Raw genomic sequence first — 57,671 nt, forward strand, 5'->3', positions numbered from 1 at the left:
CCCACAAATTTTATACGATGAATCACCCAACATTTTCCATCAGCAAACAAGGGTTTTCCCTGCCCGAGGTAGCCCTGTCTCTGGGCATTGCGGCCACTGCGCTGCTCACGCTTATCTCGCTGCTTCCCATGGGGCTCGACACCCTGCGCGATTCCAGCAACAAACAGGCCGAAGCCCGCATTGTGCAATCCATCATGGACCGCTATCAAACCAGCGGCTGGCTCGAGCAAGACGACGGCGGCGGTCGCGGATCGGTGCTGCAAGACCGCACGCTATTCTTCGACCAGACTGGCACCGAAGTTGCCAATGCGGCGGATTTCGACTGCAACTACGCCGTGCAAATCAGTGTCGGCAACACGCCCACTTTGCGGGGCGATGCCCGGGCCAATGACTATCTGCGCCGCTTGATCGTTCGCATCACCGACAACGCCAAAAACTATCAATCCGCCCTTTCCAACGGTTCCGGCAAGTATCGCGAGCGCAGCGTGTGGATTGCCCTGCTCGAACAAACCGGCCCGCTTCCAGCCATTCCGACCACCACGGTCTCTTCCTTGTGAGAAGGGGATCTCCATCAACGAATCGGAACGCTGCATTCACCCTCATTGAGGTGCTCGTCTCGGTTTCCGTTCTGGCGCTGATGATGACCATCATTGCCGAGATGATGCGCCGCACCCAGGACACCGTCTCGAAGGCCAGTTCCCACGCGAGCGAATTCCAGGAAGGGCGCCGTGCTCTGGATGCCATCACGCATGCGCTCTCACAGGCCACCATGGACGCGGTGTGGGGTTATCGTCGCTCCGCCACCGATGCCAGCGTCATCACGGGTTATGAACGCGTGTCTGATCACCATTTCGTCCTTGCGCCTGCCGCCGAACTCCTTCCCCCCGATACCACCGCCGAAGCCGGGCAGGCGGTGTTTTTTCAAGCGCCTTTGGGCAAGGTCAACGACGAAACCAAACGACGTCTGCATCATTTGATCAACGGCTGTGGATTCTACATCCGGTATGGCAGCGACCTCGACACTCGTCCCGCCTTTCTGCAATCCGGTCAGCCCGTTCAACTCAACCCGGATCGCAACCGATTCCGGCTCATGCAATACCTGCAACCTGCCGAGGACAGCATCCTCTACAGCAGCGGACTCGGACTCAACCGGCTCACCAACCGCAGTCAGGCACTTCAATGGTTTCAAAACGACCTCGACGCCACGTCGCAACCGCTCGCCGACAACATCCTCGCCCTCATCCTGATTCCCTATGCCGCCAATGTTCAGTCCGGCAGCGGCAACACCACTATTGTTCCCGACGCCCATTACCAATACGACAGCCGCGACTTCCAATGGAGTGGACTTAATGACGACAACCAATCGCGCCGCCATCAACTGCCTCCCATGGTGGGCGTTTCACTGATCATCGCCGACGAGCACAGCTATGAAGGCCTGGCCATACGCATGGGCGAATCCGCTGCCGCTGCTGCCATTCGTGCGGTTCTGACCGGAAAATTTTCTGATCATCACAAGCTTCAAGATGACCTCGCCGCAGTGGAGTCAGGCCTGGCCGCCCTGCCTCTGCATCACAAAATCCTCAGTGCCAACGTCGCCTTGCGCGGCTCCAAATGGATCTCCGAAAATGAACAGTAAAAAACGAACGAAAGGGTTCACCTTGGTGGAGCTGCTCTTTGTGGTCGCCATCGTCGGCCTTCTCACCACCGTCGCCGTCGCCTCCGTGTCCGGTGCCCTGGCCAGCCAGCGGCTCTCCACAGCGATGCGCCAGTTGTCCGCTGACCTCCATCAAGCCACCATGCTGGCAAGAAAGGAAAACCTTCCGGTGGAGCTGAGATTTTATCAGCTGCCACCTGCTACCCAGCCCGGTGCCATGGCCTGGCGGGCCTACCAGATCGGACTGCTCAATGGCTGGGACGCAGAAGGCAATCCCCGTGTCAACTTTCCTACCGAGATGCAGCGTTTTCCCGAGGATGTGGTGTTGATGCCTGACGCCCAATACAACTCCTTCCAAGGACAACCCGTTCATCAAAACGCCTCCACCGGCCCCGCCGCGGATGCGCCCTATGTCAGCTATTTCATTCACAGCAACGGAGCCACCACCCTACCGCTCCATGCGCCTGCCGTGCTGACCCTCGTGCGCGAAACCACCAAAGGCATCCCCGCCACCCTGCCAAAGGATTTCCGCTCCATCGTCATCGACCCGCAAACCCACCAAAGCCGAACTTACTAACTGCCCACCTCTTGTCGGACAATGTCTTGTCCCTTGTCCCTGGCTTCCTAGATTTGCCGATTTTTTCATCTCAGTCATACAACACCACCCTAACAAACCAATAACCATGCGCCCATTTTTATCTTATCTTTGCAAACCTCTCGCATGCTGTGCGTTAACCGCCAGCTTGTTATCTCCTCTTACGGCAGCTACGATCATCGACGCGAACTTCAATTCAGGAACTTTTGCCGATGCAGGCTTGGTTGACTACAGCACCCTGGCAAATCCGACACTCACCGCTGGTATAGGGGTGGGTGGCTCAACAGGCTTGAACTTTGGCACCAATGGAGGATCCGCCACCGCCTCCATGACCATCCTGACCACCGCGAGCTTCTCCATGTTCGGCCAGTTTACTGTTAATGCGAATGGTTCGACAGCAACACGGATTGATGGCAGCGCCATGGCCTTTGGCTGGACAAAGGCCTCGGAAGCATTCAGGCCATTTCAAGGCACTGTCAGCGGTAGTTCAGCGGTGGCCATAACAGACACCGTCATGGTCGGTCTCGCACGGACAGCAACGGGTGGCTTCAGTCTTGGCTTTGGCAACGGTGCCACCGAATTGGTGAGCAGGAACCTCTTCGGAAACTCCGTGACCTTTGGCGAACTCACAGCAAACAACTGGTATCGCCTGGAGGGAACGATTCAATACAACTCGTCGACAGGCACCTTCACTTTCCTGGATGTTTCTTTGGATGACTTCGGAACCAATGGCACCACTGAAGTAAATGCCAATTTACTCTACGGCACCGGAGGCTCCCTTTCGGTGGCAGGCTTTGGATCGACTGGTCGTGCCATCTGGGCGAACAATTTAGACCGCGGCGTCTTATCCATGGACAACTACTATCTCGCCGCAGTGCCAGAACCTGCGGCCGCCCTTCTGCTTGGAGTAGGTGGATTTGCCATCTTATTGCGTCGCCGCCGTTCCCGCGTCTAGTTGGACTCTATCTAGGACAGCCATCTTCTTTTTCCTAACATGACCACATTTGATAAAACAAGTAACCCATCAAATCTAAGGCTTCTTACTTTGACAACTTCTCGATCCATCATCATCAGGGTCATGCTATTGGGTGTGATTTGGTGCACGAGCATTCAATCCTCCCATGCCATTGTCGTCGGCAGTTATAACATTCGATACGATAACTCCAAAGATGAAACCAATGGCAATGGATGGGCGCAGAGAGCCTCCGTCATTGCGTCACTCATTCGCTTTCACCAGTTCGATATCTTGGGAAGCCAGGAGGCACTGAAACATCAGGTGGATCAACTTCAATCGCTCCTGCCAGCTTTTGCTCACAGCGGTTGCGGACGTGATGATGGACAGAATGAAGGGGAATTTGCCGCTATCTTCTATCGCAAAGACCTCTTTACGTTGAAAGATGGCGGCACCTTCTGGCTGTCGGAAACGCCTGAAAAACCCTCCATCGGTTGGGATGCCAAGTTCATGCGCATCTGCACTTGGGTGAAACTCGACAACATCAAAACCGGCAGGACCTTGTTTGTGTTCAACACCCACTTTGATCATCATGGAACCATCGCCCGGGTCGAAAGCGCCCGGCTACTGGTTCGATCGGTTCAAGCGATTGCCAAAGATCAGCCCGTTGTTCTCACCGGTGATTTTAATGCGGACCAAACCAGTGAAGGCTACCTGATCCTTCATGGGGTGGACTTGCTCAGAGACGCCTTTGCCACCGCCGAGGAAAAATACGTGTTGAACGGCACTGCCAACGGTTTTCAAATCGCAAACTTTACCGACCGCCGCATCGATCACATTTTTCATACCCGGGATTTCAAGGTGTCCCGCTATGGAGTGCTCACCGACAGTTACCGGGTTTCCACAGGAGACGAAAGGGAAGTGACCTCCACCGCATTCCCCGTCGAGGTGAAGTTCAAGAATGTCGAAGCGCGCATCCCTTCCGATCATTTCCCCATTCTGGTCGAACTCGACTGAGTGCGTGGAGTTGGGTCCAAGGTCCGTTTTAAGTGGCTACCGCGCCTGGATTCGAACCAGAACTAAAAGAATCAGAATCTTTCGTGCTACCGTTACACAACGCGGCAGTTGTGGCTTACGAATGAAGCGTAATGCATTTGATGGGGATTTGCAACCGGTGCGTTATGGAACGACCCAGTGGGCGAGCAAACCCAAAAGGGCGCAGGCACCAATGACCGGGAGGAGGCCGATTTTGAAACGCTCCATGGCGATGAGCGCGGCGATGGCAAGCACGGCCACAAAAATGTCCATCGATCCCCATCCGGCTCCGGTCCGAGCGGGCCAGAGCGCATGTTGGGTGAACTGCACGCCGAGGTTCAGGATCACCCCAACCACGGCGGCAGTGATGGTGGTGAGGGCGGCGGCAAGTCGGGGTTGACGGCGCAGGTGCTCAACATGAGGAGCACCGAGGAAGACAAAAAGAAAACACGGCACGAAGGTTACCCAGGTGGTGATGAGGGCGCTCAAGGTGGCGCTCCATGCCGGTGTCAGGATGCCGGGATGTTGCCATCCACCAATGAAGCCAACGAATTGAAGCACCATGATGAGGGGCCCCGGCGTGGTTTCGGCCAAGGCGAGTCCGGACATCATTTGGGCATGGGTCAGCCATTCGTGATGCTCAACCGCCTGCTGGGCGACGTAGGGCAACACGGCATAAGCTCCGCCAAACGTGACCAGCGCGGCTTTGCTGAAAAAGATGCCTTGCTGGGCCTGGGTGCTTTCCCATCCTAGCCACGTAATGAGGGCAATGACGGGCAGCCACCAGCAGGCCAGGCAGGTGAGGCTCAAGCGGAGAGTTCGAGTCCAGGAAGCTTTAACTGGCAGCGGTAACACGACAAAATTGGCTTCTTCGGCAAGCTGAGCTGCCCCGTGGGAGCCTCCGGCAGGGAATTGATTGGGCGCGAGCCGGTTTCCGATCCACCCGACAAAAGCGGCGGCGAAGATGATGTAAACAAACGAGATTTTGAAGAAGAAGATGGCCATGAACGACAGGGCGGCAATGCACCACAAGGCATTCGATTTCAATGCTTTGCGACCGATGCGTAGCAACGCGGAAGCGATGATGGCGATCACGGCGGGCAGCAACCCGTGAAAAATGGCCTGCAGCCAGGGCACTTCCGCGCCGACAAGGTAAACCCAGCTCAGCGCATAGAGGATGAACATCGAAGGCAGCACAAACAGGACCCCGGCGGCGAGTCCTCCCTTGGCACCATGCAGACGCCAGCCGAGATAAGTGGCAAGCTGCTGCGCTTCAGGTCCAGGCAACAGCATGCAAAAATTCAGGGCGTGAAGGAAGTGGCTTTCGGAGATCCAGCGACGTTTTTCCACCAGCTCCTTATGCATGAGGGCGATTTGTCCAGCCGGGCCACCGAAGCTGATGAAACCCAGCTTGATCCAGTATCGCAGGGCTTCGCGAAAGGCGGGCGCGGCGGGTGGTGGTGGTGTTTCCATGAATGAGACGAGGAGGAGCCAAAGGGAGGCCATCAGGCGCTACACCTTCCAGACGGAATCGTCATCCAACATCTTTGCCAGACTCCCCAGTTTGGGGTTGGCTACCTCGCCAGGATTCGAACCTGAACAAAGAGAATCAAAATCTCTTGTGCTACCGTTACACCACGAGGCAATTTGGGAAAGCGGCCAACAATGTAGGCGGTATTTTGTGGGTGGCAAGTGGGAAAATGGATTGTCTTCTTTGGTGTCGCCTCGCGCCAGCAATGATTAATCATGCCTTGGCAAACAACAGATCAAGATCGTAGGGAACCGCCAATTCGGGCATCTCATGGCGTGAGAAATATCGGAGTTCTTTGGTCTCGCCGGTATCGATGACCGCTTCCGAGCTCCCGACCTCACACTCGAACAGAACGATCACATACTCGACCTGATCGCCGTTGGAGTAGGTGTATCGATAGGGGGAACCGCCAAGCACTCCCCGAACGCGAAGATTGGTGCCGTGAATGCCAGTTTCTTCCAGAATTTCACGAAGCACGGCTTGTTCGGGAGATTCTCCGGGTTCGATAGCCCCTGCGGGAAGGCTCCACGACCCGTTATGCTTCAATTGCAAAAGCAAACGGCCGTCTTCATCGTGAATGACGGCCGCCACGGATGGCATGATCAGAAGGTCGTGTCCGACTGCGTTCCGCAGACTCTGGTAGTAAGGTGACATCTCAAGAAGCAAACCCTACCCAACCGTGCCTGGCTGCGTTGAGGATAACATGCTCAGGCCTTTTTCTTCGGTGCTTCTGGCAGGCCTTGACCGGGTTTTGGATCGAGGTTCGCCTTGAGATCTTCCGGAGTGAGGGTGGTCTCGACTCCTTCCGCAGGGACTTCGGCTTTGGCAGTCCAGAGAATGGCGTTGAGAAGCAGTTTGCGTTGGGAATCGTTGCCCCAGCTGGCGTGGAAGTGACCGCCGGTGAAGCCGAATCCGCGACCGCCACCTTCTCTCTCCGCAGCCCAGGCGACGTGTTGAGGTTGTTTCGCGGCCACCGCTTCACGAACGGCGGGGTTGCCGCTGTGTTTGCCATCAGGACGGCTCATGGTGTCGTCGGGTGGGACGTCGGTCAGGATTGGGGTGACGCCTTTCATGTTGGAACGGAAACGCATGTGAAAATACCATTCGTCGCGGGTGGTGAATGGTTTGACGCCGTTGCTGATGGGATGCTGGGGAATGTTGGTGAAGTTGGCATCCCAGTGTGGGTTGACACTCCAGTTGGTTTCAAAACAGCCGCCAATCCAGTCGATGAACTCCTTGTTGCCTTTTTCCAACGTGGGCTCAACCGCATAATGGATGCAAAGCAAACCGGCACCGCGATCCATCTCCTTTTGCAATTGCTGAAGCCGGTCGCCTTGCAACGCAGGGTGCCCGCCACCGCCGTCGGAATAGATCACGATGGTGTCGGCTTTGGCCAAAGTTTCGTCTGCGGGCCACTCGCCGCTGAGGTGAACTTTAACGTCCACAGGCGCTTTGGCATCGGCGAGACACTTGGCGAAAAGCTGCACGCCGGCGTTGTGTTCGTGCTGACCCGGGCCGTGGGAAGGTTTGCCGGCAATGAAGACGACAAACTTATTGTCGTTCGCCGACAAAGGTTGGGCCGCGAAAGCGGCGACAAGGGTGAGAAGGGTAAGGAAGCGCAGGGTCATGGGTCTACTGGGTTGGAAATCGAATCAGATCGGATTGAATCGTTGAACGTGGTTTGATTAGATAGGCTAGAAGAACAGAAAACGTGGTTGGCATCAAGAGCCTTTCGGCGGGTTTGAGTCCTGTTGTGCCCCAAGGCCGGGTATGGATGCCCGCAATCCTGTTGCCACCAGCGACTTTCCAGCGAAGATAGGGGTTATGAGAACGTCGAACCCCACCATGAGTGAGAGCACCTTTATCGATGTTGCACCCCACGGTGGAGCGGTGATGACGCTTCAAGGCACGGTCAACAAGACGTTGATTTTTCTCGGGCTGCTGTGCACCACTGCGATGTGGAGCTGGAACCGGTTTTGGTCGGACCCTTCCTCCGCCATGCCATTTATCTTGGGCGGGGCGATTGCCGGGTTGGTTTTGGCATTGATCACCGCCTGGAAAAAGCAGTGGGCTCCGATCACGGGATCGCTCTACGCAGTGGCGGAGGGTCTTTTCGTGGGAGCTCTCTCAGCGCTGTATGCCAGTCAATATGAAGGCATTGTGCCGCAGGCGATTTTGCTGACGGTCGGGGTGCTGCTGGCGTTGCTGGCGGCCTACACCACGCGGCTGATCAAACCCTCGCAAAATTTCAAGATGGGCATCGCGGCGGCCACCGGCGGCATTGCTTTGGTGTATATCGCGACGCTGGTGTTGGGCATGTTTGGCATTCAGGTTCCCTTCATTCACGGCAACGGATTGTTCGGCATTGGATTCAGCCTATTTGTGGTGATCATCGCGGCATTGAATCTGGTGCTCGATTTTGATTTTATTGAGAACGGCGTTTCAGCAGGCGCGCCGAAGTATCTTGAGTGGTATGCGGCGTTTGGATTGTTGGTAACGCTGGTCTGGCTCTACGTCGAGATCCTGCGTTTGCTGGCCAAACTGGCCGGACGAAAGGAGTAGAAGTGGGACGCAGGCGGGTCTCGACATTCGAATTCCCATGATGCCATGAAAGCGCTTCTGGTCAGCTTGATTTTGTGGGGGACCGCCTTGGTGTTGTCCGCCACCGCCCAGTCGGTGGAAGATCCAACGAAAATCCCGGTGTATGTGACGCCATTCTACAATTCCAAAGGCCCGAAAATTGAGGTCGGCGAATTCAGTGCGGGGCTGGCTTCGAAAGACGAGAAGACGTTTGTCGAAACCATCAAGAAGATGCGGCAAAACTGGGACCGGCTGAGCTTTGAATCGATGTATGTGGCGGCCGTTCGTCTTTATGACCTCGGATTTCGGGATGAGTCGGTCTACTGGTTTTATTCGGCGCAATATCGCGGTCGTCTGTTTGGGGTGCTCGTCGATCCGGCATCGGCCAAGGAGATGGGGCAACCGGGATTCGAGCGCGTGCATGCCCATCGCTCCTTTTTTCAATTAACGGGACCGTATTTTAATGGTTATGCGTTTCGGGACGTCGCGGGTCTGGCCAACATCGTGCGCAAAGTGCAGAAGGAAGGGGCGACGCCTCCTGATTTGCAGGCCGCCTACCCGGGGATCAAATTCCGTGAGAAATCCGCATGGGACGCTGCCAATCAGGGGGTCAACAAAGGCATGACCAACCTGATCGACATGCTGCGAAAGGATCGCGAAAACATCAAAAAACAACGCGTCGCTTCCGGGGTAGAAGCGAAATTTTCGGAGCTGACCAGCAGGGAACTGCCGATGGATTAAGTGCTCATCGGTTCTTAGCCACACTTCAGCAACTGCCGAAGCATGGGCACCATCTGCAAATAGAGGCTCTGTCGGCCTAGACGACTGAGAAGGTTAGCAATCAATGCGGCGTCGGTTGGAAGATCGGCCGGAAGCAGCTCTTCGCGTTGATGATCGGGAAGTGCCACCCGGGTGCTCACATAAGCGGAACCACACTCGCGCTCGACACTGAATGAGGCGTTGGCGGAGCTGAGCACGACCGATTGCAAGGGGGCTTCGCCGGCGACTTCAGAAACATGAACGCTGATGGTCTGCCCTTCGGGCAAAACCAGAGTCGGGGAGCAGTCGATCACCTGCATTTCTGCCTTCAATCGCACTCCCACCCACGCGGCGAGCAACAACCCCGCGACGCGGTGACCGGGGCCGTGGGTGATGGTCATGTTGGTTACCTTCGGCAACTCCGCCAAGGCAAGCGGATCATGAAAACACGTGGCCAACGCAGTGCGAAAGAAGTGCGAGCGCAGCCAGCTGAGGTCATACACATGGAAACGCGCGGCGTTTTCGCACTCGGCCTGCAGCAGCCGTTCGAAGTCGTGCGCAGGATTCGACCAACGCGAGCTGTCGATGAACAACAGATCGATGACGTTGTAGAGTCGCTCATCAAAGTTGTCGGTGATGTCGCCCTGCCACCAGAACACCAATGGCAGATCGGAGTCGAGATGGGCGAACACGGTGTTGCGCACTTGATTGGCACCACCGCCTTCAAGCACAAAGGAAACCTGCTCGCTGCACACGGATTTCCGACCATCGTGAATCTGGCAATGAGCGGTCACCCAGGCGCGGCTGCGTGGCTTCCGATCGCCCGGCTGGCTGAGGATGAGCAGTCCGCGGCACGCATGTTCCTTGGTGATTTCGGCCAGCAACTGCGTGTTGGTGGCGATGGAGGCAGGATCTTCGCTGTAGATGGCGAAGTTCATCAAGGATGCTTTGTCGCGCGCTTCATCAGCGCCCCAAAGTTCCTTGAGGGCCTTGTCCACGCGTCCAAGCGGAACTTCCTGGCCAAGGATGGAAAGGGTGGATTCGAGGTCAGTCATGAGAAAAAAATTTGAGGGAGTTTGTCACGTCGTTCTCAGAGCCGACGCCAGACGCGATTGTTCTCCTGCAGAAGCTGGTCGGCTTCTTTCGGACCCCACGAACCGGCGGGATATTCGCACATCGGCGGCTGTGGACCGTCGTTGTGCCAGGCATGTTCGATCTCGTCGATGAAGGACCACGCGTGCTCAACTTCATCGCGACGGGCAAACAAAGTGGCGTCGCCGGCCATGGCATCCAGTAGTAACCGTTCGTAGGCCTCCGGGCTGGCCTTGCCAAAGCTGGTGCTGTAGCGGAAGTCCATTTTGACCGGTTGCAAAAGCAGCTGCACGCCGGGGAGTTTGGACATCATGCGCAACGAAATGCCTTCGTCAGGCTGGATGCGGAACACCAAAACGTTGCGGCTTCCGCCCAACTCACCGGTCGCAAAAGGAACTTGCGGCGGTTGTTTGAAATGGATGGAGATCTCGGTGGCTTTTTTGGGCAACTGTTTGCCGACGCGCATGTAAAACGGCACGCCCTGCCAGCGCCAGGTGTCGATGAACAACCGAAGCGCCACATAACTTTCGGTCATCGACTTGGGATTGACGCGATCTTCCTGACGATATCCCACCCGCTCCACACCATCGACACTGCCAGCGGTGTATTGGGCGCGGATGACATTTTTCGCGACTTCATCCACCCCACGCCATTTGCGCAGCGAACGAATGACCTTCACTTTTTCATCGCGCACCGCATCGGCGCCGAGTCCGGTCGGCGGTTCCATGGCAACGAGGCTGAGAAGCTGGAAAAGGTGATTCTGCACCATGTCGCGCAAGGCACCGGCGGTGTCGTAATAACCGCCGCGACCGCCTTCCATGCCGAGGTTTTCGGCACAGGTGATCTGGACTTGCTCAATAAAAAGGTTGTTCCACAGCGGCTCAAAAATGTGGTTGGCAAACCGCATGACCATGATGTTCTGCGCGGTTTCTTTGCCGAGGTAATGGTCGATGCGGTAGGTGTCGCTTTCGTGGAAGGTCTGGCTGACCACTTCGTTGAGATGGCGGGCACTTTTGAGGTCCTTGCCGAAAGGTTTTTCGCAAACCACCCGAGCCCATTTGCCGCTTGGACCTTCATTGAGGCCGCTCTCGCGCAGCATCAGCATGATTTCGTCGAAAAATTCGGGGGCGGAGGCGAGATAGAACAGACGGTTGGCCGCAGCGCCCCGTTCTTTGTCGAATTCGTCGAGCAGGACTTTCAAAGCCTTGTAGCCTTCGAGGTCCTGAAATTCGCTGCGGTGATAATGGATGCTCTGACCGAAGTTTGCCCATAGGGCTGCGTCATGCCCCTGACGGGAGTTTTTTTTGTTCGACTCCTCCAGCTCAGTGCGGAATTCGTCGTCCGCCTTGTCGCGACGGGCAAAGCCCACCACCTTGAACTGGGGTGGCAGATCACCTCCGGCGGCAAGGTTGTAGAGGGCGGGGATCAGCTTGCGGTGGGTCAGGTCGCCGGTGGCGCCGAAGATGACGACCGTGCAGGGCTCGGCGCGATGGCGCGAGATGAGCGTTTCCTGAAAAGGATTTTCAATGTCGGACATGTGATTGGAATGGGATGCCGCCACCGCGAAGGCAACGAGGGGCAAAAACTAAGCTGCGTTATCGTTGCGCGCAACCAAGGACGTTTGCCCGACGGGGTGCAAGTGATGAAAGTGTTTCATCATAAGCATGAAATGCGCCCTGGAAGGCGGTGAGATTCGTATCCGTAATTTCCCAAAGATGTCCCCGCCTCAAATCGCCGAGCGCCCTTTGCTGTTCCTGCTCGCTGCGGTGCAGTTCACGCATTTGATGGATTTTATGGTGATGATGCCGCTGGGACCCCAGTTGATGCGGCTGTTTGAGATCGCCCCGGACCAGTTCAGCTTGCTGGTGGCAGTTTACACTTTTAGCGCGGCGATCGCGGGAGTGGCGGGAGCGTTGTTTGTGGATCGCTTTGATCGACGCACCGCGCTTTTGTTCACCTACGGCGGTTTTATCCTGGGCACCCTGGCTTGTGCCTTGGCCCCCGGCTACCACTCGCTGCTGGTTGCCCGGGCGATCAGTGGTGCTTTTGGAGGAGTGGCGGGATCGTTGGTGTTGACCATCATCGGCGATGTCGTTCCGCCGGAACGTCGCGGTCGCGCCATTGGGGTGGTGATGGCCGCTTTTTCGCTCGCGTCGGTCGTGGGGGTGCCGGTCGGTCTCTGGCTGGCGGCGCAATGGAGCTGGCACGCGCCGTTTTTGATGATCGTCGGCACCGGCCTGATGGTCTGGGCGGCGGTTTGGGGAGTGCTGCCAAGGATGCGTGCCCACATGCTCGCCGCCGATGCACCGGCCGTTAAAGTGCTCGCCGGCGTGAAAGAACTTTTGTCGAATCGCAACTCCCGAACTGCGCTTGGATTCATGATGATGATGGTGTTTGGCCATTTCATCCTCATCCCGTTTCTGAGTCCGAGTCTGGTTTCCAACGCGGGATTGATGGAGAGTGAGCTGTTCTGGTTTTACCTCGCAGGCGGCATTGCCAGTTTGTTCAGCGCGCCGTTGATTGGTCGTATGGCCGATCGATTCGGAAAAAAATGGATGTTTGCCGTCACCATCGTGTGCGGGGCGGTGCCCGTCTATTTCATCGCCAACCTCGGCCCAACCTCACTGCCAATCATCATCATTCTTGCCGCCGTGTTTTTCATGTTTGCCGGCGGTCGTTTTGTGCCGGGGCAGGCGATCATCACCGGGTCCGTGCCGCCTCGTCTGCGCGGGAGTTTTATGAGCCTCAACAACAGCGTTCGCGATTTTGCCGCAGGTGCCGCTTCGTTGATTGGCGGACAGATCATCGTGAAGGATCTGGTTACCGGCAAACTGCTTCACCTTCCCGTCCTGGGTTGGATCGCGATCACCGTGAGTCTGCTCAGCATGGTGTTGATGTCGCGGGTGAAACCGGTGTCGTGATCGAAAAGAAAGTAGAAGGCTCGTCCCCGAGCCCTGTTCCATCATGCAAGGCCCGGGACGGGCCTTCTACTTTCTTAGCGCCAACTCGCGCTCCTCTTCACTCAGCTCGCGCCATGTCCCAACCGCCAGATCATCCGGCAACGCCAGTGCGCCGATGCGCTCACGATGGAGGCTCACCACCCGGTTGCCAACGCGATGAAACATGCGTTTGATCTGATGATAGCGCCCCTCATGCAGCGTGACTCGTGCACGATGGCTTCCAAGAATCTCCAGCTCCGCAGGCAGCGTATGAATGTCCTCCGTGTGAAAATAGAATCCTGCCGCAAAGGCCGCCACTGCCTCTGGAGCAATCACCTCCGCCATTTCCACCAAATACGACTTGGGCACCTTATGATGCGGATCCATCAACCGTTTTGACCACCGACCATCATTGGTCAAAAGCAGCAATCCTGAACTCGCCCGATCCAGTCGACCCGCCAGATGCAGGGACCCTTTGTCTGGATCGTCGATCAAATCCATCACCGTTGGATGTTGCGGGTCCGACGTTGCGCTCAAATAACCCGTCGGTTTGTGCAGAATCACATACAGCGACCGCACCTCTTCCTGAATACAGACCCCCTCCAGCTCCACGCGCATGAAACGATCCACCTCCCAGCGGCTGTCGCGAATGACCACCCCATCCACGCTCACCCTGCCAGTCGCAATCCAGCGATGCGCCGCCGTGCGACCGGCAGAATCATGACTGGCAACCAGGCGATCAAGCTTCATACCCGGCTACTGACGCCAAGATCTGACCAGTTTCTACCATGAAATCTCCCTTGTGAGCCTTGCATGTGTTCTTATCTGCATCAATCTTTGGGCCTCATGGCGGCACACGTTGGAATTGATCTCGGCACCACCTTATCCGGCCTCGCCTACTTGAAGGCTGATGGCACCCCAGAAATCGTCCCCAATTGTGACGGCGAACGCCTCACCCCATCCGTCGTTTACTTCGAACAGAAAGAGAGCGTCAAACTGGTCGGCACGCCCGCCCGCAATGGCGGCGATCCGGAACGCACCGTGTTCCAGATCAAACGCCACATGGACGATCCCGATTACTCCGTCGAGTTCGACGGGCACCGCTGGACTCCGTCAGAAATCTCCGCGCTCATCCTCAGCAAACTGAAACAAGATTGCTCGAGGATCATTGGCGCGATCAAGGACGTCATCATCACCGTTCCCGCCAACTACAACGAGCTCGCCCGCAAAAGCACCATCGCCGCCGCCGAAATGGCCGGCATGAACGTGACCCGCCTCGTCAACGAACCCACCGCCGCCGCTCTTTACTACGCCTACCGCCACCATTCCCGCGGACGTGTTCTCGTCTTCGACCTCGGAGGCGGCACATTGGATGTCACCATCCTCGACATCGACTTCAACAACATCCGCATCATCACCAGCGAAGGCGCACGCCATCTCGGCGGCGGCCATATTGACGATCTGCTGCTCGAACTCTACAGCGAGCAATACCGGCAGCATCTCAACACCGAACTCTACACCAACGAGCGCCAGCGCCGCCGCATTTTGCAGTCCATCGAAGACTCCAAAAAGATGCTCAGCAAACTGCGAAACATCCAGGACACCATCAGCAACAGCACCCACGGCAACGTCGCCATTGATCTCAGTCGCGAGACCTTCGAGACCATCATCTCACGCCTCCTCACCCGCGCCGTCATGCTCGTCGAGCAAACCCTCGACAGCGCCAAACTCAAACCCGGCGACATCGATCATGTGGTGCTCGTCGGCGGCTCCACCCGCATTCCGAAGGTCAAAGCTGTCCTGCACAAGTTCTTCGGCAAAGCGCCCGAATTCTGCGGCAATGTCGACGAAGCCGTCGCCCTCGGCGCCGCCCTCTTCGCCCGCCACGCCGCCAACATTCAGGAAGTCTGCAACCACAGCTACGGCACCCTCGCCTACATCGTGAACGCCCGCACCGGCGAGGAAGGCATCCAAAATTCCATCGTCATCCCGAAGAACACTCCACTCCCGTGTTCTTTCGCCGAGATCTACACCACCTCCGAAGCCAATGAGCAGGAGATTCATGTCGACATCACCCAGGGCGAAGACAGCGATCCACGTTACATTGATGTCATCGGCCGCCTTACTTTGGACGTTCCCCCGGGTCGTCCGGCCGGATGCGAAATCAAGGTCACTTTCAGCTACGATGAAAACCAGCGCGTGCGCGCCATGGTGCTTGACCGTCAGACGGGCCTGAGCAAAGAAATTGCGGTAAATTACAAAGGCAAAGGCATCCTCACCGACGAAGAACTCGAAAACCGTGGAACCATGCTGCGACAGTTGCGCATCGAATAACCGACCTGACCCAACCCCCCACAAATCCCCGCCCCTCCGCCGATGACCATGTTCAACAAACTCAAATCCCTGTTCGACAGCCGGGCCGCCAAACTTCCGCTTGCTCCGCGGCCCGTCGCGACACCGCTCCACCGACCCCTTCCGACATCCAAGAGCAGTTCGCCGCCTCCCGCCGCGGCCGAATTGAAATCCGAGAGGACCACCTCCCCGCCAGTTTCTTTCCCCAGCAGTCCATCACCGGCACCTGTTTCCACACCGACTCCGACACCAACACCTCCGCCTAATCTAGCGCCAGCATCGCCGCCAAAACCCGCCGTTCCTGCCTCGCCCTCACCCGCTCCTGCGGAAGTCGCCAAACAGCCCGAAAAGAAACCCTCTTCCGCTGCTGAAGCTCCCAAGCCGGTCGCTCCGAAAGCTGCTTCAACCGCCGTCCCACCCGCCCCATCCAAAAAACCTAATCCTGCCGTTTTCACCCCGACGCCCGAGCAGCTTTGCAACATCAGTCCCAACATGACCCCTGAACAGGTGCGCCAACGACTGGCCATGCTTTACCGGCGTTACAATCATGCCTCCTCAAGCCTGAATGCCGGTCTGAGGGTCGAAGCCGAGGCAGCCCTAAACGCCATTGTTGCTGTTCGGGAAAAATATTTTGGCCCGGTTTGAAAAAAATTGGCCCTGGGTTGCCATTTTTTGCATCTGAACACCGCATTGAACGCATAAGTGGTGAGGCATATGTCTCGTCCACCAGTCTTCAGAATTTCATTGGTGACTCACCCTACGAAATTTTGAAACCATTGTATGTTAGGTTGGTTTTCTCTAGAAGACACCCTTTCCAAATCACCCGTTTTTCCGACCTTGCCCCCTACTTTACCACGCATTGCCATCACCATGGGAGACCCCGCTGGAGTCGGCCCCGAAATCTGCCTTCGTGCCCTCGCCAGCGCAGAGATTCGCGAGATCGCCACAGCAGTCGTTTTCGGCGACGCCGCCGTGCTTCGGCATTGCGCGGCCGTGACTGGGCTTCCTGAGCCACGCTGCATCGTTCGTGAAGCGCGCTGGTCCCAAAATTTTGCCAGCCTGAATGAGCCCGCCGTGCTCGATTTGCCCGGCTTCAATGCCACCGACTTCAACCCTGGCACTGTCAGCGGCAGCACCGGTGCCGCCGCCTATCGATACATTCAAAAAAGCATCACCGCTGCGGTTGACCTCGAAGTCCAGGCCGTCGTGACCGCCCCCATCAACAAGGAGGCTCTTCGCGCTGCCGGTATTGATTTCCCTGGTCACACCGAAATTTTTGCCAGCGCCACCCGAGCCCGACGCGCCTGCATGTTTCAATTTAGCAAGGAAGTCTGCGCCAGTTTTGTCACTGTCCACGTTGGTTACAGCGAAGTTCCCGCCCTCATCAGCACCGACCGCATCCTCGACGTCATCGAACTCACTGCCGCCGCCCTGCAACGCATCCATGGTCGGCCCCCGAGGCTTGCCGTGCTCGGTCTCAATCCCCATGCCGGTGAACACGGCCTTTTCGGCAACCGCGAAGAAGAGCGTTTCATCATCCCTGCCATCCAAACCGCCCGTCAGCGCGGTTATGAGATCGAAGGCCCGCTCCCACCCGACACCGCCTTCATCCCTGCCAAACGAAGAGTCATCGACGGCTTCATCTGCATGTATCACGACCAGGGCCACATCCCTTTGAAAGCCCTTGCGTTTGATAGCGCTGTCAACACCACCCTCGGCCTTCCCATCGTGCGCACCAGCGTCGACCACGGCACCGCCTGCGACATCGCCTGGCAGGCCAAGGCTGACCCCGGCAGTCTGTTCGCCGCCATCAAGCTCGCCGCAAAACTGTCTGCTTCCTGACCACCCAAACTCTGGCACTCCCGACTTTGGCAGCCGGAAATTTTCTCTCCTGCCAAATCAGCCCGGGCATCATTGGGTCGTTCCTATCACCCCAATCACCTGATGATGAAGTGTGTTCACCCGGACAGGCTTGCCCATCATTTTTGTTAACGCAGCTTATCGCCAAACATTCGGGGTTTCGTGCTCAACTACTCCAGGTATAGTTCGCCCAGGGTTCAATCCATCCGCGACACCAAATCGTCTATGCCGAAGAAATCTCATTGCATCGTCACGCCGGAATTCCTGGGACCAACCGGAGACGGGGAAATCGGAAAATACTGCCATCATCTCATGAGACTCTTGAGGCAGCTGGAGAGCGAAGTGACGATTGTGTTCACCGGTTCCTTTGAAAAAGGGGATGCCGATCACTGGTTGCGGCACTTTCGCGATCAACATGGGGTGGAGTTTTACACCATTGTGTTGCCCGAAAACCGGATTCATTGGAACTCAGGCTTTTCCTTCAACCTCAATAGCCGGGCCGTGGCTGAATTTCTAGAAGGCCGTCAATTTGATGCCATCCACTTCCAACAATGGCAGGGCAACGGATTCATCCCCATGCAGCGTCGGCGCAACTTGGGCACGCTGCCTGAGGCGGTGGTAACCATCACCTTGCACAGCAGTTCCGAGTGGTTGGCCGAGGAAAGTCAAAACTTGCGCCGTGGTTCGGTTGAAAATTTGCTGGAAGGCTACTGCGAGCGTTATGCCGTCGAACATGCCGACTTAGTCATCAGCCCGACGATGCATCTGATTGACAGGGCGATTTCCTCAGGTTGGAAATTGCCGGAGAGTCGGGCACTGCTGCCCTGTTTCATTGATGTTTTGCCATGGGCAGTCATCCCCGAAGGCATTCCCGACGAATTGATCTACTACGGTCGACTCGAAACGAGCAAAGGATTGGAAGTGTTTGCTGGTGCCCTGCGCAACCTCGTCTCGCATTCGGCCCAAGCAGGAGCCAGCAAGCGCAAGGTCACTTTCCTCGGCAAGCCCGGCATCGTGAAAAATAAACGCGCCGCCTTGGATTTCCTCGCTGAGCTTGAAGATGAGCTGCGGATTGCATTCCAAATAACAGTCGAGAGTGATCTCGATTACCCTGCCTGTCAGGATTACTTGTCCGACCACCCATCCGCCCTCGTGGTCATTGCGCCGTTGCAAGACAGCCATCCCTTCACCGTCCTTGAGTGCCTGCAGCAGGGGAGTCGCTTCATCGCCAGTCGCATCGGCGGCATTCCGGAAATGATGGCCGATGACAGCTGCCTGTTTGAACCCACCGAGCCGGACTTGACTGCCAAACTGCTGGAAAAACTCCAACAGCCCGGCGGCGCAACCGCAGCAGCTTATTCATCCGCCACCTTGCGGGAGCAGTGGCGTCAACTGCTTGAAGACACCCTGCCGGAAATCCATCGTCACAAGGCCACGCCCGCCATCTCCGTGGCTGCCCGTGATGGCGCTGCAAAACGGGTGACCATTTGCGTTCCGCACTACAACCACGGGGACTACCTTGGCGACTTGCTGGACTCCTTGGAAAAGCAGACGTCCAATGATTTTACGGTCATTGCGGTGGACGACGGTTCCACCTGCGAATTCTCGCGTGCTGCTTTCGCCCGCCACGCCGACCGTCATCGCGACAAAGGATGGCGGTTCCTCACCAAGCCCAACGGCGGCATCGGCCACACCCGCAACGATGCCGCCCGCCACGCGCAGACCGATCTCCTTATCTTCATGGATGCCGACAACGCCGCCCGGCCCGCCATGGTGAAAACCTTTCTGGACGCCATCGACCGCTCCGGCTGCGACTGCCTCACCAGTCACTTTCTCGCTTTTCCTGACGAGGCGAAACCCTCCACCGACAACGCCTGTTATGGCCACATGCCTGTGGGCCCCTGCCTTGAAGCCGGAATGCTCATCAATGTCTTTGGAGACGCCAATTGCATCATCCGAAAAACCGCTTATGACGCCGTTGGCGGTTTTACCGAAGACCGCAACACGTCTTACGAGGATTGGGAATTGTTCGCACGCCTTGCCCTCAAAGGATACAGACTCGATGTCGTCCCCGAGATTCTTTTTCTCTATCGCCATGCGGCAGGCGGTTTCAGCCGCGCAACTTCGCTTTACGCCAATCACCTTCGTGCCATGCGGCCTTACCTGGAAGCACTTCCCGACTGGCAGCGTCGTGCCTTCCTTGCACTGGCTGGCTGCGAATCTCCCATTGCTCCCGAAAGCCAGATCGCCATGGAGCGCCAAACCACCATCGAGCGTCTCCAGAGCCGCCTCCACAAATTCGAGGCACGTCAGGTCGAGTTGAAATCCAAACTCCAGGAGGCCAGGTCCAAACTGAACGTTGGTAATGAACGCCATGGCAGCAAACCTCGTGGCCTACGGCGCATCGGCAGAACCCTCAAGAAGTTTTTTCCGCATCAGGTATTTGGATTGGCAGCGGTGAAAGAAAAATCAGAGGCAGGTTCGCCGCATTCACGAACGAATAAATCCTTGCAAGTCGACTCACGTCCTTCAACCGCTCCAGCGACGACGTTCCAACCAAATCAAGCGGGCCGGACCGCCATGGTGGTGGCCAGATATGCTGAAGATCTCTCATGGCTAAATTCCGTGCCTGGCAACATTGAGATATTCGTCATCAACAAAGGAAAACCGATGGCCGCGAATGATTTCCAGCGGTCCGGCGTCCGTGTCATGAAAAGAACAAACCTTGGACGCGAGGCTGACAGTTACCTGGGTTTTATCGAGGGTGACTACCACCAAGGTTACGACAAAATCATCTTCACCCAAGGCGATCCATTCACACACAATCCAGATTTCCTTTCCCTCTTGTCCGAGAACGCCCATTGGTCCAATCCGCAACCCCTTGGCTGCCAGTGGTTGACCAAGAAATCGTTGCCTCCACAACATTTGATCGATTCAGAAACAGAGGACTGGATCAATGGATACAAGGTAAGAAAGGAGTTGTTCTCTCTGTTCACCTTGGGAACACTGCGCTACAAGGATCGAGGGATTCTTTACGTGCTTGATGAATATCTCCGATTCCATGAATCGCCACATGGGACAAATATCGCAGAGCACTTTTTCTCCACCGTGGGTCTTGCTGACCATGCGGAGCGGGCAGCCCGATCTGACATGGGTGTGTTTACTTTCAGTGCGTTGTTCTCAGTAGGAACCGACCTTATCGCCCGGCTGCCTAAAGATTCCGTGGTCCGCATGAGACAGTTATGCCAGAAGAACCCTATCCACGCTTACATTCTGGAACGTCTATGGCTCCATCTGTTTGACTATCCGTTTGTAACTACAGCAAAAAATGCGCCCTCGAACGAAAACGATGGCTCATCCATTTCTTGCCTTCGATAAGGAGGAGTGGCTGTCGGTCACTGTCACCTGCTCAAGTCTGCATTCCAGCTTGAGATTTTAGACAAAAACCAGCATAGGGGGCCAGGGTTATTGGTCTTGCCATCTCCAGAAAGCTGCGGATCATCACGCCGGAAAAGTTATCTTTCCATGAACCACCGAATTCCATCACCGGGCGAACGAAAAGGAGTGGTTGTCTTCGTCGTGGTCATTTTTCTCAGCGCTTTTCTCCTGTTCCAGATCCAGCCCGTGATCGCGAGGCTCATTCTCCCCTGGTATGGTGGCAGCTCTTCCGTTTGGAGCACCTGCATGCTCTTTTTTCAGGTCGGTTTGGTCATCGGTTATGCGTATGCCCACGTTCTCGCCACGGTCTTCAGGAACAGACGCTCTGTGCAAGTAGGCCTGCATCTCGTTTTGGTCGCCCTGGCCATTTTGATGCTTCCGATCACCCCGGATCAAGCATTGAAACCAGACGCTTCCGATACCGAACCGGTGATCGACATCCTCAAGCTCCTTGCTCAAACCGTTGGCATCCCCTTCATGATTTTGGCTGCAAGCGGCCCCCTGCTGCAATCGTGGTTTAGCGAACTCTACCCAGGTCGTTCCCCCTTTCGCCTCTATGCGGTGTCGAACATCGGCAGCCTGCTCGCCCTGTTGACCTATCCTTTCTTGTTTGAAGTCTATTTCCCCGTCTCGCAGCAATCCATGTTCTGGTCGGCCGGTTTCGTGACTTATGCCTTGGCCCTCGCTGTCGCCGCCAGCCTCTTCGCCCGGAATCGCATTAGTCCATCACCGGAAGCTTCGCAGGCGTCGTTTGAATCCGGGCCGGCCCAAAGGACCACCGCATTCCATCGCTTGCTGTGGATCAGCTTCAGCGCCTGTGGCTCCATCCTGCTGCTTGCCATCACCAGCCAGCTCGGAGAGGACGTCGCGGTGATTCCGTTCTTGTGGGTCGTTCCGCTGGCGCTCTACCTCCTGACTTTTGTGATCGCCTTTGATCACTCCCGCTGGTATTCCCGCAAGTTCGCGATCAGCGCTTCCGTGCTGGCTGTAGGACTCATGATTGTCCAGATGAATGGCCACTACTCGCCAGCGGGAAGCTGGTCCATTCCATGGCAGGTCGTCACCTTCTGCGCCGCCCTGTTCTTCACCTGCCTCGTCTGCCACGGAGAGATCGTCCGGCTCAAACCTCCTGCGCGATTCCTCACCGAGTTCTACCTGCTCATTTCCGTGGGTGGAGCATTGGGCGGAGTTTTTGTCAGCCTGGTTGCCCCGCACATTTTCACCGGATATTGGGAACTGCATTTCGGGCTGGTGTTGCTCGCCTTCCTGATCACCCTTCAACTCATTCCCACACTGAAAACCAGAGGGTCTATTGCCGCCGTATGGATCGTTGTTCTGGTCGGCATGATTTGGGGCCTGAACCGAAATGTTGTCCTATCCAAATCAGGCGTCATCGCCTCCTCGCGAGGATTTTTTGGCGTCCTCAATGTCAGGGAACAACAGATCCCCGGATCGCACACCTTCCGCAGTCTCTATCACGGGAAAACCATCCACGGACTCCAGTTCAAAACCCCCTCCCACGAAAAAATGGGAACCGCCTACTACCACTACCGCAGCGGAGTTGGACGTGCCTTCGAGTTTCTTCACCAACGTCAGGCCGGCGGCAGCGACAACAACAACAACAACAAGTCACTCCATGTCGGGCTCCTCGGCCTTGGCATCGGCACTCTCGCCACCTACGCCCAACCGGGGGACCGTTTCCGCTGCTACGAGATCAATCACGGCGTTGTCGATTTGGCGAGGTCACACTTCACCTACCTCAAAAATTCCCAAGGGGAGATCGATATCATTTTGGGCGACGGTAGGATCTCCATGGAGCGAGAACTCCACGCCGGAAAAGCCAATCGTTACGACCTGCTCGTCATCGATGCTTTCAGCGGTCACGCTCCCCCGATCCACCTTCTAACCCAGGAAGCCTTAGAACTCTACTTTGCCCACCTCAAGGAGGACGGGATTCTCGCGCTGCACATCAGCAACGGCGAGATCGACTTTTCTGACCCCATTCGAAATCATGCGGCTCGTTCCGGCATGCAAGCCCTCCAGGTGATTCATCAACCTGAGGGCGGTATTCCCTCCATTTGGGCGCTCGTGACCAGGAATGAAGACTTCGCGCAGCACCTGGATCAGTCGGGACAACTCACCCCTTGGGCCCGACCCAAACCCAAGAAGGTCGTCTGGACTGACGACTTCAACAGCCTTCTTCAAGCTCTTCGATACCGGGCCACTTCGCCCATAACCCGGTTCCATTTCCCACATTTTGCTCACCCATGATTGACCTTCGCCGCGCACCTGATTTGTTCCGGTGAACCCGCGGTTTTCGGATGTCGGGTCTGCAGCCTTTACGCCGCTGCTCGCGCCTTCCGTGGATGCACCCGCATCCCCCTCGTGGAAATTGTCTCATGAAAATCCCCCTCGCTCTCTCGGTCTCTGAAAGGCTCGCCAAGTGTCCAAGCTGGTTTCACGCAGTCGTTTTGTTCGCCTTGGTCTTTCTTGCTTTTGCCCCTTCGCTGACCTTCGATTTCATCAACTACGATGATCCATATTACATCATCGACAACCCCAACGTAAACACCGGGTTGAGTCTGGCCAACCTCCGATGGGCTTTTGGCACGCCGGGGGAAGTGAACCTCTGGAACCCGCTTACCACTCTCTCCCATCAACTCGTTGTCAGCCTCTTCGGACTCAATCCAGCCTGGCACCACGCCGTGAATGGCTTATGTCATGCCCTTGCCGCGAGCCTCCTCTTCCTGCTTGCCGTAAAACTGACAAAGTCCCTCCCCTGGAGCTACTTCATCGCCCTTCTTTGGGCGATCCATCCCCAAAAGATTCAATCGGTGGCCTGGATCACTGAGCGCAAAGATGTTCTTTCGGGTGCCCTCTTCTTCGCCAGCATCCTGTGTTTCGCCGAGTGGCATTCCCGCACAAAAAAACGTCCCGCGCTCTATGTCGCCAGCCTCCTGCTTTTCATTGCCGCCGCCATGGCGAAACCGAGCGTGCTCCCTCTGCCATTGGTTTTGCTCGTCCTGTTTGCCCTCAAACCCGGACAGATCATTTCCTCAGCCCTGTCCTCCCTTCGTCAACTTGGCCCCTTTTTCGCCGCCGCCGTAGCCCTTGCCGCCATCGTCGTCTTTTTCCAATCCCACGGCACCCTCAGTGACGTCGGAGGCGACGACAGCCTCTTCGAGCGGCTCCGACAGATGATTTTCGGCTACGTCTTTTACCTCTTGCGCTTTGCCTTCCCCATTCCGTCCCAATTTTTTTTTACCCCTCCTCTTTCCCATCTTCCCCTCGTCCTCGCCATCGTCGGACTCGGTCTTTTCCTCATCGCAGTGATCTGGCTCGGAAGACGGGAGAAACTCATTCCTGTCGGTGCGCTCATTTACACCCTGCTATGGCTGCCCATTTCAGGAATCATCCCGATCAGCCACTACTTTGCTGCCGACCGCTACAGCTACCTCCCGCAGATTGGCATCATCATCATCGTGATCGGTCTGGCCAGACGTTTATCCTCACTTTCTTCAAAATCTCTCCTTCTTCCAATCGCGCTTGGTTCGCTCGTTGCCGGTTATCTCGTGCTTTTGCAACAGCAACTGCCGATCTGGAAGAACAGCGAAACTCTTTTCGCCCATGAGATGCGCGTGAACCCCAGGGAAGCTCTCGCCGATATTCACTATGGCGAGGCATTCTGGAACAATGATCCAGCCAAAGCCCTTGTCCATTTTGAACTGGCCCACCAAAAAGCCCCTCACGAAGGCCTGCCGCTCAGCAAAATGGGCGTGACGCAACTTCGTCTGAACCAACCGGAACAAGCCCTTGAGAGTTTCCAGGCGGCCACGCGGGCCGCCAATCCTGTTGTGGAAACATGGACTCAACTTCTCCTTCTCCAGGTCGATCTGAAACGCTACTCCGAGGCCGAAGCAACCGTCAACGATGGGCTGCAACGCTTCCCCAATCAATGGCCCATGTTGATGAACGCCGGCAACTTCCATCTGCTCGTTAAAAAAGATCCCCACCAGGCGCTTCCGCTTTTTCTCAAGGCCCATGAGATCAGTCCTTCCAACGCCGACAGCATCCGGGCCTGTGCCCGCTGTTACCTCATTCTGGGAGATCAACCATCTGCCGCGCGCTTTGAACGACTTCTACAACTTCGATGAAGTTTTCCTCTTGTCTGTGAAGCCCCGCACTTTTCGCTTTTCTTGTCGGTTCATTCGCAAGATGTTCCGAATCTCAGTCGAACATCTCGACCCCTAGGTTTGCACCCGCCTGGACGAGTTACCCCCACCCCATTACCCCCATGACCTATCCTTTTCATCAGCAAGCACCTTTGGCCGAACCCGTCAAAATGACGACTTTCATCCTTTCGGTTTTTTCTAGCGCGTTTCTGCTCTTTCAGGTTCAACCAATCATCGCCCGTTTTATCCTGCCCTGGTATGGCGGCAGTTCTTCGGTCTGGAGCGCCTGCATGCTGTTCTTTCAACTGGGTTTGGTCGTTGGTTATGCCTACGCTCACCTCATCGTCACCGTTTTTCGCGACCGCCGTGTCCTTCAAATCGGGATTCATTTCGCGCTGTTGTTTCTTGCAGTCATCACCCTGCCCATCACGCCCGATCCCTCGATGAAGCCGGGCGCTGAAGAAACTCTCCCCCTCCTCGGAATCATCAGGCTTCTGGTTCAAACCGTCGGCATCCCCTACGTGATTCTCGCTGCCAGCGGTCCTCTCGTGCAGCATTGGTTCAGCAGGGTCTATCCGGACCGTTCGCCCTTCCGGCTCTATGCAGTCTCCAATGTCGGCAGTCTGCTCGCCCTGCTTAGCTACCCATTTCTTTTTGAAGTCTACCTGACCGTTTCCAGACAATCCATGCTCTGGTCTCTCGGCTTTGTCGTTTATGCGCTTGTCCTAGGTGTGGCGGGTTTTGTTTATTTGCAGGCAGGAGCGATGGTCAACACCACCAATTCCGAATCCCCCGATCCAATTTCTGAGAAACGAGACATCGCTCCCGGTTTCACTCATTATCTCCGTTGGATTCTTTTCAGCGCGTGTGGTTCCATCCTGCTTCTCGCAGTAACCAACCAGATTTGTCAGGACGTGGCCGTGGTTCCTTTTCTGTGGATTCTGCCGCTCGCCCTCTACCTGCTTTCCTTCATCATCGCCTTTGATCGGGCACGCTGGTATTTCCGTCCCATTGCCGTTCCCGCATTGGCAGTTTCGGTGGGCTTGGTCATCATTCTATTGAACAGATTCTTCGAATCGGTCCACTGGCCCATGGTCGGGCAGATCGTGATCTTCTGCAGCGCCCTGTTTTTCTCCTGTCTGGTTTGTCATGGGGAAATCGTCCGCATCAAACCCACCTCCAGGTTTCTCACCCAGTTCTATCTCGCCATTTCGGTGGGTGGAGCTTTGGGAGGAATTTTTGTCAATCTGGTCGCACCCCACCTTTTCGACTCTTATTACGAGCTGCACATTGGCATCCTGCTTCTGGCGACCTTGTTGACGTGGCAGGTTCTCCCCCAATTCATTTCGTCGTGTCGCCGCTCTCAAGGTCAATCGGGGACGGAGACCAGTGCTCCCAGCAGGCTGGCGTTGGCGGCGGTGGCGGGCATACTCTGGTGCGGCGCGATGGGTTTCGCTGTCTTCGGCCTCCACACCCACATTCAGAATGACAAGGAGGGCGTGACTTTTTCTTCGCGCGGATTTTTTGGGGTCCTTAAGGTGAAAGAGTCCCGGGCATTGACGGGACAGACCTATCACACGCTGATCCATGGGCAGATTCATCACGGGATGCAATTTGAAGATCTTGGGCTCAGCAAGATCCCCACCTCCTACTTTGCCAGGCAATCGGGGATTGGCAGCACCTTCGAGTTCATCCCACAACGATTCGATGGAAACAACGAGCCACTTCATGTGGGCGTGATCGGTCTGGGCGTGGGAACCCTCGCGGCTTATGCCAGGCCGGGAGACCGCTTTCGATTTTATGAAATCAACCCGCAGGTCATTGAAGTCGCCCACTCCCATTTCACTTACTTAAAAGACTGCCAGGGTGAGGTGGTGAATGTCCTGGGCGACGGCCGCATTTCACTGGAACAGGAGCTGGTGCAAAGCTCGGGATCGGGCAATGCTTTTGACATCCTTATCATTGATGCGTTTTCTGGTGACTCCATCCCCATGCATCTCCTGACGGCGGAGGCCTTCGACCTCTATCTCAGACACATGAAGGAGGATGGAGTCCTTGCCTTTCACATCACCAACAAACACGTCGATCTTTCCGACCCTTTGCGAAAACACGCGGGGCGATACCGCTGGGGCAGCATGAGACTTGGATCGAATCCCGAGAATGGCATTGGCTCTGCCGCCGAGTGGGTGATCATCACACGCAATTACCCGCTTATTGACAGGTTTTTTCAGAATGATCGGATTTACCACTGGAAACACGAGAAGCCGAGGGACATTTTATGGACCGATAACTTTGGTAATGTTTTTAAGGTCCTCAAGTAGCTGCAGCCGCATTCGGGCGTGAATGGAGTGCATGGAGTGCAATCGATCACAAAGATTTTTCGCCCGCTCTTTGCAGCCTATTTTCAAAACCCCAATTCCCAGGTCATCCGCCTCGGGTCTCGTTACCATCGGAAGGACGGGGCCGCTCGATCGGTGGGGAGTGGTCGCTTCGACGATCTGGCATACCCAGTGGGTAACATAGATTCGGGAAGCATCATGATTCTTCAGCCAGGATGCCCACAGGCATCAACTTAAGGGCAGCACCTTCATCACGGTGGCCGATGAAAATTGGAAGCACGAGCACGAGCGCGCGTGCTCTGATCAGACGCACCCTCCAGCACGCAGAGGCGCTTGCGCTCTCCAAACGAAAACCCATCGACCCGTCAACCCACCCGGCACGACGTTGCGTCGATACCAATGAGCATGCAGCCTGCCGGACGGCATGATCAAAATGGCGGCGTTACTCCTAAAACGATCTCCTGCTGAAGCCCATTTTTCAACACGCCGAAAATCCCCCTGCATTGAGAAAAGCAGCAACACGAGGGTTTTCTACGTTTCGCGCCACGCCTGAATTTCGCTTTTGTCCATATTCCAATAAGAGGAAGGATCTGATGATCAAGATTCCCCTACCAGCATGCTCACGCTTGACTTGAGATGAAGCTAGTTCGGTTTGCTTCATTCAACGGATTGCATTCTCATGGCCAACCAGGTCGCGCTGAGACAAGCCAAAGGTTGAGCAACAAGATAGGCCACCACCAATGCTATTGGCGCTCGGCACAGGGCCCGTTTTGCATGAAGTGAGGTTGAGTCGCCCAAGCTCCTCCAAATCTTTCCGCAACATTGATCAATGATGCTTCCAGAAGTGTTGTGACATGAGTCAATCAAGGTCCAAAAATTCCATCGACTACCTTGCATCCACGCCGACTTTCTCACACTCGGCGCGCGTTCGGGTTCTGAAAAAAAAAGCTCCCCGCAGTTAATGCGGGAAGCTTTCAGAAGTGAAATGAATGACTAACTGGACCATCCTTTGATTAGCGACGGCGGCGGAAGAAAAACAAGCCCATGCCGGCGGTCAGGACCAACAGAGCAGATGAAGGCTCAGGAACTGGAGGAGGAGGACCGAAGATTGATGAACCCTCAAAGACCACACCTGACCCGAGCTTGATGTGACTCGCATAAACCTGACCTCTGAAGTCGACATCACCAATGATGGTCGTCCAGTCAGCCGATCCAGTCGTGGATTTACGGTTGATGATCACCCCCTCAAAAATAGCAAAGTCGTTTTTGTGAAGGTCGAAATCGTTGTCACCCATCGAGAGCCAGATCACATTTCTCCGATCGATGTTGTTCAGGATTACCGGTGCCCCGTCCTCCCAAAGGGCGTCACCATTCACCCGGATGATCACAGTATCGGACAGGCCGTTGTTGACCCCTGTCCGACCATTGATGGTAATTTTATCATTCACGCCGCTCATGGTAATACCGGTGAAATCCAACACGGACAGATGCGAGGTCGTGTTGTAAGTCAGGGCAGTGGTGCGATTCCCAAAACTTTGCGTTGAAGAGAGCGCGGTCAGTTGATTGATGTAAGTGATGAGTTGACTGTTGACCAAATCCAACTCGGCATTGGTAGCAGCATTGGAAGTGGTCACATGGCCTGGCTGGTAGGCTGGGTTAAACTCATTAGGTTTGTAGAGTGAAGTATGCCTACGAAGTTCTCCATCAATTTCGAAGTCACTATCTGCGTAGATCCAAGAATTTCTCCCAAATCCCATCAACCCATCGAAACTCATTTCACTCACAAAATCCGCGTAAGTGGTGTTGCTGTCGTTTGGACTGCTCGCCGGTCCGTTAAAAAGGAAAAAATCGTAAGAGGCGGCTTCTAGACCTAGGGCCTGACCCTTTAGATTGGTCGCGAAGAATGAGAACGAGAGCGTAAGGCAAGATACCGCCAGGATGGTATTGAATCTCATGATTGAGCTATCAGTTGAGGGTTTGAACGGGGATTTTCTGACAACTGCAAACTACACAGTCTTTCGACAAATCGCTCAAGTTAATCAACGGTCAACATCAAATTTTTAAAAATCATCTGTGTCTGCGTATTGATGAGGCACACACCCAAAAAGAATTTCGAGTTATGATGGGTTGGCGGATGCCATAATGGACATGGTTGCGACCGAGTTATAAATTAGTGCAGCTAATGCAATGATTCATTTATTGCTCGGCTTTTTCCCAAGGGTGCGCCGGACACATAACTTCCGTGGTTATGGCTTGCTCACCTTATCAACGTATTCCCAGTATAAGGGCACCTTATCCCAAAATCGCCCGACGGACTCGCTAACGGCCTCTGATGCGGGGGAGACTGCGATGCATCTCGTCGACTTAAGAAGCGGTAATCGTCCTCGATTTTCTCAGCCTTCTCTCTATTTTTTTGCAATTCTATAAGATGAACTACTGCATGATGACGCATCGGCATCAACGCGTCAGTCGATTCTGCAACTGACTCATCCCCTCCACCAATTTCGATTCCGGTGTCTCGGTGAAAAGAAGTTCATGAGTTAGGGTGAAATTGTGTTGGGGAGGGTGATCTGAACTTCACGTTTGAATACCATGGAGCAGCTCGAACGGGCGCGACCGATTCCGAAACTTTGGTGCGATGAAACTTGGAAGGGAGCGACAGTAACTTGTGAACTACATCGATTCAAAGATCACGATCGTGCTGAGTCGCAGTCATGCTGATTGCAGCTCTGCGCGTAGCGCTGTGGACTGCGGCGACCTGTCGCCGCTTTTCCCAAACCGGCCTGCCGGTTTGTTCCAGCCGTGGGCGCAAGTCGCAATACCTTCTCCCGACAGCCCGTAACGCAATGGGCGCAGCAGGCTGCGGCCCCCAAAGCGGCGACAAGTCTCCGCACTCCACAACGACTGCGTCGTGGAATAAGCAGTCTTGTCGCCCCACTTCGGATTCACGGTTGAATGAATCGAATTGCGGAGGAACCCAACAGAGACGCGAATCTCCCTGCTCCTAATTTCTCCTAGTCGACCGTCATTCCAAAACAGGCGCGCAACAGACTCTCAGCGCTGATCTCGCGGCTGCGATGATCAGTGAGCGGGTGCAGACCGGCGGCAACCCGGCAAGATCGCCTTGCTTCATTCAGGCGTCAGAAAACAGTTTGCGGTTCTTCCAGAAATAACTGATCCCCGAAAGAATCGTCAGTGCTGTCATGACCACGATGCAAAAATTACCGAAGATGCCCGGCGAAAGCGGCTTCCAGGTGAACAACGGCGCCACCCAGCTGAACATCGGCTCGGCGCTTGCCGCGAACAGCAGAAAATAGATCACCGTGATGACCTGCCAGACGAGCTTGTGTTTTCCGAGTTTTTCCGCCGCCAGCACCACTCCCTGCTGCGAGGCGATCTGCCGAATGCCGGTGACAAAAAATTCGCGCGCCAGAATCGCGATCACAATCCACTCCGCAAGATGATTCATCATGGCCAGGATAATCAAAGCCGCAGTCATGAGAATTTTGTCTGCCAATGGATCCATCAACTTGCCAAAGTTGGTCACCAAATTGTATTTGCGGGCGATTTGCCCATCCAGCAAATCGGTGATCGATGCGACCGAAAACACCAGGAGCGCCCAAGACAGGTGATTGGTAAAGACCACCTCCATCAGCACGACAAACACCGCTGTGAGAGCGAGGCGGGCAACGGTGAGTTTATTAGGAAGATTCATGCGCAGGCGCAGAAGATGAGCGGGGGCAGGTTGTTGTTAGACGCTGCGGCAAGCGCCTGTCAAATCACGATTCGTCCCCAGAGGGTTTTTTGAATGCCCCGGTTGATTCCCACACCGGCTTTTTCCAGATCGGCACACGGGTCTTGATCGCACCCAGATACCACTGGCAAAGCTCAAATGATGCGGCGCTGTGCTTGGTCGTAACCCGGATGACAATGCTCGGCACCTGGGCCGCCACAAAACCCAGCCGATGCTGAAGGTAAACCCGGTGCCCGGGATGTTCGCGCTGCGCACGTTCGCACAGCCGCTGCAACTCCTGATCCGCCATCGGGCGGTAGGCGCTGTAGTCGATGCCGCAGATTCTTTTGCCGTCCTCCATGTGCCGCACGGTGCCAAGGAACTGGCATTCCGCTCCCTCCTCATCGCCAAACACGGCGGCAGCAGGTTCAATGGGCGCTTCGGAAAGCAAGATCTGAAACGGACACGAATTCACAGTGATGAGGGGTGGGGGAGGGGACTCCGCCATGGTTCATTCATTCGTCCCGTTCCCGTCGATTTTCAAGTCGGTCACACAGGTAAAGCTTCCAAGCCTGCACCGTCTGTGGTAAATCCGGGACCTGCATGAAGATTTTTTGGACCCTTTTCCTTTCCGCGCTGTTGATGACCACCCTCCCAAGCTGTGGCCTCGCCAATGCCGCCATCAACGCCCCCGGCACCTTGTTCAAAGGGATGAACGGCGCCGTCGGGCGCGCCACCGGACTTGGTTCCATCAACCACACCCCGGAAAAACCGATGCTGGATCAGGAAGCTTTGCGTCTGCATCGCGAATCACTGCAAATCACGCCAATGCCCGCCACGACTCCCGCCGCCAACGTCGCACGGGCCCACTGACTCTTGGATCAATGGTCAGGCCCCGGTGCCCTGCGGCTGATATTCCTCTTCATACCCGCGCATTTTGCGGTCGAGGAAAAACGGCACAAATGGCAGCAGCGATGCCACAAAAACCATCGCCACTCGCAAAACCGGCCAGCGTGCCAGCACAAAGGTGTGCAGCAACGACGCACAAAACAGAATGAACAACAGGCCGTGGACCCAGCCCACCGCCATGACCGCCTGCGGGACGTTAAGCAAATATTTCAGCGGCATCGCCACCAGCAGGAGCGCCAGATAGGAAACCGCCTCAGCAAGTGCAATGCGGCGAAGAAAGGGGACAGGGTTTTTCATGCATTAATAATAAGGGGGATCGGCGCGTTTCGTTTGCTGCGCACAAGGAAGCCTACGTATGGCGAGAATTCAAAAATCGACAACTGTTTGTGTTTGTCCACCAGAGTGACCTCGCAAAATCGGCACATCATTTCCCCGGCACAACCTCTCAGGCCTGCTCCAGCACTTCGTTCGCCGTCTTGAAATGCATCTTTGCCACCGTCGGCAATACCTCAACCCCATGTGCCTGGATCAGTCGCGCCGCACCCGCCTTCACCATCGGCGAAACCCCCTTGGCCAATTCGATCCCAAGCCGGTCACCCGCCTCCTGCAACCAACGCACAAACCGTTCACGTGCAAAAATTGACGCCGCTGCCACCGCCGGGTCGCTCTCCGCCTTGGTCTGCTGATCCAACACGATCGCCTTGCCGCGCGCCTGCAACGCCGCCTGCAAAACCCTCGGATTGGCAAACTGATCCGACAACGCCCGCGGGCAATCGGGCACCCGTTCCAACAGGTTCTCAATGATCTTCGCATGCCCCCAGGCAAGCAGTTTATTCAGATTCCCAAACTTCAAATAGAGCTGGTTGTAACGCTCCGGACCAATCACGATGACCTCATAAACCAGTCCCCGAACCCCGCGCAGCGCCTCCGCCACCTTCGCGATCTTGGCATCGCTGCCGATGCGTTTGCTGTCCATCGCCCCCGCCTCCACCAGCTGCCGCGCCACCGCGCCATCCACATACACCCCTGCGATCACCAGCGGGCCAAAGAAGTCCCCCTTGCCACTTTCATCCACCCCAATGTGGGGCGCAAACATCTCCGGGTGAGCCACGTCTTCATAACCCAGCTCCGCCTCCCCAAGCACCTCAGGCTCAAGGGTAAACTTCACAAAATCCTCCGTCCCCTTGCCCTGCACCACCACCTTCGGGCCCTTTTCATACACCGCGATGCTCACCTTCTGCCCACTCCCGGCATACAAACAGTAGGGTTTCACCACAAACTCAAAACCCTTCGCCACCAGCAGGGTGCGGAGCTTCGCGGCCTGCAAATCGGTCAGCGGTTTGGTGTAGGTGGTCAACGCGGCCATGAGAGCGACGCACCAAAGAAGAACCCATCCCACTTGTCGAATTCCAATCACAAAATCTTGCCTGCCGCTGCCTCCTTGCTCATTCCCCCAAACTGTGCCAACGTATGCGCCCTCAACTTTCCTCTTCAACATCATCATCATGAGCACCATCGCCGCCCGCCTGACCGAAGACATGAAAACCGCCATGAAGGCGAAGGACTCCGTCACGCTCAACGTGGTGCGCGGCCTCAAGTCCTCCCTCAAATACGCCGCCATTGAAAAAGCCGGTGCCGATGGCGAACTCGACGACAACGAAGCCCTCGTGGTCATCCGTCGTGAAATCAAAAAACGTCAGGACTCCGTCAGTCAATACGAGAGCGGTGGCCGACCTGAACTTGCCGCCACCGAGAAAGCCGAAATCGCCGTCCTTGAAAACTACCTGCCGGCCGCGATGAGCGAAGCCGACCTCATCGCCCTGGTCGATGCCGTAATCGCCGAAACCGGTGCCACCACCAAGAAAGACATGGGCAAGGTCATGAAACTCCTCCAGGAACGCAGCGAAGGCCGCGCCGACAACAAAGTGCTCAGCACCGAAGTCAACAAAAGGCTCGGTTGAGAAGGGTGGGGACACAAGACGGGAAGACAGAAGACGGAAGACAGAAGAAAAAAACGAAGCTTCGGTCAAGCATCCCTCTCCTCATCCCACGCTACCTTCGCGCATTTCCCTCTGGTCTTGTGTCTTCTGTCTTCCAGTCTTGCATCTTGTGTCTCCCACTTTTATGACCTCCGCCCTCATCGTTGCCGCCGGCAGCAGCCGCCGCATGGGTTTTCAAAAACTCACCGCCAGCCTCCTCGGCAAACCCGTCCTGCGATGGACGCTTGAAGCCTTCGACAACTGTCCCGCCATCGATCACCTCGTCGTTGTCGTCAGTGACGCCACCCGTGAACTCGTGCGCGCCTGGGCAGCCGACGGCATGCTGCGCAAACCCGTCACCCTCAGCGAAGGCGGTGCCGAGCGCCACATCAGCGTCTACGGGGGTCTTAAGAAGCTTCCTCCATCGACCGAACTCGTCGCCGTTCACGACGGAGCCCGACCCCTCATCACCTCCGATCAGATCATCCGCTGCATAAACCGCGCCCGCGAAATCAAAGCCGTCGCCTGCGCCCGTCCCGTCACGGAAACGCTCAAACGGGTCGATGAAAACGGCGTGATCACCGGCTCCGTGGATCGCAAGGACACCTGGATCATGGAAACGCCCCAGATCTTTGACCGCAACCTGCTGTGCCAGGCCTACGAACGCGTCATGCAGCAAAACCTCACCGTCACCGACGAAGTCTCCGCCGTCCAACTCCTCGGTCACCACGTTTTTGTCCTCGAGAATCCCGAGTCCAATCTCAAGATCACTTACCCCACCGACCTCCTGCTCGCCGAGCAACTCCTCCAGGCCCGGCTGTGACACAGGCTTGCAGCCTGTCGTCCCTCCCGGATCACCCAAAAAAACAGGCTGCAAGCCTGCTTCACCCACGGGCAAAGTGCCTGTGTCATCCTGCCCAAAAACAAATCCATTGCACCGCGCCCCAGCCTCGCCAGCGTATGCGCCCCCCTTATGTTCACCTTATTAGGCTCCGATCCCCACTCGCTCGCACGGCGGGGAAGGCTCGTCACGCCCCACGGGACCATCGAAACGCCCGTCTTCATGCCCGTCGGCACCCAGGGCTCCGTCAAAACCGTCCATCCCGCCGAACTCAAGGCCCTCGAAGCCCAAATCATCCTCGGCAACACTTATCATCTCGCCGTCCGCCCCGGCATGGAAGTCATGCGCGAAGCCGGCGGACTCCATAAATTCGCCAACTGGGACGGTCCCATCCTCACCGACTCCGGTGGCTTCCAGGTCTTCTCCCTCGGCAAAATTCGCAAGATCAAAGAAGACGGCGTCCATTTCCAAAACCACGTCGACGGCTCCCCGATGGTTCTTGGACCCGAAAGCGCCATGGAAATTCAGGCCACGCTCGGCTCCGACATCGCCATGCTGTTCGATGAGTGCCCACCGCACCCCTGCACTTTCGAATACGCCAGCACCAGCCTCGACCTCACCCTGCGCTGGGCCAAACGCTGTCGTGAATGGATCGACAAAAACCAGCCTCAGACCAACGGCCAGCCCCAGCTGCACTTCGGCATCGTGCAAGGTTCATCCTTCGCTGAACTGCGCGCCCGTTCCGCCAAGGAACTGGTCGCCATGGGATTCGATGGATATGCCGTCGGCGGCGTCAGCGTCGGCGAGCCCGAACCTGAAATGATGGCCGCCGTGGAGAACAGCATCCCTTTTCTTCCGCACGACAAACCGCGCTACGCCATGGGCCTCGGCACCCCGCCGCAAATGCTCGAAATGATCGCCCGCGGCATCGACATGTTCGACTGCGTGCTGCCCACCCGGCTGGCCCGTCACAGCACCCTTTTCACCAAAAACGGCACCGTCAACATCAAGAACCAAACCTTCGCCCGCGACTTCGGTCCGCTTGACGAAGACACCCATCCGCTCTGTCACGGATTCACCCGTGCCTACGTCCGACACCTCATCAAAGCGGGCGAAATCCTGGGATTACGGTTGATTTCCCTCCACAATCTGCATTTCTACCTGTCCCTCATGTCCCGCGCCCGCAAAGCGCTGGAGGAAGGCTATTTCAACGAATTCCGTAAAGAGTTCACCGCCAACTACAAAACGCATACGTCAACGCCAGATTCAACGTCAACGCCAACGCCATCGCCATCATGACCATCATCACCACCGCCCTACTCGCCCAAACCGCAGCACCAGCCCCTGGCGGCGGCGGACTCTTCGGCAACCCGCTCGTATTCATGATCCTCATGATGGTGGTCATGTATTTCATCCTCATCCGCCCCCAGCAGAAGAAGCAGAAGGAAGCCCAAAACCTGCAAAAAGCCCTCGCTCCGGGAGATCAGATCGTCACCATCGGCGGAGCCCACGGCACCGTCACCACCGTGCATGAAAAAACCGTCACCATCCGCGTGGCTGAAGGGAAAATCGAATTCGACCGCACCGCGATTGCCTCACGCATCTCTCCGACCGTTGAAAGCAAATAAGAATAAATAAAAGAGACGAACCGTCCCCTCCGTTAAAAAAAACCCGCGGCCCCCACGCCGCTGCCGATCAACCACCGCTTCCCACCGACCCGACCGTCCATGCACACCCCGGAAATCACCTTCCTCTACGGAGCCGTCCTGCTGTTCCTGCTGTTCTTCTACCTCGGCACCGCGAAGCACCGCAGCAAAAAGATCGCCGGCACCGTCCTTACCCTCGGCATCAGCGCATTTTGTCTGTGGGCCTTCTTCGACATCGGCATTAAACGCGGCATCGACCTCGGCGGCGGCAGCTCCTTCACCGTGCAGCTCAGCCCCGGCGTCAGCGACGACGGCAGCCAGAAAATCATCACCTCCGACTCCGTCCAACAGGCCATCGGCATCCTGGAGAAGCGTCTTAACCCCGACGGTGCCAAAGACCTCCAGCTCGTCCCCCAGGGCACCGACCGCATCAACATCCAGATGCCCGGCGTCGGCCCTGAAGAAGTTGAAGCCGTCCGTAAACAGATCGAACAGGTCGCCCACCTTGAGTTTCGCCTCGTCCATCGCAACAGCGAAGGCGAACTCGCCTCCATGAAGGCCACCGGTCGTCCGGCCATCGGTTACGTGGAAATGCCCGGCACCGAACACAAGACGGATCCCACCGCACCCGCCAGCTACCTCGTCAGTGCCCGTCCCGACCTCGAAGGCAAATACGTCAAAAATGCCTACGCCTATCCTGATCCTCTTCAAGGCTGGACCATCGGTCTCGACTTCGACAGCCTTGGCGCCGATCTCTTCGCCAAACTCACCAGCGCGCATGTCGGCGAACGCCTCGCCATCATCGTGGATGGCGAAGTGATCTCCGCCCCCAACCTCAAAGACGCCATCCTCACCGGCAGCGCCGTCATTTCCGGCGACTACAAGGAGGCCCAGGCACGCGGCCTCGCCACCGCCCTCGAGAACCCTCTCGAAAACCCGATGTCCATCATCGAGGAAAGCTCCGTCACCGCCGCGTTCGGTGAACAGACCGTCAAACAGGGCATCTACACCGGCTACATCTCCGCCGTGCTCATTGCCCTGTTCCTGGTCATCTACTACCGCTTCGCCGGCCTCATCGCCCTCATCGGCCTGGCCGTCTGCATGCTGGTGGTCTTCGGTGCCCTCGCCCTCTTCAACTTCACGCTCACCATGCCGGGGATCGCCGGTCTCGTGCTCACCATGGGCATGGCAGTGGATGCCAACGTGCTGATCTACGAACGACTGCGAGAAGAGATCAAAAACGGCAAGAGCATCGCCTCCGCCCTTGAATCCTCCTTTGAAAAAGCGTTCTCCGCGATTTTCGACGCCAACTTCACCACCCTCATCTCCGCCGTCGTTCTCTTCTACCTCGCCAGCGGCCTGGTCAAAGGTTTCGCCGTCACCCTCACCATCGGGATCTTCGGCACCATGCTCGGTGCGCTCATCGTCACCCGCGTGGTCTTCAACTGGTTGATCGACGCCAACCTCCTCAAGAAAATCACCGTGACGCAGATCATCCCTGACCGGATTTTCAATGTGATGAGCCTGTCACGCGCCTTCTTCATCGGCACCTTGCTTGCCACCGTCGTGGTGGTCGGCATGTTCTTCGTCAAAGGCAAGGAGGCCATCGGCATTGACTTCCGCGGTGGAGCCCTGACCCGCTTCGAAATCAAGGAAGGCCAGCGCATCGAAGCCTCCAGCGTCGAAGCCATCCTCACCGAAGCCGGCCTCAAAGGCTTCTACGTGCAGGAAAGCAGCACCGGCACCAACGAACTCATCACCGTGCGCAGCGAATACGAAGACGGAACCAAGGTCAAAAGCCTCGTTGAAGCCAAACACGCCGATCAGGTCTCCGGCGGCCAGATCGAACGCGTCGGCTCCGTGGTTGGCAAAGAACTCGCCATCCGCTCCCTCATTGCCTACGCGATCGCCATGATCGGCATGCTCATCTATCTGACCATCTTCTACGAATGGTCGTTCGCCCTCGCCGCCATGGTCGCACTGTTCCACGACTGCGTGCTGGCGATTGGCGTCTCCGTGTTGTTCGGCCAGCAACTCTCCGTCATTCACATCGGCGCGTTGCTCACCGTTGCCGGCTATTCCCTGAACGACACCATCATCGTGTTTGACCGTATCCGTGAGATGCTCAAAACCCGCAGCGGCAGCCTGCGCGACCTGATGAACGAAGCCGTCTCCGCCACCCTGAGCCGCACCCTTCTCACCAGCGTTACCGTGTTGATGTCGATGGGCGTTCTCTATGTGTATGGCGGTCCTTCCATGCGCGATTTCGCCCTGCCAATCCTCATTGGTGTGGTGGTCGGAACCTATTCCTCCATCTACATCGCCTCCGCACTGGTGCTCTGGTATGTGAGGGTCACCGGCAAGAACCTCCGCAACCAGATCCTCGAAACCGAAGCCCGTCGCGAAGCCATCAAAAACGCCGCTTCGACTGGAGCCTGATCGATTCGAATCTTCTCATTTATCCATAAAAAACCGCCCTCAATCAGGGCGGTTTTTTTATTGGTTATTGGCATCGGCAAAGCGACCATTGAGGAGCGGAGCGATAGCAAAGTAGAAGGCTCGTCCCGGGCCTTTTCAAAAAACTGCAAGGCTCGGGACGAGCCTTCTACCTTTCCACTCTACGGAGCGTTTTCAACTGATCACGAATTACTTGGGGGCTCTGGTCTGGTCCGCGTCCGCCTTTTTCACCTGAAACACATCCGCCGATTCCAGCACCGATCTCGCCTCTTTTCGCAACCACTCAAGCGCCGCCGCATTCCCCATCAAATGCGCATCCCAAAACGCCGTGCTGATCGCCAGGATCGCCCGATGATGATTGGGATTGCGCGGATTTCGCTCGGCAGGAAGCCGCCTTTCCGTGAACACCGAATGCTCTGCCCCATACAACACCAGCTCATAATGATCCCCCATCGGTAATGCCGGATACACCTTGCGCCGATCCTCGGGCGTCGTCGACACCACTCCCGAAGGCGCTCCGTCGTCCGTGCCGGTCATCAGCATCCACGGGATCTTCACCGCCCCAAAACTGTCGGATGGGTCGCCCATGGCAGCGGGACTCGGACTCATCGGTAGTGCCGCCTTGATGCGCGAATCCGCAGCACTCCTCGCCCCACCCAAGCCAACCTGCTGCTCACCACCGAGCGCCTGCGTCGTCTTGGCCCCAAAAGAATGCCCGCTCATGCCAACACGCTTTAAGTCCAGACGACCCGCCAGCCGGTCACCCGACTGGGTGGACGCCTTTTCCAGCCCATCCAAGACCGTTCTCACATCCGCAATGCGCAGCAGGTAGTTCGCCGCATTGGCCGCCCGTTTCATTTCCCGTCGTGCCTCGATCACGGGTTTGCCCCTCCAGACGCTTTCGTCACTGCCGGGATGCTGAAGAAAAACCGTCACATAACCACGGGCCGACCAGTGCTCGCCAAGAAAGTTCGATCCCTCACGCGACCCTCCCAGCCCATGGCTCACCAGGATCACCGCAGCCGGACCAGAGCCTGCCGGTAAAAAAATGCGCGTCGGCACCACCCGCTCTCCACCGGTAGTCGCGAAATCACGATCATAAATGACCGGGGCCGCGCCTCGTTTTGATGGATCATACAACGTCGGTTCGGCTGCATGAATCACGGTCGTCACCAACCATATCAGGGGAAATAGAGCAGACTTCATCATGGGCAGGAGTGTGGATTTTTCCGATGAAACCCATCACGCCCAAATAAGTTGGACGTTAATTCACTTTCTTCTCTTCCTTCTTCGCCGCAGCACCCGCACGTTTTTTGTTTCCTGCCCGATGCGTCATGGGTTTCTCCATCGCCTTCATGTTCGCCATGCCTTCTTTCGAGAGCAGCGGATCACTGGTTTCCTCGCGCCATGCCAGCAAAGCCGATTTCATGCGCGCGAGTAACTCAGCCTGTTCGGGTTTGGACGACAACTCATCAAACTCCCATGGGTCTGACTGCAAATCATACAGTTCAAACTCCGGCGGATTCGCCGCCCGCTCAAACGCCTGACCCACCCGGGTGCCTGCATAGGGAGCTTCACGCGCCATGCTCAGAGACACATCGCCATCAACGGCCTGGGTGGGTTTTGCCTCACCAGCCCGCAGATTGTGGATCAACTTGTAACGTGCATCCCGGATGGAACGTCGGGGGAAGAAGGGCATCGAACCATGAAATTGAAACTCCGTGGCGAGATACTCCCGATGCTGTTTCTCATCCAAGGTGTGACGCAAGGATTTGCCCTGCAATCCAGTGGGGAGGGGAAGCGCCGTCGCATCAAGAATCGTGGGCAGCAGATCAACCGTCGACACCAACGCTGCACTGCGTTCGTCCGCCTTGAAAACCTCCGGCCACACCACCATCATCGGCACCCGCACCCCGCCCTCATAACAACTGGTTTTACCACGGAAGAACGGCGGACCATGATCGCCCACAAACAGGATCAACGTGTTTTCCGCATGCCCCGAAGCCTCCAGCTCTGCCATCAATAATCCTACCGCCGCATCAAACCGCATCACCGCATTGTAATACTGGGTGACCCGCTCCGGCTGCTCCTGCGTTTCAATCAGCTGAAACGGAAAAGGCGGCACCTCACCCACCTTCAACGGCGTTTCCGGCACCCCAAGGTATTGGGTCGGAAACGCCTCTTTTGGCGGGCGCGGACTCAACCCCAGCACGTGGGGATCAGAAAAGTTGGCCATCAAAAAGAACGGTCCTTTCACCTCGCGTAGAAACTTTCCCGCCATCGCCGTCGCGCTTTTCACATCGCGAGTGTCGCCGCGCAAACGTTGATCAAACGGAAAACTCGCTTCCGGCGCGACATGCAGTTTTCCGAGAATCGCCGTCTCATACCCCGCTTGCTTCAACAGGGCCGGAATAGTCTGCTGCCGCAACGGTTCATGCAGCTCAAATCCTCCATTCACCAATCCATACTGACCGTTGGAATGAGGATACATGCCCGTGAACATGGCGCTGCGCGAAGGACTGCACGAAGCCTGCGCCACATAGGCGTTTTCAAACAAACGACCACGTTTTGCCAGCGCATCGAGATGGGGAGTGCGCACCGCTTTATCCCCATAACAACCCAATTGCAGGCCAAGATCATCCGCCGTGATCAGCAGGACATTGGGACTCGACCCCAACAACATGGACGAAAAGGAAAAAAGGACGAAAAGCGATCGAATCATCATAGAAAAACTCGTTTTTATTCAAAGCGGACCGCATTCACGCCCATCGTCATTCCCTCGCGCACCACGCCCTCAAGGTCGATCAACGGCAGCGGCTTCACCACCCGCCCCAACGGACGACAACCAGGTCCAACTCCATCCAGACCGAGATCATCTTCCATCGTCAGCGCCAGCTGTTGCAACTTCTCCACCACCTCCGGATGCTGACCATACACATCGTTTTGTTCCCCCAAATCATCGCCCAAATGATAAAGCTGCTTCTTGTCAAGGTGCAGCTTCCATGGACCGAAGCGCACCGCCTCCATGCGAAATCCGCGATAATAAAAAAAGTGATCCCGCGGAGCCTTGCCGTCCACCGTCCCCGCCAGCACCGGCCAGATGTCTACGCCGTCGATTTTGCGATCCGCCGACAACTCCACACCCCCCAATCTTGCCACCGTCGGCAATAGGTCCATCATGCTGGTGATCTCGTCCGTGCTCGTTCCCGCAGGAATTTTGCCCGGCCACCACGCGATGGTGCCCACCCGCATGCCACCCTCCCAGGTCTCCGCCTTGCCGCCTCGCAATGGACCATTCTTCGACCCATGCCGCACCGAACCCCCATTGTCCGAGGTGAAAATCACCAGCGTCTTCTGGTCGAGCTTCAACTCGCGCAAAAGGTCCAGCACCTGGCCCACACTCCAATCCACCTCCATCGCCCAGTCACCAATCGCCCCATTCGGCGATTTCCCGGCAAACTCCTCCCGCGGATAAATCGGAAAATGCACGGCGCTGTGCGGCAGGTAGAGGAAGAAGGGCCGGTCCTTGTTTTGCTCAATGAATTCCCTCGCCTCCATCGTGTAATCCAGCGTCAGCTCATACTGTTGCTCCGCCTTCACGCGATTGATCACCTGCTCGTTGCGCAACAACGGCAGCGGCGGCTGCGCTGTGGCTTTGATGCCAGTTTCATCGTCCTTCCGCGGCGGCACATTCAGATTGGGACTTTGATTCGGATTCGGATTCTGTTTTGGACGCGGACGCGCACGCGGCTTGGGCGGCGGCTCCCCTGGGTTATTTTTGGCCCCATCGGCCACGGTGCCCATGTCATTCGAATAGGGGATGCCGTAAAAATAATCGAACCCCTGTCGCGTCGGCAAAAACTCCGGTTGATCCCCGAGGTGCCACTTGCCGATGCAGGCCGTGGCATAACCCGCCTCCTTCAAAACATCCGCCATCGTCACTTCGTCTGGATGCAGTCCCACCGCCGCCGCAGGAAACAACACATGCGGAATCGGCAATGCCCGTTTCGGATAACACCCCGTCATCAACGCCGCCCGCGAAGGCGAACATACCGGCGCCGCATAATGACTCATCAGTTTGCGTCCCTCTGCCGCCATCCGGTCAAGATGGGGCGTTTTGGTTGTCGAACCAAATGGCCCAATGTCCGCATATCCCAAATCATCAATGTTGATGACGATGATGTTCGGTTTCTGTTCCGCCGCTCCTCCCGTCGATATCAAGGCTGCATTCAGCAGAAGCACCAACATCGGCCCGGTCCACCGGAGCCCGTTCATCACAAGAGAATTTAAAAAAGCCGACACGCCCTCACAACGTCCCCAAGCTCGCCGTCTTTCCCGAAATCAAAAAATCCCGGTCCCAGAGCAGCCGATGTGGGCCGCCATTAACTTCCCCAGCACTCAACCCACCGAACGCAAAGTCCGCTCACCCTCTTCGATCAACTTCCAAAAATTCTTCGACTCGGCCAACGCCTCGTCTTCTCCTGCGCTGCCAAGGTTGCTGCGGAACAAGAAATCCTTCAGCGAATTCTTGTGCAACACCCGGTGAATCTTCACATGCGTGCCCTCAACGGCGAAATAAATCCGGTAATCCCCAGCGCGGCAGCGGAACAAACGGGTTTCACCGCGTTGGATCACCCCATAACGGCCTTCCAGCCGGTTGTTCTCAAGATCTTCAGGCTGAATGTTCAACGCCTCAAGCAGCGTGAACTGAATCTGATTCGAAAGCTGGGAAAGCTCCGCAGCGCTGATCTCATTGAAAATGATTTGGAGCATGTGGCGCAACCTAGTCGTATCCAGCCTACAAGAAAGAGGAAAAGTGCAGTCTTTGACAAAAGCGCATCCTCCTGCATCTTGACCACCCGTTTTTAACCCGAGGAATTACTCTCCCTTCACCCTCCTGACCGTCCCTTGAAACGCATCCTTTTTGTCTGCACCGGCAACACCTGTCGCAGCCCGATGGCGGAAGGCCTGTTCCGCAAAATGGTGGAAGGCCGTCCCGATTACGAAGTCGCCTCCGCCGGCGTCTCCGCTTACCCCGGCGACCGCATGAATGAGCACACCGCCACCCTCCTGCGCAGCGAAGGCATCGACGTCAGCCAATTCCGCAGTCAGTTGCTGACTCCGGAACTCGTCGCCAGCGCCACCCACATCTTCACCCTTGCCAACGGTCATCTGCGCACCCTGGAAAACCTTTTTCCTGACGCCGCCGGCAAAGCTTACCTGCTCAGCGAACTCTCACCCGACGATCAATTGCGAGGGCGCGACGTCGCCGACCCCTTCGGTTCCGACTTCCCGACCTATCAGGAAACCCGCAACCTCATCAACAAGCTCCTTCCCACCGTTCTCGCTTACATCGACCAGACATTCGACAACATCACGCCCACCAACGCCAACGCCATGCACGCCAACGCCACCCTTGAAGCCACCCCCATTCCCTCCGCCAGCAGCGCCTCTGTTGCCATTCACAAGCTCGCCATCGGAGCCGACCACGGCGGAGTCGAACTCAAGGACGCCCTCGTCGCCCATTTGAAATCCCAAGGTCACGAAGTCACCGACGTCGGCACCCACGGCAAAGACTCCGTCGATTATCCCGATTTCGCCGATTCCGTCGCCGCCAGCATTCTCAGCGGAGCCTCCGACGCCGGGATCCTCGTCTGCACCAGCGGCATCGGCATCTGCATCGCCGCCAACCGCCATCCCGGCATCCAGGCCGCCACCGTGCGCGAGCCCGAGGAAGCCACCCTCACCCGTCAGCACAACAACGCCAACGTGCTCTGCCTCGGCGGTGCCAAAACTCCAATCGAAGACGCCATCAAAATTGCCGACGCCTTCCTCGCCACCCCCTTTGCCGGAGGCCGTCATGCCCGCCGCGTCGGCAAAATGAACGACCTCTCCCATGTCGCCGCCGAAATCGTCCGCCACGGCGATCCCCTCGTGGCCGACATCATCATGGCCGAGGAAAAACGCCAGCAGAGCAACATCGAACTCATCGCCAGCGAAAACTTTGCCAGCCGCGCCGTTCAGCTGGCCCAAGGCTCCTGCCTCACCAACAAATACGCCGAAGGCTACCCCGGCCGCCGCTGGTATGGGGGTTGTGAAGAAGTCGACAAGATCGAACAACTCGCCATCGACCGCGTGTGTGAAATCTTCGGCTCCAAATACGCCAACGTGCAGCCCCACTCCGGCTCCCAGGCCAACGCCGCCGTCTATTTCTCGGTGCTCAAACCCGGCGACAAAATCCTCACCATGAACCTCGCTCATGGAGGTCACCTCACCCACGGTCACAGCGCCAACTTCAGCGGCAACTTTTACGAAGTCACCCATTACGGCGTGAGCGAAAAAGACGAACGCATCGACTACGACGCCCTCGCCGAACAAGCCAAACAGGTGATGCCCAAAATGATCACCGCCGGTGCCTCCGCCTATCCGCGCATCATCGACTTCGCCCGCATCGCCGAGATCGCCAAGTCCGTCGGCGCCTACCTCTTCGTCGACATGGCCCACATCGCCGGCCTCGTCGCCGCAGGTGTGCATCCATCACCGATCCCCCACGCCGATTTCATCACCAGCACCACCCACAAAAGTCTGCGCGGACCTCGTGGCGGTATCATCCTCACCAACGACGAAGCGTTGTCCAAAAAGATCAACGCCCAGGTGTTCCCTGGCGTGCAAGGCGGACCTCTCATGCACGTCATCGCCGCCAAGGCCGTGTGTTTCCTCGAAGCCCTTCAACCCGGCTACAAGGAATACCAGCAGCAGATCGTCAAGAACTCGCAAGCCCTCGCCGCCGAACTCAGCCACCTCGGCTACCGCATCGTCAGTGGCGGAACCGACAACCACCTGATGCTCGTCGACCTCCGTCCTCGCGGCCTCAACGGCAAAATCGCCAGCGAAACCCTCGATCACGCCGGGATCACCGTGAACAAAAACGGCATCCCTTTCGACACCGAGAAAATCACCCTTGGCGGTGGTATCCGCATCGGAACTCCCGCCGTCACCACCCGCGGCATGAAGGAAGACGAGATGAAACAAATCGCCCAATTCATCCACGAAGCCCTGGAAAACCGCGAGAAGCCGCAGGTGCTGGAAATCATTCGTCAAAACGTCATCGCATTGAACGAACGTTTCCCCTTGCCTTAAGCGTCAAAACCAAACCAAGGAGGGGCGGTCTCCAGACCGCCGTCGTTGCCATCAAATCCAAAGTCGTCTTGCGGGTCAGAAATTGACCCGTATGATGACCAATAGTATCTTCACTCATGAGCAGCATCGAAGAAATTGAAGAAGCGGTCGAGCGACTCTCCTCCAAAGAACTATCCACTTTTCGGAATTGGTTCTCTGCTTACGACGCCGCCCATTGGGATGCCGCGATTGAAGTCGACATCGCATCTGGAAAGCTTGATTCATTAGCTGACGAAGCCCTTTCCGACTATCGCTCAGGAAAAACTCGTCAACGATGAAACATCTGGCGACACCGCGGTTCTGGAGCGCTTATGATCAGCTCCCGGCAGCAGTTCGTGCTGTGGCAGACGCCAACTATGAACTGCTAAAAAACAATCCGTTTCATCCCTCTCTCCATTTTAAGAAAGTGGGCAGGTTTTGGTCGGTGAGAGCAGGACTTAAATACCGCGCATTAGGAGTCCAAGAGGACGACACGATCATCTGGTTTTGGATCGGAAGCCATTCCGATTACGACAAGCTGATTTCATAAATCTCACCCGCAGCCGATAGCGCGCCACTTTCGTCCCATCCTTGGTCGAAAGGTCTGGGGCACTCCTCCAGTATCTCTTGCCAGATTCGCGATGATCTGGTGAGATGTCTACATGAGAGGCAAGTCTGTATTAAGCTTGGCCAAATGGATTTTCGCCATCACGGTTCTCGCGTTGGTCACAGCGTCGCTGCTCGTGCCCATCGTCGGACGCATTTCCGAACCCGGGCATCTGACCAAAAGCATCAATAACTGCCGCCAGATACTCCTTGCCCTGCAAATATACGCTGCAGATCACGATGGCCGCTATCCAACCGGGGAAACCGCCAACGTAGCTTTCCGCGAGCTTTTCAAAAACGAAATTTTAGAGACCGAGTGGATCTTCGGCGGACGCATCAGCCCTTATCAAGATGATGGCCGCATCGGCGAATCCCCCGATTTCAAACATGCCCTCGAACCCGGCGAAAACCATTGGGCCATGACTCAAGGCTTAAGTAATGCAAAGGAACTCGCTTCCATTCCCGCCGTCTTTGAAACACCCGTTAAAGCCGAATGGCCCCCAAAATGGAACGCCGATGCTGCCGAAACGCCCGTCAAAGGTCGCAGTTGGAAGGGCGGCAAAATTGTCATTGGCCTCAACGACGGCAGCGTCGCTCTCCACGATTTAACCTCCTCATCCGGGACCTCCGTCGGTCTCGCCCCGGCAAAAGGTGAAACCCAAAACCTCTTCGAAAAAGCCATCCATCCCATCCACTTCCCCATCGGCAAGATCTTGGACGTCGAGTAAGTATAGTCCCGCTCACCGATAAAAATCACCCTGCGCTCACGTAGTAAGCCTCGATGCAAGCCTGCCGCGATTTCCAAAACACCCGGCTCCTCTCCCGCCGCTCCATCCTGCGAGCCGGTGGCATGGGCCTGTTTGGCATGACCCTGCCGCGCATGATCTTCGCCGAGGAAGCCGCCCGCAATCCCAAGCTCATCGCCAAGGCCAAAAACGTCATCTTCCTGTTTCAATGGGGCGGCCCCAGCCATCTGGAAACGTTCGACATGAAACCCGATGCCCCCAGCGGCATCCGTGGCTTTCACAACCCCATGAGCAGCAGCGCCGACGGCATCCAGGTCAGCTCTTTGCTCCCCAAAACGTCCAAGGTGATGGACAAAGTCACGCTCATCCGCAGCCTCCATCACAAGATGAAGAACCACAACTCGGCTGGCTACTACGCCCTCACCGGACACGCCCCGCCGAGCGACGACCAACGCCTCAAAGACACGCCCGATCTCTTTCCCGCCTACACCGGCGTCGTCGACCGCATGCTGCCTTCCCGCAGCGAAGTCCCCAGCAGCGTCCACCTTCCTTACGTCGTCAGCGACGGCACCCAAACCCCCGGTCAGTTTGCCAGCTTCCTCGGCAAACCGCACGATCCCTTTCTCGTCACCCAGGATCCCAACGACCCCAAATTCGCCCTGCCCGAACTCAGCCTGCCTGAAGGCGTCAGTTACGAACGACTCTCCGCCCGCCGCGAACTGCAACAGATGATCGACTCCCAAAGTCGACTCATGGAGCACTCCGCCGCTGCGAAAGGACTCGACGGATATTACGAAAAAGCACTCTCCATGCTCAACAGCACCCAGCTGCGCGAAGCCTTCGACCTCTCCAAAGAATCCGACAAAACCCGCGACGCCTACGGTCGCACCACCTACGGCCAAAGCTGCCTGCTCGCGCGTCGTCTCGTCGAAGCCGGCGTCAAATTCGTCACCGTCACCTTCGATCCCACCATCGGTGGCCAGAGCATCACCAACGGCGGTTGGGACACCCACGGCTTCAACGACACGCGCATGTTCCCCATCATCGAACAGCGCCATCTGCCCATCACCGAGCAAACCCTGCCCACGCTGCTCACCGATCTCGATGAACGCGGACTTCTCGACGAAACCCTCGTCGTCTGGGTCGGTGAATTCGGCCGCACCCCGCGCATCAACAAATCCATCAGCCGCGACCACTGGCCCTTCTGCTACACCGCCCTCCTCGCCGGCGGCGGCACCAAACGCGGTTTTGTTCACGGTGCTTCCGACAAAAACGGCGAACATCCCGCCGAAAACCCCGTCACTCCCGACGACCTCGCCGCCACCATGTATCATCTGATGGGCGTCGATCCCCACACCGAAGTCCACGACGCCGCCAACCGCCCCGTCCCCCTCAGCTACGGCAACGTCATCAACAACGTCATCGCCTAAATTAAGCAGGGGAGCACGCGGATCGCTTCGCGGCTTCGCAGCTTGCATGTCGTTCCCGGCATCCTGCCGGGAGCCTCCCCAAACCACCCGCAACTCCATCATCACGCCGCCAGGGCGCGCCTGCTTCTGCGCAGCAACAAGACCACACCAGCCAACCCCACCATCAAAGCCCCGGATGGCTCCGGCACCGCAGTAGGCGTTGCAAAGCGCAGCTCGTTCACTTCTGCCGCCGTAGACTGTCCAAAATTCGAAGTGAAATTCACCACAAAACTGGCCGCCCCAACATAACTCTGGCTGGTGGCGAAAGTCTGCCAGCTAGCCGTCAGCGCCGCACTTCCCGTCTCCGTTCCCATCAACAAATCATTGCCGTCAAAAAATGATACCGAGAAATCTTGCATGCCATTGTCGGTCAGCGCGCCAACCCTCGTCCACAATTCAATCGCCGTGATCTCCGGCGCCGGAACCGTAAAGTCGAAATTCCAGCTGTCGTTGCCATCAGCGAGAATCACCGCACCGGACGTGTTGGCGTTCGATCCATCGCCAAAATTCGCCAACGAATTCCAAGGCTGATAGGCCACATCCGTGCTCAAAATCGCATCCGAAGAGATAAACACAAAATCTGTCCCTCCGACCAAGTATTGCGCCATCAAACTGCCGCTTGAGAGCACCGTCACTCCAGCCATCGTCAATAAGTATTGCTTAAGTCTTTTCATTGGACTGTTCTCAGTTGATGTTTCCCTGCCTCCATCAAGAAGACTCCCGCGTTTGCTGGAATCCTATCGCGCATCCGCTGTGACTACAGGGCAATGCACCAAAATCAAGCATAAGTAAATCAGATTCTGGTTTCAAAACAGCGATCCTTTGCTCATGCATGTTCGCCTGGAAAGATGTTAGGGGCTCCATCCGCGTGCACCCCTTGGACCCGCCCTCGTCCTGGTCAGCGTCAAACTCAACTTCTTCCCTTACCAGCCTGACTTTACAATCTTCTTACAAACCCCTGACAGCAAGCTGACACCTTTCATGGCATCTTGAAGCAGGATGGAGCTGTCCAAAAACAACGCACCCATACTGCCATGAAAATCCAAAGCCTATCTGCCAGTCTCCTCGCCATCCTTGCCTTCGCCAGCTCCGCTTCCTCCGCGACTCCCGGCCTGCAAATGACCACGGAACTCGCCCATCCGCGACTCCCTGCCGACAAAAAAATGACCGCCTACCTTAAGGTTGGCCTGCTCGGTGACGAACCCCCCGCCTCCAAAAAACGCCCGCCTGTCAACGTCGCCATCGTCATCGACAAATCCAGCTCCATGGCCGGCGACCGCATCCGCGATGCTCGCGAAGCCGCCAAACAAGCCATCGACCTGCTCTCCCCTGAAGACATCGTCTCCGTCGTCGCTTATGACAGCACCGTCAAAACCATCTCCAGCGCCGCCCCGCTCAAGGACCCTGCCGCCGTCAAAGCCGCCATCGATAAAATTCAGGCCGGCGGCATGACCGCCCTTTTCGCCGGCGTCAGCAAAGCCTCTGAGGAACTGCGCAAACACAAAAACCCCGATCAAGTCAGCCGCATCATCCTGCTCTCCGACGGCATGGCTAACGTCGGCCCCGCCACCACCGAAGAACTCGGCCGGCTCGGCGTCGCCCTCGCCAAGGAAAACGTCAGCGTCAGCACCCTCGGACTCGGACTCGGTTACAACGAAGACCTCATGACCGAACTCGCCCTGCGCAGCGATGGCAACCACACCTTCATCCAAGACAGCGCCGCCCTCGCCACCGTCTTCCAAAGTGAATTTGGCGACCTCCTCTCCATCGTTGCCCAACGCCTCCAAGTTCGCATCCAATGCGCCGAAGGCATCCGCCCCGTCCGTGTGCTCGGCCTCGAAGCCGACATCGAAAATCAAACCGTCACCCTCAACCTCAACCAGCTCTACGCCCAACAACAACGCGCCATCCTCCTCGAAGTCGAAGTCCCCGCCGGTGCCAAAGACACCGATGCCGATGTCGCCAGCGTCACCGTCTCCTACATCGAAAACGCCACCGGCAAAGAACAGCAAATCTCCAATCGCAGCGTCGCCCGTCGCGTCAGCGATGCCGCCCTCGTCGTCGCCAGCCTCAACAAAAGTGTCATGGAAGACGTCGCCATCCTCATCGCCACCGAGAAGGAAGCCCTCGCCGTCAAACTCAACGACGAAGGCCGCCACGCCGAAGCCATGAAAGCCTACACCGACGCCGCCGTATGGACCGCCCAACAAGGCAAAGACCTCCAGTCCGAAAAACTCAACCTTCTCAATACCAGCCAGATCCAACGCCAGGAACTCTTCAAAGAAGGCGGAGCCAGCGCCAACCAAGCCCGCAAAATGTCCAAAGAAGCCGACGTCAAAAACCGCATCGGCAAATCCCTGTCTAGATAGCGTCCGCGAACCATGGAGCGCCGACGTTTCGTCGGCCTTCAGTGCATTATCATCTAGTCGGACCACCGACGTGTCGTCGGTGAACAGTTCAACAGCCAAGACTCCCAAAACCCCGCAGTCCCAAACCCAACAAATCCTCGTCTCGTCCCACCCCCTCTGCTAAAACTCCCCTAAGTAAATCATGCCCGTCCGCGCCACCCTGCTTTTTCTCTTGCTGGTCGCCGCCCCGCTCCTGCTCATCGTCTGGCTCGGCGGCATGCTGCTTCGTCAACAAAACGAACACACCCAGCGCACCTTCCTCACCATCAGCCGGGAACGCCTGCTTAATCACCAACGACTCATCGAAGAAGAAATCCGCCGTCTTGAAGGCGCCTTTGACACCCTCCTCCTCGAAACCCCTTCGACCTCTGAAGCCCTGCGCGAACTCCCCCGCGAGCAGCCCCTCATCCGCCACGCTTTCCTTCTCGACTCCAACAACCAACTGCTCTTCCCCCCCAGCGCATCCGCCGATCCCAACAGCGAAGCCTCCGCCTTCCTGCGCCGCACCGAATCCGTCTGGGAAACCGGCCTCAAACCTTCCGCCGCGCTGAACGAAGCCGAAGCCGGCTCCAACGTCATCTCTCCCCAGCGTGCCGACACCAGCTCCAATTCCAGTTGGACCATCCTCAAACAAACCACTCGCGGCCCCGCCATCACCCCTTCACGCAACCAAGGCAAACCTGCCGCAGCCATTTCCACCAACGTCAGCAGCGGCTGGCACCTGTGGTTCCACGGCAACGGACCACGCCTGCTCTTCTGGCAGGAAAAATCCAATCGTCAGATCGTCGGCCTCGAACTCGAAATGCCCGCGCTGATCTCCCTCCTCATCAACCGCCTCTCCGATCCCACCCTTACCCCCGTCGCCGGCCTCATGCGCCTGCTCGCTGCCAACGGCCGCAGCGTCCTCCACCAATGGGGCAACGGCAACGGCGACACCAACACCGCCCTCCCATCCATCGCTGAAATCCCCTGCACCGCCCCCCTCAACATGTGGCGGCTCGACTACCTTCCCGACCCCGACGAAACCCCGCGCATGGAAGCCCTCCCCATCCTGCTCGGCAGCGGCGGCGCCTGCCTCGCCCTCATCACCGTCGCCATTCTTTTCCATCGCGACAGCACCCGCGAAATGCGCGAAGCCCGACGCCGCGTTTCCTTCGTCAATCAGGTCTCCCACGAACTCAAAACCCCCCTCACCAACATCCGTCTCTACACCGAGCTCGCCCAGCAACAAGCCGAACAGACCAACGACCCCGACATCAACCGCCACCTCCAAGTCGTCGAAGCCGAAACCTCCCGCCTCAGCCGCCTTATTCACAACGTCCTCACCTTCGCCCGTCAGCAACGCGACCAGCTCACCGTCCATCCCAAACCCACGCTTCTCGATCCCATCGTGCAACGCGTGGTCGAAACCTGGCGACCCACCCTCGAATCCAAAGGCTTCACCGTCCAACTCGAAACCAACGCCCCCCAAACCGGCAACCTCGACCCTGACGCCATCGAACAAATCCTCGGCAACCTTCTTTCCAACGTCGAAAAATACGCCGCTGACGGCCAGCACGTTCTCATCCGCACCCAACAGGACTCCACCCATCTCCATCTCATTGTTGAAGACCGCGGACCCGGCATTCCCGCCGCCCAGCTCGACTCCATCTTCGCCCCTTTCGTCCGCGCCCGCAACGACCTCACCGAAGGCGTCAGCGGCACCGGCATCGGCCTCACCATTTCCCGCCAGCTCGCCCACCTGCATCACGGCACCCTAACCGCCACCAACCTTCACCCCGGCACCCGCTTCACCCTCACGCTCCCAGCAGTCGACCTCAGATAACTTCCGACCTCCGACCTCCCACTTCCGACTTCCATGAAAATCCTCATCGCCGAAGACGACCAGCACACCCGCGCCGCCCTCTGCGAAGTCTTGCGTGGTGAAGGCTACACCACCATCGACGCCCCCGACGGTCGCGCCGCCCTTGAACTCTTCCATCAACACCAGCCCGACTTCATCTGCCTTGATGTCATGATGCCCCATCTCGACGGTTATGAAGTCTGCCGCCAGGTCCGACGCAAAAACGCCCAGGTCCCCGTCCTCTTCCTCACCGCCAAAGCCGAAGAAATCGATAAAGTCCTCGGCCTCGAACTCGGTGCCGACGACTACATGGCCAAACCCTTCGGCGTCCGCGAAATCCTCGCCCGCATTCGCGCCATTACCCGCCGCACCGGCCTCCTGCAAAAAATCGACGGCATGGAGCAGCCCTTCACCATGGAAGACCTCCGCATTGAACCCGCTGAACTGCGCGCGTATCGCGACACCACCGAAATCCCTCTCAGCCTGCGCGAAGTCAAAATCCTCCGACTTCTCTGGCAGCGACGCGGCAAAGTCGTTGATCGCGACACCCTCACCGACGAAGCCTGGGGCGCCGACTACTTTCCTGAAAGCCGCGCCGTCGACCAGCAAATCTCCCAACTCAGAAAACGCGTCGAACAAGACCCCGCCCACCCCCGCCTCATCCGCACCATTCATGGAGCAGGCTACCGGTTTGAGTGACCAAAAATCAGCTGCCATTTTTTACAGCTACCGTTGTCTTCAGGAGGGGAGGTCCCGCTGCGCTGGCCAATCGAATCGCCAATTCTTTCTGTTGTGCCTTTTGGAGGCTCAAGTCATCATTCCAAGGCCAGCCCTTGATCACGGCATGTTTTGGCGGTGGCTCATGTGAGTGCACTTCAAGCAGAATCTGCCTCACTGAACCTGCTCGGATAAATGCAGCTCCGTAAAGTGTTCGTTCTCCAGCAGCATGGTGTCCCATCCTCCAGAGCTCTTCAACGGGTTCATCCCTACAACGAGAAACGGAAGTCTCTTGATCCTTAGGATTTGGTAGAAAGGCCGCTGGTTTAACCATCACACTGTTGTAGTGCCCGCTTTGAGTTAAAAACCTCGCGAGTTCTTCTTGGTCGTCGACGACCTCAGGAAGTCCAGACTCGAGCATGGTCATACTACAGAATCGATCTAATTCCCTGTTCAATGCGCGCCGGTATTTTCCAGCCATCGAAAAAAGCTACCGCATGCCCTTTGTCGGAGCCATCCAGCCAGGCATAAGAAAGGCGCGAACCATTGGAAACACTAAGGGAGAAAAGACGATACCTGGAACGAATCCAGTCGAACGAGATCGACCCATCAGGTTCAGGGGCAACTTCAGGCATTGGGATACCCACAGGCAGAGCCCTGATCAGTGAAACCGCGCATCCTACCGTCAATTCATCAATAGGCATCGCTCCGTCGCCATCCCAATCAGGCAGAGCGCAATCATCTGCGAGCTTCCAAACTTCAGACATTGTGGTGGTTTGTGAGCCAAAAAGCGATTCTGCCCGCTCCGCATTTGAAACGACTTCCCGGGCAGCGCTCTGAACTGCCTGTGCCTCATTCGATACGGCGCTTCCGCCGAACGCAAACATCTGCATGGCAGCATAACCTAACCCAAGTTTCGATACAGATTCAGACATGATTCGGTGAGAGTGTTCTCAAAAATACGATTCTTCAGACTCCTTAATGACATAATCTGTTCGACAATCCAGCCCCAATTCTCAATTTTTCCATATTCTGCGTGATAAACGCCTATGTCAAAAATCATTGGCAACGCGCTTCCTTCTATTTGTTGGCTCGCCAACACTATATTGGCCTGGTTGCCAGTGCCTTTTTCTACAGCGGAGTGTTGATGCAAAAAACCAGAAAATTCCAAATTGCTTTGTTCAGGCAATTGGGGGCTGATCCTCAAGAAATCCGTGGTTTCCAACGCTCCGCCCCGGAGAGGTAGGTTTAACCGGTTGATATACCGAAGTCGAATCCCTTTCACTTGGATCGGAGCAGTCAGGTCAACGAACAAACTCCACGTTCTTTCAATCTCCATCACGTAGTCGTCGAGGTTTGAGTAGGGTGCCAGCCGATTAAATGAAAATCCTTGTGTTCGCACCTGCACGAGCTGGTTCTTGTCCACTTGACGGAATTGGAATGCCTGGATCTGCCGGATTCGGCGATGCTTGGCCGGTCCATCGGTATTGGGTTCAAATTGATGCTGTTCGACAACTTGCGTCTGAAATATTGGGTAACGATCACCGAAAGCCGACCGCGCTTCTGCTTCCAGGGTCAAAAGGTTGAAATTGACCGGCATATCACAGTCGATGTCCACGACAGCTTCCACAATAGGGGGGGAAGAAAGCCTTAGATTGTTTTCGCTCATTGACGGCATCTTATCTAAGATTTGATCTTTGAAAACTCCATTCAGAGGGGCATCAAAAGTCATTCAAAGGGGAGAATGGCACCAAATTCACTAGCTGCTCCTCTACAAGTTGCCTGTTGCATTGTCTCTCATCGGCGCAACAGGCTTTTTGTCTCATTGCCAATGGCATCAAATGCAGCATCTTTTCTCCACCTATCGCCATGAAAACGTCCCTGGTGCTACTCATCCTTTTCTGCCCGTTATTGAACCACGCAGCGGAAAGGGTTTTCGTCGGTGTCGATGCAGGACAACAACGCATCGACAACGGTCCGTCCATTACCCTGCGATGGTGTCCACCAGGAGAATTCACCATGGGCAGTCCCGAAACCGAACCGGGACGCGACAACTATGAAAAGCCTCATCGAGTGAAACTCACCCACGGCTTCTGGCTTGGCGAAACGGAGGTCACGCAAGGTCAATGGCAAACCGTGATGGGCCTTACCTTGAAAGCCCAAGCCCAAAAGATGCTCGATGATGAAACCCTTTATCCGCAGGGCGGCAAGATGATCACCCTGCGGGAAGGTTTGAAGGCCATCGGCGGACGCAAAGTGCTCGACAGTGTGACGGCCGCCAAATCTCCAAACATCCCCATCTATTACGTGAGTTGGGACGACGCGATGGCATTCTGTGCGAAACTCACGGAAAAAGAACGTCAGGCCGGACGCCTGCCAGACGGTGCCATCTACACCCTTCCCACCGAAGCCCAATGGGAATACGCCTGCCGCGCCGACACCACCACCGCCACCTATGCGGGACCTATGCGGGACCGATGTTGGTGCTTGGTGAAAACAACGCCCCTGTTCTGAACGACATCGCCTGGTATGGGGGCAACAGCAGTGTCGGTTACAAAGGCGCTGGCTGGACCACTCCCAAATGGCCCAATCAAGCCTACCCAGGAAAAGTCGCCGGGCCTCGTCGTATCGGACAGAAAAAAGCCAATGCCTGGGGTCTGAAAGACATGCTCGGCAACTTGTATGAATGGACCTTGAACTTCACCTATGATTACCCCGATGGCGAACTCGTCATCGATCCCACTGGCCCGGCCACCGGCAAAAACCACCCCTATCGCGGCGGCGCATGGAATCATTACGCCGTGCAATGCCGTGCCGCCAAATCCTACGAAGGACCGCCCACCTTGCGCGGCAACAATCTCGGGTTCCGCGTGGCTCTGGTGATGAAATCAGGGCCGTAGGATTGCCCGCTTGCCAGAACGAGGCACGTTTGGGTAAACTTCGTGAATGTCCATGAACTCACCCACCCATCTCTCCGGCGAAATCACTGCCATGGAACTGCATCATTGGCTCGACAGCGGAAAACCCTTGATGCTGATCAACGTGATGGGGGAGGGGTGTTTTGCCGAAACCCACATTCCAGGTTCTGCGCGCGCATGTGTGTATGAAACAGCCTTCCTTGATCAAGTGGATCAACTCAACCCAGACACCGGAGCCTCCATCGTTGTGTATGGCAACCACTCACAATCCCTTGCCTCCCAAGTGGCCGCAGAAAAACTGCTGGCTGCTGGTCATACTCATGTCTATGATTTCAGGGGCGGCGTGGATGACTGGATTGCCGCCGGGTATGAAATTCAAGGCGAAGGTCCAAAAGCGACCCCTCCCGACCCACTCTCGGGAACCTTCAATCTCGACACAGATCGCAGCGTCGTGCGCTGGACCGGTCGGAATCTTCTCAATCACCATGAAGGCACCGCGCCATTGGTGGCCGGCGAAATCGAAGTGAAATCAGGCGAACTGGTGCGCTGCCACTTTCAGGTCGACCTGCGATTGATTACCTGCGCCGATCTCACCGATACCAGCCTGCGCACCATGCTCATCCACCACCTGATGGACGCCGATTTCTTTGATGTCGCCAAACACCCCACCGCCGAGTTCACCAGCACTTCGGCAAAGCCGTTGAGTGAAGCCACCCCCGGCATGCCCAACTATGAACTGACCGGCGATTTCACCCTGCGCGGCCAAACTCACTCCATCACCTTCCCCGCAGTCATCGGTTCTTCAGATCCGAACACCATCGCTGGCCAGGCCGAGATCGACCTCGACCGCACCCGCTGGGGTGCCCTTTACGGCTCCGGCAAATTCTTCGACCGCCTCGGCGGTCACCTCGTCAATGATCTCATCCACCTCCATTTGAAGATC

At 56.7% G+C, this 57,671-nt stretch carries 52 protein-coding genes and 2 tRNA genes (1 of these 54 running past the window's edge); 32 read left to right on the forward strand and 22 right to left on the reverse strand.

Annotated features, from left to right (window positions below):
- The first annotated feature begins 17 nt into the window (after positions 1-17).
- The 5 genes from vccB (at position 18) to FEM03_RS00790 (ending at position 4,218) form a co-directional block, all read left to right on the forward strand.
- Complete coding sequence (gene vccB, locus FEM03_RS00770) at positions 18-557, forward strand: Verru_Chthon cassette protein B (RefSeq protein ID WP_138084265.1); 540 nt, start codon at positions 18-20, stop codon at positions 555-557.
- Positions 554-1,636 (forward strand): Verru_Chthon cassette protein C, encoded by a 1,083-nt coding sequence (gene vccC, locus FEM03_RS00775; RefSeq protein WP_138084266.1) that lies wholly within the window; start codon positions 554-556, stop codon positions 1,634-1,636. Before vccB ends, vccC begins: the two co-directional genes overlap by 4 nt.
- Positions 1,626-2,231, forward strand: a complete 606-nt coding sequence (gene vccD, locus FEM03_RS00780) for a Verru_Chthon cassette protein D (RefSeq protein ID WP_166442519.1) — start codon at positions 1,626-1,628, stop codon at positions 2,229-2,231. The genes vccC and vccD overlap by 11 nt, the downstream gene beginning before the upstream one ends.
- Before the next feature lie 106 nt (positions 2,232-2,337).
- Positions 2,338-3,204 (forward strand): PEP-CTERM sorting domain-containing protein, encoded by an 867-nt coding sequence (locus FEM03_RS00785; protein WP_138084268.1) that lies wholly within the window; start codon positions 2,338-2,340, stop codon positions 3,202-3,204.
- Between the two features lie 123 nt (positions 3,205-3,327).
- Entirely contained in the window at positions 3,328-4,218 is an 891-nt protein-coding gene (locus tag FEM03_RS00790) for an endonuclease/exonuclease/phosphatase family protein (protein ID WP_240772627.1), read from the forward strand.
- A 33-nt stretch (positions 4,219-4,251) separates the two neighbouring features.
- Here FEM03_RS00790 and FEM03_RS00795 read toward each other — a convergent pair.
- The 5 genes from FEM03_RS00795 to FEM03_RS00815 form a co-directional block, all read right to left on the reverse strand.
- Positions 4,252-4,325, reverse strand: a tRNA-Gln gene (locus FEM03_RS00795).
- A gap of 55 nt (positions 4,326-4,380) precedes the next feature.
- Positions 4,381-5,742 (reverse strand): chromate efflux transporter, encoded by a 1,362-nt coding sequence (chrA, locus tag FEM03_RS00800; RefSeq protein WP_240772628.1) that lies wholly within the window; start codon positions 5,740-5,742, stop codon positions 4,381-4,383.
- A gap of 65 nt (positions 5,743-5,807) precedes the next feature.
- Positions 5,808-5,881: transfer RNA gene (locus FEM03_RS00805), tRNA-Gln, on the reverse strand.
- Between the two features lie 99 nt (positions 5,882-5,980).
- Entirely contained in the window at positions 5,981-6,421 is a 441-nt protein-coding gene (locus tag FEM03_RS00810) for an NUDIX domain-containing protein (protein ID WP_138084271.1), read from the reverse strand.
- A gap of 53 nt (positions 6,422-6,474) precedes the next feature.
- The gene (locus FEM03_RS00815) at positions 6,475-7,395 is read right to left on the reverse strand and encodes a ThuA domain-containing protein (protein WP_138084272.1); all 921 of its coding nucleotides are present in this window, start codon (positions 7,393-7,395) and stop codon (positions 6,475-6,477) included.
- A gap of 196 nt (positions 7,396-7,591) precedes the next feature.
- On the opposite strand from FEM03_RS00815, the gene FEM03_RS00820 reads away from it, so the two are divergent.
- Together FEM03_RS00820 and FEM03_RS00825 are read left to right on the forward strand one after the other, a co-directional pair.
- Positions 7,592-8,329, forward strand: coding sequence for a Bax inhibitor-1/YccA family protein (locus FEM03_RS00820; RefSeq protein WP_138084273.1), 738 nt, complete (start codon positions 7,592-7,594; stop codon positions 8,327-8,329).
- 45 nt (positions 8,330-8,374) lie between these two features.
- Positions 8,375-9,088: a hypothetical protein gene (locus tag FEM03_RS00825; protein ID WP_138084274.1), complete on the forward strand. Its 714-nt coding sequence runs from the start codon at positions 8,375-8,377 to the stop codon at positions 9,086-9,088.
- A gap of 14 nt (positions 9,089-9,102) precedes the next feature.
- On the opposite strand, the gene FEM03_RS00830 is transcribed toward FEM03_RS00825, so the two are convergent.
- Both FEM03_RS00830 and zwf read right to left on the reverse strand, forming a co-directional pair.
- Complete coding sequence (locus tag FEM03_RS00830; protein WP_138084275.1) at positions 9,103-10,161, reverse strand: glucose-6-phosphate dehydrogenase assembly protein OpcA; 1,059 nt, start codon at positions 10,159-10,161, stop codon at positions 9,103-9,105.
- A 35-nt stretch (positions 10,162-10,196) separates the two neighbouring features.
- Positions 10,197-11,735 (reverse strand): glucose-6-phosphate dehydrogenase, encoded by a 1,539-nt coding sequence (gene zwf / locus FEM03_RS00835; protein ID WP_138084276.1) that lies wholly within the window; start codon positions 11,733-11,735, stop codon positions 10,197-10,199.
- Between the two features lie 178 nt (positions 11,736-11,913).
- Here zwf and FEM03_RS00840 point away from each other — a divergent pair, with 178 nt between their 5' ends.
- Positions 11,914-13,119, forward strand: a complete 1,206-nt coding sequence (locus FEM03_RS00840) for an MFS transporter (RefSeq protein WP_166442520.1) — start codon at positions 11,914-11,916, stop codon at positions 13,117-13,119.
- Between the two features lie 66 nt (positions 13,120-13,185).
- On the opposite strand, the gene FEM03_RS00845 is transcribed toward FEM03_RS00840, so the two are convergent.
- On the reverse strand, positions 13,186-13,887 hold the full coding sequence (locus FEM03_RS00845) for a pseudouridine synthase (RefSeq protein WP_138084278.1): 702 nt from the start codon (positions 13,885-13,887) through the stop codon (positions 13,186-13,188).
- 96 nt (positions 13,888-13,983) lie between these two features.
- Between FEM03_RS00845 and FEM03_RS00850 the strand changes: the two genes are divergently transcribed.
- Positions 13,984-15,471, forward strand: coding sequence for an Hsp70 family protein (locus FEM03_RS00850; protein WP_166442521.1), 1,488 nt, complete (start codon positions 13,984-13,986; stop codon positions 15,469-15,471).
- Here the strand turns inward: FEM03_RS00850 and FEM03_RS00855 are convergent.
- Entirely contained in the window at positions 15,393-15,983 is a 591-nt protein-coding gene (locus FEM03_RS00855; protein WP_138084280.1) for a hypothetical protein, read from the reverse strand. The two genes, FEM03_RS00850 and FEM03_RS00855, sit on opposite strands and share 79 nt — an antisense overlap.
- Here FEM03_RS00855 and FEM03_RS24220 point away from each other — a divergent pair.
- From FEM03_RS24220 to FEM03_RS00880, 6 genes are all read left to right on the forward strand, one after another.
- Positions 15,982-16,134 (forward strand): hypothetical protein, encoded by a 153-nt coding sequence (locus tag FEM03_RS24220; protein WP_166442522.1) that lies wholly within the window; start codon positions 15,982-15,984, stop codon positions 16,132-16,134. The two genes, FEM03_RS00855 and FEM03_RS24220, sit on opposite strands and share 2 nt — an antisense overlap.
- Positions 16,135-16,326: 192 nt before the next feature.
- Positions 16,327-17,331 (forward strand): 4-hydroxythreonine-4-phosphate dehydrogenase PdxA, encoded by a 1,005-nt coding sequence (pdxA, locus tag FEM03_RS00860; RefSeq protein ID WP_240772630.1) that lies wholly within the window; start codon positions 16,327-16,329, stop codon positions 17,329-17,331.
- A gap of 180 nt (positions 17,332-17,511) precedes the next feature.
- A complete protein-coding gene (locus FEM03_RS00865; protein WP_138084281.1) occupies positions 17,512-20,727 on the forward strand; it encodes a glycosyltransferase in 3,216 nt (1,071 codons plus the stop codon).
- Between the two features lie 432 nt (positions 20,728-21,159).
- A complete protein-coding gene (locus FEM03_RS00870) occupies positions 21,160-23,058 on the forward strand; it encodes a spermidine synthase (RefSeq protein WP_138084282.1) in 1,899 nt (632 codons plus the stop codon).
- A 209-nt stretch (positions 23,059-23,267) separates the two neighbouring features.
- Positions 23,268-24,941 carry a tetratricopeptide repeat protein gene (locus FEM03_RS00875; RefSeq protein WP_138084283.1) on the forward strand — a complete coding sequence of 558 codons (1,674 nt, stop codon included), beginning with the start codon at positions 23,268-23,270 and terminating at the stop codon, positions 24,939-24,941.
- Between the two features lie 140 nt (positions 24,942-25,081).
- Positions 25,082-27,280 (forward strand): spermidine synthase, encoded by a 2,199-nt coding sequence (locus FEM03_RS00880; protein ID WP_138084284.1) that lies wholly within the window; start codon positions 25,082-25,084, stop codon positions 27,278-27,280.
- 1,031 nt (positions 27,281-28,311) lie between these two features.
- Here the strand turns inward: FEM03_RS00880 and FEM03_RS00885 are convergent.
- The 3 genes from FEM03_RS00885 to FEM03_RS00895 form a co-directional block, all read right to left on the reverse strand.
- Entirely contained in the window at positions 28,312-29,253 is a 942-nt protein-coding gene (locus FEM03_RS00885) for a PEP-CTERM sorting domain-containing protein (protein WP_138084285.1), read from the reverse strand.
- A gap of 1,178 nt (positions 29,254-30,431) precedes the next feature.
- Complete coding sequence (gene pgsA, locus FEM03_RS00890) at positions 30,432-31,013, reverse strand: CDP-diacylglycerol--glycerol-3-phosphate 3-phosphatidyltransferase (RefSeq protein ID WP_138084286.1); 582 nt, start codon at positions 31,011-31,013, stop codon at positions 30,432-30,434.
- 64 nt (positions 31,014-31,077) lie between these two features.
- Positions 31,078-31,539: a molybdenum cofactor biosynthesis protein MoaE gene (locus FEM03_RS00895; protein ID WP_138084287.1), complete on the reverse strand. Its 462-nt coding sequence runs from the start codon at positions 31,537-31,539 to the stop codon at positions 31,078-31,080.
- A 95-nt stretch (positions 31,540-31,634) separates the two neighbouring features.
- Between FEM03_RS00895 and FEM03_RS00900 the strand changes: the two genes are divergently transcribed.
- Positions 31,635-31,904, forward strand: coding sequence for a hypothetical protein (locus tag FEM03_RS00900; protein ID WP_138084288.1), 270 nt, complete (start codon positions 31,635-31,637; stop codon positions 31,902-31,904).
- Positions 31,905-31,919: 15 nt separating this feature from the next.
- Here the strand turns inward: FEM03_RS00900 and FEM03_RS00905 are convergent, their stop codons facing one another.
- On the reverse strand, positions 31,920-32,237 hold the full coding sequence (locus FEM03_RS00905; protein WP_138084289.1) for a DUF3817 domain-containing protein: 318 nt from the start codon (positions 32,235-32,237) through the stop codon (positions 31,920-31,922).
- A gap of 148 nt (positions 32,238-32,385) precedes the next feature.
- A complete protein-coding gene (gene rnhC / locus FEM03_RS00910) occupies positions 32,386-33,306 on the reverse strand; it encodes a ribonuclease HIII (protein WP_138084290.1) in 921 nt (306 codons plus the stop codon).
- 139 nt (positions 33,307-33,445) lie between these two features.
- On the opposite strand from rnhC, the gene FEM03_RS00915 reads away from it, so the two are divergent.
- The 5 genes from FEM03_RS00915 (at position 33,446) to secD (ending at position 38,845) form a co-directional block, all read left to right on the forward strand.
- Positions 33,446-33,901, forward strand: a complete 456-nt coding sequence (locus FEM03_RS00915) for a GatB/YqeY domain-containing protein (protein WP_138084291.1) — start codon at positions 33,446-33,448, stop codon at positions 33,899-33,901.
- A 163-nt stretch (positions 33,902-34,064) separates the two neighbouring features.
- A complete protein-coding gene (gene ispD, locus FEM03_RS00920) occupies positions 34,065-34,742 on the forward strand; it encodes a 2-C-methyl-D-erythritol 4-phosphate cytidylyltransferase (RefSeq protein ID WP_138084292.1) in 678 nt (225 codons plus the stop codon).
- Positions 34,743-34,892: 150 nt separating this feature from the next.
- Positions 34,893-36,059 carry a tRNA guanosine(34) transglycosylase Tgt gene (tgt, locus tag FEM03_RS00925; protein ID WP_138084293.1) on the forward strand — a complete coding sequence of 389 codons (1,167 nt, stop codon included), beginning with the start codon at positions 34,893-34,895 and terminating at the stop codon, positions 36,057-36,059.
- Positions 36,056-36,388 carry a preprotein translocase subunit YajC gene (gene yajC / locus FEM03_RS00930; RefSeq protein ID WP_138084294.1) on the forward strand — a complete coding sequence of 111 codons (333 nt, stop codon included), beginning with the start codon at positions 36,056-36,058 and terminating at the stop codon, positions 36,386-36,388. The genes tgt and yajC overlap by 4 nt, the downstream gene beginning before the upstream one ends.
- A 99-nt stretch (positions 36,389-36,487) precedes the next feature.
- Entirely contained in the window at positions 36,488-38,845 is a 2,358-nt protein-coding gene (gene secD, locus FEM03_RS00935) for a protein translocase subunit SecD (protein ID WP_138084295.1), read from the forward strand.
- A gap of 207 nt (positions 38,846-39,052) precedes the next feature.
- Here secD and FEM03_RS00940 read toward each other — a convergent pair whose 3' ends face one another.
- The 4 genes from FEM03_RS00940 to FEM03_RS00955 all read right to left on the reverse strand — a co-directional run bounded on the left by FEM03_RS00940 (position 39,053) and on the right by FEM03_RS00955 (position 43,636).
- Positions 39,053-40,072 (reverse strand): alpha/beta hydrolase family protein, encoded by a 1,020-nt coding sequence (locus tag FEM03_RS00940; RefSeq protein ID WP_138084296.1) that lies wholly within the window; start codon positions 40,070-40,072, stop codon positions 39,053-39,055.
- 55 nt (positions 40,073-40,127) lie between these two features.
- Entirely contained in the window at positions 40,128-41,588 is a 1,461-nt protein-coding gene (locus FEM03_RS00945; RefSeq protein WP_138084297.1) for a sulfatase family protein, read from the reverse strand.
- A 14-nt stretch (positions 41,589-41,602) separates the two neighbouring features.
- Entirely contained in the window at positions 41,603-43,138 is a 1,536-nt protein-coding gene (locus FEM03_RS00950) for a sulfatase family protein (RefSeq protein WP_206170785.1), read from the reverse strand.
- A 123-nt stretch (positions 43,139-43,261) separates the two neighbouring features.
- On the reverse strand, positions 43,262-43,636 hold the full coding sequence (locus tag FEM03_RS00955; protein WP_138084298.1) for a type II toxin-antitoxin system RelE/ParE family toxin: 375 nt from the start codon (positions 43,634-43,636) through the stop codon (positions 43,262-43,264).
- Between the two features lie 135 nt (positions 43,637-43,771).
- On the opposite strand from FEM03_RS00955, the gene rpiB reads away from it, so the two are divergent.
- From rpiB to FEM03_RS00980, 5 genes are all read left to right on the forward strand, one after another.
- Positions 43,772-46,003, forward strand: a complete 2,232-nt coding sequence (gene rpiB, locus FEM03_RS25765) for a ribose 5-phosphate isomerase B (protein ID WP_138084299.1) — start codon at positions 43,772-43,774, stop codon at positions 46,001-46,003.
- A 116-nt stretch (positions 46,004-46,119) separates the two neighbouring features.
- Positions 46,120-46,320, forward strand: a complete 201-nt coding sequence (locus FEM03_RS00965) for a hypothetical protein (RefSeq protein ID WP_138084300.1) — start codon at positions 46,120-46,122, stop codon at positions 46,318-46,320.
- Positions 46,317-46,571, forward strand: coding sequence for a ParE family toxin-like protein (locus FEM03_RS00970; protein WP_138084301.1), 255 nt, complete (start codon positions 46,317-46,319; stop codon positions 46,569-46,571). The genes FEM03_RS00965 and FEM03_RS00970 overlap by 4 nt, the downstream gene beginning before the upstream one ends.
- Positions 46,572-46,707: 136 nt before the next feature.
- Positions 46,708-47,355, forward strand: a complete 648-nt coding sequence (locus FEM03_RS00975) for a type II secretion system protein (protein ID WP_138084302.1) — start codon at positions 46,708-46,710, stop codon at positions 47,353-47,355.
- A gap of 53 nt (positions 47,356-47,408) precedes the next feature.
- Positions 47,409-48,803, forward strand: a complete 1,395-nt coding sequence (locus FEM03_RS00980) for a DUF1501 domain-containing protein (protein ID WP_138084303.1) — start codon at positions 47,409-47,411, stop codon at positions 48,801-48,803.
- A 101-nt stretch (positions 48,804-48,904) separates the two neighbouring features.
- Here the strand turns inward: FEM03_RS00980 and FEM03_RS00985 are convergent, their stop codons facing one another.
- A complete protein-coding gene (locus FEM03_RS00985; RefSeq protein WP_138084304.1) occupies positions 48,905-49,516 on the reverse strand; it encodes a PEP-CTERM sorting domain-containing protein in 612 nt (203 codons plus the stop codon).
- A 360-nt stretch (positions 49,517-49,876) separates the two neighbouring features.
- On the opposite strand from FEM03_RS00985, the gene FEM03_RS00990 reads away from it, so the two are divergent.
- The 3 genes from FEM03_RS00990 to FEM03_RS01000 all read left to right on the forward strand — a co-directional run bounded on the left by FEM03_RS00990 (position 49,877) and on the right by FEM03_RS01000 (position 53,792).
- On the forward strand, positions 49,877-51,211 hold the full coding sequence (locus FEM03_RS00990) for a vWA domain-containing protein (RefSeq protein ID WP_138084305.1): 1,335 nt from the start codon (positions 49,877-49,879) through the stop codon (positions 51,209-51,211).
- A gap of 181 nt (positions 51,212-51,392) precedes the next feature.
- Entirely contained in the window at positions 51,393-53,075 is a 1,683-nt protein-coding gene (locus FEM03_RS00995; RefSeq protein WP_138084306.1) for a sensor histidine kinase, read from the forward strand.
- Positions 53,076-53,108: 33 nt separating this feature from the next.
- Complete coding sequence (locus FEM03_RS01000) at positions 53,109-53,792, forward strand: response regulator transcription factor (protein WP_138084307.1); 684 nt, start codon at positions 53,109-53,111, stop codon at positions 53,790-53,792.
- A gap of 7 nt (positions 53,793-53,799) precedes the next feature.
- Here FEM03_RS01000 and FEM03_RS01005 read toward each other — a convergent pair whose 3' ends face one another.
- From FEM03_RS01005 to FEM03_RS01015, 3 genes are read right to left on the reverse strand one after another with little or no spacing between them, the layout of a single operon-like run.
- Entirely contained in the window at positions 53,800-54,237 is a 438-nt protein-coding gene (locus FEM03_RS01005; protein WP_138084308.1) for a hypothetical protein, read from the reverse strand.
- A gap of 1 nt (position 54,238) precedes the next feature.
- Complete coding sequence (locus FEM03_RS01010) at positions 54,239-54,745, reverse strand: hypothetical protein (protein ID WP_138084309.1); 507 nt, start codon at positions 54,743-54,745, stop codon at positions 54,239-54,241.
- Positions 54,715-55,542 (reverse strand): TIGR04255 family protein, encoded by an 828-nt coding sequence (locus tag FEM03_RS01015; protein ID WP_138084310.1) that lies wholly within the window; start codon positions 55,540-55,542, stop codon positions 54,715-54,717. The genes FEM03_RS01010 and FEM03_RS01015 overlap by 31 nt, the downstream gene beginning before the upstream one ends.
- Positions 55,543-55,679: 137 nt before the next feature.
- Between FEM03_RS01015 and FEM03_RS25470 the strand changes: the two genes are divergently transcribed.
- The 3 genes in view from FEM03_RS25470 to FEM03_RS01030 are tightly spaced (at most 52 nt apart) and all read left to right on the forward strand, a layout consistent with a single transcriptional unit that may run on beyond the window.
- Positions 55,680-56,324 (forward strand): formylglycine-generating enzyme family protein, encoded by a 645-nt coding sequence (locus tag FEM03_RS25470; protein WP_138084311.1) that lies wholly within the window; start codon positions 55,680-55,682, stop codon positions 56,322-56,324.
- Positions 56,288-56,710 carry a formylglycine-generating enzyme family protein gene (locus tag FEM03_RS25475; RefSeq protein ID WP_166442525.1) on the forward strand — a complete coding sequence of 141 codons (423 nt, stop codon included), beginning with the start codon at positions 56,288-56,290 and terminating at the stop codon, positions 56,708-56,710. The genes FEM03_RS25470 and FEM03_RS25475 overlap by 37 nt, the downstream gene beginning before the upstream one ends.
- Before the next feature lie 52 nt (positions 56,711-56,762).
- A protein-coding gene (locus FEM03_RS01030; RefSeq protein ID WP_166442526.1) for a YceI family protein crosses the window boundary here: on the forward strand, positions 56,763-57,671 show its 5' portion. 21 nt of this gene lie beyond the right edge of the window; only the first 909 of its 930 coding nucleotides appear in the window; the start codon lies at positions 56,763-56,765; its stop codon lies beyond the right edge, outside the window.

It is taken from the genome of Phragmitibacter flavus, assembly GCF_005780165.1.
Classification (GTDB): Bacteria; Verrucomicrobiota; Verrucomicrobiia; order Verrucomicrobiales; family Verrucomicrobiaceae; genus Phragmitibacter; species Phragmitibacter flavus.

Coding starts and splice junctions, on each gene's coding strand:
- FEM03_RS00955 (WP_138084298.1), bottom strand. CDS start 43,636: ATGCTCCAAATCATTTTCAATGAGATCAGCGCTGCGGAGCTTTCCCAG.
- FEM03_RS00950 (WP_206170785.1), bottom strand. CDS start 43,138: ATGAACGGGCTCCGGTGGACCGGGCCGATGTTGGTGCTTCTGCTGAAT.
- tgt (WP_138084293.1), top strand. CDS start 34,893: ATGTTCACCTTATTAGGCTCCGATCCCCACTCGCTCGCACGGCGGGGA.
- secD (WP_138084295.1), top strand. CDS start 36,488: ATGCACACCCCGGAAATCACCTTCCTCTACGGAGCCGTCCTGCTGTTC.
- vccD (WP_166442519.1), top strand. CDS start 1,626: ATGAACAGTAAAAAACGAACGAAAGGGTTCACCTTGGTGGAGCTGCTC.
- FEM03_RS00945 (WP_138084297.1), bottom strand. CDS start 41,588: ATGATGATTCGATCGCTTTTCGTCCTTTTTTCCTTTTCGTCCATGTTG.
- FEM03_RS00785 (WP_138084268.1), top strand. CDS start 2,338: ATGCGCCCATTTTTATCTTATCTTTGCAAACCTCTCGCATGCTGTGCG.
- FEM03_RS00965 (WP_138084300.1), top strand. CDS start 46,120: ATGAGCAGCATCGAAGAAATTGAAGAAGCGGTCGAGCGACTCTCCTCC.
- FEM03_RS00985 (WP_138084304.1), bottom strand. CDS start 49,516: ATGAAAAGACTTAAGCAATACTTATTGACGATGGCTGGAGTGACGGTG.
- FEM03_RS00970 (WP_138084301.1), top strand. CDS start 46,317: ATGAAACATCTGGCGACACCGCGGTTCTGGAGCGCTTATGATCAGCTC.
- FEM03_RS00825 (WP_138084274.1), top strand. CDS start 8,375: ATGAAAGCGCTTCTGGTCAGCTTGATTTTGTGGGGGACCGCCTTGGTG.
- FEM03_RS25470 (WP_138084311.1), top strand. CDS start 55,680: ATGAAAACGTCCCTGGTGCTACTCATCCTTTTCTGCCCGTTATTGAAC.
- FEM03_RS00850 (WP_166442521.1), top strand. CDS start 13,984: ATGGCGGCACACGTTGGAATTGATCTCGGCACCACCTTATCCGGCCTC.
- FEM03_RS00840 (WP_166442520.1), top strand. CDS start 11,914: ATGTCCCCGCCTCAAATCGCCGAGCGCCCTTTGCTGTTCCTGCTCGCT.
- chrA (WP_240772628.1), bottom strand. CDS start 5,742: ATGGCCTCCCTTTGGCTCCTCCTCGTCTCATTCATGGAAACACCACCA.
- FEM03_RS00790 (WP_240772627.1), top strand. CDS start 3,328: ATGCTATTGGGTGTGATTTGGTGCACGAGCATTCAATCCTCCCATGCC.
- FEM03_RS24220 (WP_166442522.1), top strand. CDS start 15,982: ATGACCCCTGAACAGGTGCGCCAACGACTGGCCATGCTTTACCGGCGT.
- FEM03_RS00915 (WP_138084291.1), top strand. CDS start 33,446: ATGAGCACCATCGCCGCCCGCCTGACCGAAGACATGAAAACCGCCATG.
- FEM03_RS00905 (WP_138084289.1), bottom strand. CDS start 32,237: ATGAAAAACCCTGTCCCCTTTCTTCGCCGCATTGCACTTGCTGAGGCG.
- FEM03_RS00815 (WP_138084272.1), bottom strand. CDS start 7,395: ATGACCCTGCGCTTCCTTACCCTTCTCACCCTTGTCGCCGCTTTCGCG.
- FEM03_RS01015 (WP_138084310.1), bottom strand. CDS start 55,542: ATGACTTTTGATGCCCCTCTGAATGGAGTTTTCAAAGATCAAATCTTA.
- FEM03_RS00885 (WP_138084285.1), bottom strand. CDS start 29,253: ATGAGATTCAATACCATCCTGGCGGTATCTTGCCTTACGCTCTCGTTC.
- FEM03_RS00830 (WP_138084275.1), bottom strand. CDS start 10,161: ATGACTGACCTCGAATCCACCCTTTCCATCCTTGGCCAGGAAGTTCCG.
- FEM03_RS00810 (WP_138084271.1), bottom strand. CDS start 6,421: ATGTCACCTTACTACCAGAGTCTGCGGAACGCAGTCGGACACGACCTT.
- pgsA (WP_138084286.1), bottom strand. CDS start 31,013: ATGAATCTTCCTAATAAACTCACCGTTGCCCGCCTCGCTCTCACAGCG.
- FEM03_RS01010 (WP_138084309.1), bottom strand. CDS start 54,745: ATGTCTGAATCTGTATCGAAACTTGGGTTAGGTTATGCTGCCATGCAG.
- FEM03_RS00820 (WP_138084273.1), top strand. CDS start 7,592: ATGAGAACGTCGAACCCCACCATGAGTGAGAGCACCTTTATCGATGTT.
- FEM03_RS01005 (WP_138084308.1), bottom strand. CDS start 54,237: ATGACCATGCTCGAGTCTGGACTTCCTGAGGTCGTCGACGACCAAGAA.
- FEM03_RS00870 (WP_138084282.1), top strand. CDS start 21,160: ATGCTTCCGATCACCCCGGATCAAGCATTGAAACCAGACGCTTCCGAT.
- FEM03_RS25475 (WP_166442525.1), top strand. CDS start 56,288: ATGTTGGTGCTTGGTGAAAACAACGCCCCTGTTCTGAACGACATCGCC.
- FEM03_RS01000 (WP_138084307.1), top strand. CDS start 53,109: ATGAAAATCCTCATCGCCGAAGACGACCAGCACACCCGCGCCGCCCTC.
- yajC (WP_138084294.1), top strand. CDS start 36,056: ATGACCATCATCACCACCGCCCTACTCGCCCAAACCGCAGCACCAGCC.
- FEM03_RS00855 (WP_138084280.1), bottom strand. CDS start 15,983: ATGTTGGGACTGATGTTGCAAAGCTGCTCGGGCGTCGGGGTGAAAACG.
- FEM03_RS00895 (WP_138084287.1), bottom strand. CDS start 31,539: ATGGCGGAGTCCCCTCCCCCACCCCTCATCACTGTGAATTCGTGTCCG.
- FEM03_RS00880 (WP_138084284.1), top strand. CDS start 25,082: ATGACCTATCCTTTTCATCAGCAAGCACCTTTGGCCGAACCCGTCAAA.
- zwf (WP_138084276.1), bottom strand. CDS start 11,735: ATGTCCGACATTGAAAATCCTTTTCAGGAAACGCTCATCTCGCGCCAT.
- rnhC (WP_138084290.1), bottom strand. CDS start 33,306: ATGGCCGCGTTGACCACCTACACCAAACCGCTGACCGATTTGCAGGCC.
- vccB (WP_138084265.1), top strand. CDS start 18: ATGAATCACCCAACATTTTCCATCAGCAAACAAGGGTTTTCCCTGCCC.
- ispD (WP_138084292.1), top strand. CDS start 34,065: ATGACCTCCGCCCTCATCGTTGCCGCCGGCAGCAGCCGCCGCATGGGT.
- FEM03_RS00990 (WP_138084305.1), top strand. CDS start 49,877: ATGAAAATCCAAAGCCTATCTGCCAGTCTCCTCGCCATCCTTGCCTTC.
- FEM03_RS00980 (WP_138084303.1), top strand. CDS start 47,409: ATGCAAGCCTGCCGCGATTTCCAAAACACCCGGCTCCTCTCCCGCCGC.
- FEM03_RS00845 (WP_138084278.1), bottom strand. CDS start 13,887: ATGAAGCTTGATCGCCTGGTTGCCAGTCATGATTCTGCCGGTCGCACG.
- FEM03_RS00940 (WP_138084296.1), bottom strand. CDS start 40,072: ATGATGAAGTCTGCTCTATTTCCCCTGATATGGTTGGTGACGACCGTG.
- FEM03_RS00995 (WP_138084306.1), top strand. CDS start 51,393: ATGCCCGTCCGCGCCACCCTGCTTTTTCTCTTGCTGGTCGCCGCCCCG.
- FEM03_RS00900 (WP_138084288.1), top strand. CDS start 31,635: ATGAAGATTTTTTGGACCCTTTTCCTTTCCGCGCTGTTGATGACCACC.